The sequence below is a fragment of the Mycoplasma sp. CSL10166 genome (genome assembly GCF_017116885.1).
Taxonomy (GTDB): domain Bacteria; phylum Bacillota_I; class Bacilli_A; order Mycoplasmatales; family Metamycoplasmataceae; genus Mycoplasmopsis.
In genome coordinates, this window is record NZ_JAFIRF010000001.1 from 115,343 (window position 1) to 173,013 (window position 57,671).

49 protein-coding genes (2 of these 49 running past the window's edge) are annotated in these 57,671 nt (G+C 26.2%); 29 read left to right on the plus strand and 20 right to left on the minus strand.

What is annotated here, in order from left to right; genetic code table 4:
* The 3 genes from JXZ93_RS00450 to JXZ93_RS00460 all read left to right on the plus strand — a co-directional run.
* Positions 1 to 580, plus strand: partial view of a hypothetical protein gene (locus JXZ93_RS00450; RefSeq protein WP_205852124.1) — the 3' portion only. 128 nt of this gene lie to the left of the window's left edge; 580 of the gene's 708 nt are visible here — the last part of the coding sequence; its start codon lies off the left edge, out of view; the stop codon is at positions 578 to 580.
* Between the two features lie 103 nt (positions 581 to 683).
* Positions 684 to 2,459, plus strand: coding sequence for an alpha-amylase family glycosyl hydrolase (locus JXZ93_RS04060; RefSeq protein WP_205852418.1), 1,776 nt, complete (start codon positions 684 to 686; stop codon positions 2,457 to 2,459).
* 35 nt (positions 2,460 to 2,494) lie between these two features.
* Entirely contained in the window at positions 2,495 to 3,208 is a 714-nt protein-coding gene (locus JXZ93_RS00460; RefSeq protein ID WP_205852122.1) for a winged helix-turn-helix domain-containing protein, read from the plus strand.
* A 21-nt stretch (positions 3,209 to 3,229) separates the two neighbouring features.
* Here JXZ93_RS00460 and JXZ93_RS00465 read toward each other — a convergent pair whose 3' ends face one another.
* Together JXZ93_RS00465 and JXZ93_RS00470 are read right to left on the minus strand one after the other, a co-directional pair.
* Positions 3,230 to 3,781: a hypothetical protein gene (locus JXZ93_RS00465; protein ID WP_205852419.1), complete on the minus strand. Its 552-nt coding sequence runs from the start codon at positions 3,779 to 3,781 to the stop codon at positions 3,230 to 3,232.
* A gap of 371 nt (positions 3,782 to 4,152) precedes the next feature.
* Positions 4,153 to 5,256: a restriction endonuclease subunit S gene (locus tag JXZ93_RS00470; RefSeq protein WP_205852420.1), complete on the minus strand. Its 1,104-nt coding sequence runs from the start codon at positions 5,254 to 5,256 to the stop codon at positions 4,153 to 4,155.
* A gap of 377 nt (positions 5,257 to 5,633) precedes the next feature.
* Between JXZ93_RS00470 and JXZ93_RS00475 the strand changes: the two genes are divergently transcribed.
* The 7 genes from JXZ93_RS00475 to JXZ93_RS04065 all read left to right on the plus strand — a co-directional run bounded on the left by JXZ93_RS00475 (position 5,634) and on the right by JXZ93_RS04065 (position 16,292).
* Positions 5,634 to 6,815, plus strand: coding sequence for a restriction endonuclease subunit S (locus JXZ93_RS00475; RefSeq protein ID WP_205852421.1), 1,182 nt, complete (start codon positions 5,634 to 5,636; stop codon positions 6,813 to 6,815).
* Between the two features lie 420 nt (positions 6,816 to 7,235).
* The gene (locus JXZ93_RS00480; RefSeq protein ID WP_205852422.1) at positions 7,236 to 9,419 is read left to right on the plus strand and encodes a HinT-interacting membrane complex protein P80; all 2,184 of its coding nucleotides are present in this window, start codon (positions 7,236 to 7,238) and stop codon (positions 9,417 to 9,419) included.
* Positions 9,419 to 10,633 carry a HinT-interacting membrane complex lipoprotein P60 gene (locus JXZ93_RS00485; protein ID WP_205852117.1) on the plus strand — a complete coding sequence of 405 codons (1,215 nt, stop codon included), beginning with the start codon at positions 9,419 to 9,421 and terminating at the stop codon, positions 10,631 to 10,633. Before JXZ93_RS00480 ends, JXZ93_RS00485 begins: the two co-directional genes overlap by 1 nt.
* Positions 10,626 to 10,943: a histidine triad protein HinT gene (hinT, locus tag JXZ93_RS00490; RefSeq protein WP_205852423.1), complete on the plus strand. Its 318-nt coding sequence runs from the start codon at positions 10,626 to 10,628 to the stop codon at positions 10,941 to 10,943. Before JXZ93_RS00485 ends, hinT begins: the two co-directional genes overlap by 8 nt.
* A gap of 49 nt (positions 10,944 to 10,992) precedes the next feature.
* Positions 10,993 to 12,795 (plus strand): hypothetical protein, encoded by a 1,803-nt coding sequence (locus JXZ93_RS00495; protein WP_205852424.1) that lies wholly within the window; start codon positions 10,993 to 10,995, stop codon positions 12,793 to 12,795.
* Positions 12,796 to 13,030: 235 nt separating this feature from the next.
* On the plus strand, positions 13,031 to 14,065 hold the full coding sequence (locus tag JXZ93_RS00500) for an ATP-binding protein (protein ID WP_205852425.1): 1,035 nt from the start codon (positions 13,031 to 13,033) through the stop codon (positions 14,063 to 14,065).
* A 1-nt stretch (position 14,066) separates the two neighbouring features.
* The gene (locus JXZ93_RS04065) at positions 14,067 to 16,292 is read left to right on the plus strand and encodes a S8 family peptidase (RefSeq protein WP_205852426.1); all 2,226 of its coding nucleotides are present in this window, start codon (positions 14,067 to 14,069) and stop codon (positions 16,290 to 16,292) included.
* Positions 16,293 to 16,335: 43 nt separating this feature from the next.
* Here JXZ93_RS04065 and rsmA read toward each other — a convergent pair whose 3' ends face one another.
* From rsmA to pyrH, 5 genes are read right to left on the minus strand one after another with little or no spacing between them, the layout of a single operon-like run.
* Positions 16,336 to 17,109 carry a 16S rRNA (adenine(1518)-N(6)/adenine(1519)-N(6))-dimethyltransferase RsmA gene (gene rsmA / locus JXZ93_RS00510; protein ID WP_205852112.1) on the minus strand — a complete coding sequence of 258 codons (774 nt, stop codon included), beginning with the start codon at positions 17,107 to 17,109 and terminating at the stop codon, positions 16,336 to 16,338.
* Positions 17,109 to 17,912, minus strand: coding sequence for a TatD family hydrolase (locus JXZ93_RS00515; RefSeq protein WP_205852427.1), 804 nt, complete (start codon positions 17,910 to 17,912; stop codon positions 17,109 to 17,111). The genes rsmA and JXZ93_RS00515 overlap by 1 nt, the downstream gene beginning before the upstream one ends.
* Positions 17,912 to 19,270: a tRNA uridine-5-carboxymethylaminomethyl(34) synthesis GTPase MnmE gene (gene mnmE, locus JXZ93_RS00520; RefSeq protein ID WP_205852428.1), complete on the minus strand. Its 1,359-nt coding sequence runs from the start codon at positions 19,268 to 19,270 to the stop codon at positions 17,912 to 17,914. The genes JXZ93_RS00515 and mnmE overlap by 1 nt, the downstream gene beginning before the upstream one ends.
* A gap of 45 nt (positions 19,271 to 19,315) precedes the next feature.
* A complete protein-coding gene (frr, locus tag JXZ93_RS00525; RefSeq protein WP_205852429.1) occupies positions 19,316 to 19,867 on the minus strand; it encodes a ribosome recycling factor in 552 nt (183 codons plus the stop codon).
* Entirely contained in the window at positions 19,867 to 20,586 is a 720-nt protein-coding gene (gene pyrH, locus JXZ93_RS00530) for a UMP kinase (RefSeq protein WP_205852108.1), read from the minus strand. The genes frr and pyrH overlap by 1 nt, the downstream gene beginning before the upstream one ends.
* Before the next feature lie 263 nt (positions 20,587 to 20,849).
* Here pyrH and JXZ93_RS00535 point away from each other — a divergent pair, with 263 nt between their 5' ends.
* Positions 20,850 to 21,746 carry a Cof-type HAD-IIB family hydrolase gene (locus tag JXZ93_RS00535; RefSeq protein ID WP_205852107.1) on the plus strand — a complete coding sequence of 299 codons (897 nt, stop codon included), beginning with the start codon at positions 20,850 to 20,852 and terminating at the stop codon, positions 21,744 to 21,746.
* The gene (locus tag JXZ93_RS00540) at positions 21,746 to 22,450 is read left to right on the plus strand and encodes a ribonuclease HIII (RefSeq protein ID WP_205852106.1); all 705 of its coding nucleotides are present in this window, start codon (positions 21,746 to 21,748) and stop codon (positions 22,448 to 22,450) included. Before JXZ93_RS00535 ends, JXZ93_RS00540 begins: the two co-directional genes overlap by 1 nt.
* A 38-nt stretch (positions 22,451 to 22,488) precedes the next feature.
* On the opposite strand, the gene JXZ93_RS04070 is transcribed toward JXZ93_RS00540, so the two are convergent.
* The 3 genes from JXZ93_RS04070 to JXZ93_RS00555 form a co-directional block, all read right to left on the minus strand.
* Positions 22,489 to 24,939, minus strand: coding sequence for an APC family permease (locus JXZ93_RS04070; protein ID WP_205852430.1), 2,451 nt, complete (start codon positions 24,937 to 24,939; stop codon positions 22,489 to 22,491).
* A gap of 161 nt (positions 24,940 to 25,100) precedes the next feature.
* The gene (gene eno / locus JXZ93_RS00550) at positions 25,101 to 26,462 is read right to left on the minus strand and encodes a phosphopyruvate hydratase (protein WP_205852431.1); all 1,362 of its coding nucleotides are present in this window, start codon (positions 26,460 to 26,462) and stop codon (positions 25,101 to 25,103) included.
* Between the two features lie 187 nt (positions 26,463 to 26,649).
* A complete protein-coding gene (locus JXZ93_RS00555) occupies positions 26,650 to 27,966 on the minus strand; it encodes a hypothetical protein (protein ID WP_205852432.1) in 1,317 nt (438 codons plus the stop codon).
* 149 nt (positions 27,967 to 28,115) lie between these two features.
* Between JXZ93_RS00555 and JXZ93_RS00560 the strand changes: the two genes are divergently transcribed.
* Entirely contained in the window at positions 28,116 to 28,610 is a 495-nt protein-coding gene (locus JXZ93_RS00560; protein ID WP_205852433.1) for a hypothetical protein, read from the plus strand.
* 100 nt (positions 28,611 to 28,710) lie between these two features.
* On the opposite strand, the gene JXZ93_RS00565 is transcribed toward JXZ93_RS00560, so the two are convergent.
* Together JXZ93_RS00565 and JXZ93_RS04075 are read right to left on the minus strand one after the other, a co-directional pair.
* Positions 28,711 to 29,118, minus strand: a complete 408-nt coding sequence (locus JXZ93_RS00565; RefSeq protein ID WP_205852434.1) for a hypothetical protein — start codon at positions 29,116 to 29,118, stop codon at positions 28,711 to 28,713.
* Between the two features lie 107 nt (positions 29,119 to 29,225).
* Positions 29,226 to 32,312, minus strand: coding sequence for a S41 family peptidase (locus tag JXZ93_RS04075; RefSeq protein WP_205852435.1), 3,087 nt, complete (start codon positions 32,310 to 32,312; stop codon positions 29,226 to 29,228).
* A 292-nt stretch (positions 32,313 to 32,604) separates the two neighbouring features.
* Between JXZ93_RS04075 and rpsL the strand changes: the two genes are divergently transcribed.
* Genes rpsL through fusA form a run of 3 tightly spaced genes read left to right on the plus strand, consistent with a single transcriptional unit; the run spans position 32,605 to position 35,642 of the window.
* Positions 32,605 to 33,018, plus strand: coding sequence for a 30S ribosomal protein S12 (gene rpsL, locus JXZ93_RS00575; protein ID WP_174893086.1), 414 nt, complete (start codon positions 32,605 to 32,607; stop codon positions 33,016 to 33,018).
* A 39-nt stretch (positions 33,019 to 33,057) separates the two neighbouring features.
* Positions 33,058 to 33,528 (plus strand): 30S ribosomal protein S7, encoded by a 471-nt coding sequence (rpsG, locus tag JXZ93_RS00580; RefSeq protein WP_174893085.1) that lies wholly within the window; start codon positions 33,058 to 33,060, stop codon positions 33,526 to 33,528.
* 23 nt (positions 33,529 to 33,551) lie between these two features.
* Positions 33,552 to 35,642 (plus strand): elongation factor G, encoded by a 2,091-nt coding sequence (gene fusA, locus JXZ93_RS00585; RefSeq protein WP_205852099.1) that lies wholly within the window; start codon positions 33,552 to 33,554, stop codon positions 35,640 to 35,642.
* Positions 35,643 to 36,064: 422 nt separating this feature from the next.
* On the opposite strand, the gene JXZ93_RS00590 is transcribed toward fusA, so the two are convergent.
* Positions 36,065 to 41,725, minus strand: a complete 5,661-nt coding sequence (locus tag JXZ93_RS00590; RefSeq protein ID WP_205852436.1) for an MGA_1079 family surface serine endopeptidase — start codon at positions 41,723 to 41,725, stop codon at positions 36,065 to 36,067.
* A 338-nt stretch (positions 41,726 to 42,063) separates the two neighbouring features.
* On the opposite strand from JXZ93_RS00590, the gene JXZ93_RS00595 reads away from it, so the two are divergent.
* Both JXZ93_RS00595 and JXZ93_RS00600 read left to right on the plus strand, forming a co-directional pair.
* The gene (locus JXZ93_RS00595; protein WP_205852437.1) at positions 42,064 to 43,179 is read left to right on the plus strand and encodes a hypothetical protein; all 1,116 of its coding nucleotides are present in this window, start codon (positions 42,064 to 42,066) and stop codon (positions 43,177 to 43,179) included.
* Positions 43,180 to 43,337: 158 nt separating this feature from the next.
* Positions 43,338 to 44,945 (plus strand): discoidin domain-containing protein, encoded by a 1,608-nt coding sequence (locus tag JXZ93_RS00600; protein WP_205852438.1) that lies wholly within the window; start codon positions 43,338 to 43,340, stop codon positions 44,943 to 44,945.
* 69 nt (positions 44,946 to 45,014) lie between these two features.
* Here JXZ93_RS00600 and JXZ93_RS00605 read toward each other — a convergent pair whose 3' ends face one another.
* Genes JXZ93_RS00605 through JXZ93_RS00635 form a run of 7 tightly spaced genes read right to left on the minus strand, consistent with a single transcriptional unit; the run spans position 45,015 to position 50,571 of the window.
* Complete coding sequence (locus JXZ93_RS00605; RefSeq protein ID WP_205852275.1) at positions 45,015 to 46,394, minus strand: M17 family metallopeptidase; 1,380 nt, start codon at positions 46,392 to 46,394, stop codon at positions 45,015 to 45,017.
* Positions 46,395 to 46,451: 57 nt separating this feature from the next.
* Positions 46,452 to 47,822, minus strand: a complete 1,371-nt coding sequence (locus JXZ93_RS00610) for a M17 family metallopeptidase (RefSeq protein WP_205852439.1) — start codon at positions 47,820 to 47,822, stop codon at positions 46,452 to 46,454.
* Positions 47,815 to 48,207 (minus strand): YigZ family protein, encoded by a 393-nt coding sequence (locus JXZ93_RS00615; RefSeq protein ID WP_241006987.1) that lies wholly within the window; start codon positions 48,205 to 48,207, stop codon positions 47,815 to 47,817. Before JXZ93_RS00615 ends, JXZ93_RS00610 begins: the two co-directional genes overlap by 8 nt.
* The gene (ylqF, locus tag JXZ93_RS00620; protein ID WP_205852440.1) at positions 48,200 to 49,054 is read right to left on the minus strand and encodes a ribosome biogenesis GTPase YlqF; all 855 of its coding nucleotides are present in this window, start codon (positions 49,052 to 49,054) and stop codon (positions 48,200 to 48,202) included. Before ylqF ends, JXZ93_RS00615 begins: the two co-directional genes overlap by 8 nt.
* A complete protein-coding gene (locus JXZ93_RS00625; RefSeq protein WP_205852278.1) occupies positions 49,047 to 49,325 on the minus strand; it encodes a hypothetical protein in 279 nt (92 codons plus the stop codon). The genes ylqF and JXZ93_RS00625 overlap by 8 nt, the downstream gene beginning before the upstream one ends.
* 3 nt (positions 49,326 to 49,328) lie before the next feature.
* Positions 49,329 to 50,051: an RNA methyltransferase gene (locus tag JXZ93_RS00630; RefSeq protein WP_205852441.1), complete on the minus strand. Its 723-nt coding sequence runs from the start codon at positions 50,049 to 50,051 to the stop codon at positions 49,329 to 49,331.
* Complete coding sequence (locus JXZ93_RS00635; RefSeq protein ID WP_205852280.1) at positions 50,038 to 50,571, minus strand: tRNA (cytidine(34)-2'-O)-methyltransferase; 534 nt, start codon at positions 50,569 to 50,571, stop codon at positions 50,038 to 50,040. The genes JXZ93_RS00630 and JXZ93_RS00635 overlap by 14 nt, the downstream gene beginning before the upstream one ends.
* Positions 50,572 to 50,816: 245 nt before the next feature.
* On the opposite strand from JXZ93_RS00635, the gene secY reads away from it, so the two are divergent.
* From secY to JXZ93_RS00690, 11 genes are all read left to right on the plus strand, one after another.
* Complete coding sequence (secY, locus tag JXZ93_RS00640; protein WP_205852442.1) at positions 50,817 to 52,232, plus strand: preprotein translocase subunit SecY; 1,416 nt, start codon at positions 50,817 to 50,819, stop codon at positions 52,230 to 52,232.
* The gene (locus tag JXZ93_RS00645) at positions 52,226 to 52,864 is read left to right on the plus strand and encodes a nucleoside monophosphate kinase (protein WP_205852282.1); all 639 of its coding nucleotides are present in this window, start codon (positions 52,226 to 52,228) and stop codon (positions 52,862 to 52,864) included. The genes secY and JXZ93_RS00645 overlap by 7 nt, the downstream gene beginning before the upstream one ends.
* 61 nt (positions 52,865 to 52,925) lie before the next feature.
* On the plus strand, positions 52,926 to 53,672 hold the full coding sequence (map, locus tag JXZ93_RS00650; protein ID WP_205852283.1) for a type I methionyl aminopeptidase: 747 nt from the start codon (positions 52,926 to 52,928) through the stop codon (positions 53,670 to 53,672).
* Positions 53,673 to 53,688: 16 nt separating this feature from the next.
* Positions 53,689 to 53,889 carry a translation initiation factor IF-1 gene (gene infA, locus JXZ93_RS00655; protein WP_371813988.1) on the plus strand — a complete coding sequence of 67 codons (201 nt, stop codon included), beginning with the start codon at positions 53,689 to 53,691 and terminating at the stop codon, positions 53,887 to 53,889.
* Between the two features lie 17 nt (positions 53,890 to 53,906).
* Positions 53,907 to 54,020: a 50S ribosomal protein L36 gene (gene rpmJ / locus JXZ93_RS00660; RefSeq protein WP_174893073.1), complete on the plus strand. Its 114-nt coding sequence runs from the start codon at positions 53,907 to 53,909 to the stop codon at positions 54,018 to 54,020.
* Positions 54,021 to 54,039: 19 nt separating this feature from the next.
* Entirely contained in the window at positions 54,040 to 54,408 is a 369-nt protein-coding gene (gene rpsM, locus JXZ93_RS00665; protein ID WP_205852284.1) for a 30S ribosomal protein S13, read from the plus strand.
* 2 nt (positions 54,409 to 54,410) lie between these two features.
* The gene (gene rpsK, locus JXZ93_RS00670; protein ID WP_174893071.1) at positions 54,411 to 54,800 is read left to right on the plus strand and encodes a 30S ribosomal protein S11; all 390 of its coding nucleotides are present in this window, start codon (positions 54,411 to 54,413) and stop codon (positions 54,798 to 54,800) included.
* 35 nt (positions 54,801 to 54,835) lie between these two features.
* Positions 54,836 to 55,846 (plus strand): DNA-directed RNA polymerase subunit alpha, encoded by a 1,011-nt coding sequence (locus JXZ93_RS03585; RefSeq protein ID WP_205852285.1) that lies wholly within the window; start codon positions 54,836 to 54,838, stop codon positions 55,844 to 55,846.
* A gap of 1 nt (position 55,847) precedes the next feature.
* Entirely contained in the window at positions 55,848 to 56,216 is a 369-nt protein-coding gene (gene rplQ, locus JXZ93_RS00680) for a 50S ribosomal protein L17 (protein ID WP_174893069.1), read from the plus strand.
* A gap of 89 nt (positions 56,217 to 56,305) precedes the next feature.
* A complete protein-coding gene (locus tag JXZ93_RS00685; RefSeq protein ID WP_205852286.1) occupies positions 56,306 to 57,034 on the plus strand; it encodes a class I SAM-dependent methyltransferase in 729 nt (242 codons plus the stop codon).
* 36 nt (positions 57,035 to 57,070) lie between these two features.
* Positions 57,071 to 57,671, plus strand: the beginning of a protein-coding gene (locus tag JXZ93_RS00690; RefSeq protein WP_205852443.1) for an MYPU_1760 family metalloprotease. The gene runs 1,772 nt beyond the window's last position; 601 of the gene's 2,373 nt are visible here — the first part of the coding sequence; it begins with the start codon at positions 57,071 to 57,073; its stop codon lies beyond the right edge, outside the window.

Genomic DNA, 57,671 nt, shown 5'->3' on the forward strand with positions numbered 1-57,671 from the left:
AATCGAAAAAAATTGAATTAATGCTGGCCATGTATTAGTTCTAAACTGAAAAAAAGCTTCCCCTACTTATCAATTAACTGAGTTATTTCTATTTTTAAATACATTATTTGTATTTTCTGCAGTTATCATTCTTATTATTTTGTTTATTATGCAATATAAACTTTATAAAAATATAGGTAATGCTGATGAGTATTTTAAAAGTTTATACTTTTTAGTAACAGTTTTATTTGTTAGTGCATTTGCGATTATTTCATTACAACCTGAAAGTGTAAATCAAATTAATGTAATAACAATTAATAATGAACTTCGTGAAGTTAATAATACACTAAGTTATGATCTTAGTTATAAACTAATTTGATCTTCAATGTTTATGTCATTTATAGCATTAGTATTTACAATTAGCGCTAAAAAGAAATTTGGTTTTGTAACCAAAGATAAAATCCTAATGCCTTCAATTAATGGAAAAGACAATAGACTAAAGATGTTTTTAGGTAAAAAGACAACAACATTACCTATGTCTAGAAGTGACAAAATAACTGACCTAAAAAATAAAATTCAAGATGTATTAGATAACAAATAATATTAAAAAAACAACAGATCGATCTGTTGTTTTTTGTTTACACCTATCAAGAAAAAAATAAATATACTTTTAAATTTTAATAACTTATTATAATTCTATTACTATGAATTTAAAAAATAAAGCATTAAAAAAATATTACAATTTAATATATAAAAAATATTTAAAAAATCAACTTAGAAAAGAATATGCTAAGTGAGATGACCCCAAATATAATGATAACATTAATCAAACTTATAAAGATTTATGAAAAAACGCTCCAAAAGCGGAACCTTTACAAAATTACAAGAATACAAATATAATGTATCAAGTCTTAGTTTATTCATTTGCAGATGGTAATAATGATGGTATAGGAGATTTTATTGGTTTAAAAAATAAACTAGACTATTTATCGAATTTAGGTGTAGACCAAATTTGATTATCCCCATTGCATCCGTCATCAAGCTATCATGGATATAATGTTAAAGATTATTGTAATGTTGCTGATCAATTAGGTGGAATGGATGCATTTATTGATTTTTTAAGTGCAGCACATAAGAAAGGAATAAAAGTTTATTTAGATTTAATTTTTAACCATACATCTTTTGAACACCCTTGATTCCAAAAAGCTATCGAAGGAGACGAGTTATATAAAAAATATTATAGAATTGAACCGGATTTAGATATAAATGACCCAGACGTTAAATTAGATAAAGAATTTTATAGAAAAAGTTTTCCTAAGATTAATCAAAAACCTACCAATAAACATTATTTAGCAAGATTTTCGTATTCTATGCCTGATTTAAACTTAGATAACAAAGTTGTTATTGACGAGTTAGTAGAAATACAAAAATTTTGAACTGCAGTTGGAGTTGATGGTTTTAGATATGATGCAATAGCTGAATATTTTTCGAGTGAAATAGAAACTAAAAACAACTTTAATGAGGCTAAAATATTTTCTATTTTAAGAAAAGCAAGTGATGAAATTACAAAACCAGCAGGACGTGATGATGTATTTATGGTCGGAGAATGAGTTTTCACCGATACATTTAAAGGGTTGCAATATTTAAAAGACGGAAATGAATTAGGTCTTAACACCGTTTATGATGGATTCAAATATTTTAGACAAAATACAGATGTTAGAATTCCGTATAAAGATTTAAAAGATTTAGTGAAAAAATATGAAGAAGCTTCACCTATAAGTAGATGAATGCCATTTATAGATAATCATGATACTAAAAGATGATTAGATGTTTTTAGAGAAGAAGTTTCTAAAAACAAACCACATCAATTGACTAAAAAACTAACAGAATTAGAAAAAGATAATTTAAAAATTGCTTTATTCCAATTAATGGCATTACCTGGAAATCCAATTATTTATCAAGGTGATGAATTATATTATTTTGGTACAAGATACTATGGTGATCCATCATTAAGAGAACCAATGAAATGATCAAATCCACAAGAAAATTGTTTTATCTATGACGGGATTGTAATCGAAAACTTAGAAGAATATATTTTATTAACTTCTGCAACTCAATTGCCTGTAATTGAAGAAGCTATTAAGGTGGAGAATTCACCTTATAGTTTGATTCAATATATGTCTAAATTACGTGAAGAATATCCATTCTTAAAAGAAACAAATTCTGATACAATTGTAGACCCTTATACATTTATAGATACTGACGATTATTCTAGTGTTACAGTTAGAAAAGCTCCTGAACAAGATAAAGAATTCTTACTGTTCGCGTTTTGTAATTATAAAAATGAAAAATTGAACTTCATAAAAATTTCGAGAGATTATCATTTTAAACCCGTTTTATTAAAGAAGACAAAAAATTATGGTTGAAACTTTGAGATGGAGCAAGGTGGATACGCAATATTTAAATTGATAAAAAAATAAGAATTTTTTTATTTTAAATTTGGTAAAATTGTGATATGGTAAACGCAAAAAACAGAAAAAAAATTAATGAAGAACTAGTTTCTAAGGCAACTCCAAAAATATTAAGTAAAACCAATGAGGTAGTAAAATATTTAATTGATTTAATAGTAACTAGAAAAGTTCCTGTAAACAAAATTATGCCATCTGAGCACGCATTAATGGAAATGTTCAAATGTTCTAGAAGTGTAGTTGTTGGTGCTTATCAAAAACTATACGCGCTTGGTGCTGTTTACACAATATCCAAAAGAGGTCACTTTGTAGCGGAGAATTTTTATAATTTAATTAAACCCGTTAGTTTTTTAATGGGTGCTGACAGAGTTAGAGGTATTGAGATAGAAGAACCAACAGAACCGGATTGATTTCATGAAAAAAGAATAATTTTTGTTGAAGGATTCAGACAATTTCGTACAACTTACGAAATTGAAGGTAAAGTCATTGCTGAAGCAGATATATTCTTATCTATAAAAAACGTTGATCAATTTGAACCAATTAGTTTAAATAAACCTATTATTGACACTTTAGCTGAAAGAAGTAGTTTGACAAATATTGTTTATGAGTTGAAATATGAAAATGTAAAACTGTTTGGAGAAGATAAATTAGTTGTTATCACAATGTGAGGATACGACAATGAAAGCATTAGTATCGCAGCCAAGTTTTATATTAAACCAGAAAACTTTATTTTCTTTCACCAAGAATTTTCATTATATTAAAAAATGACTATTACAAATGTTTTAGTCATTTTTTATATTAATAAATCCTTTGTGAAATGGTAATTTTAATTTAGATTTGGTAATGTGAACAGAATAATAATTAGGATTGATATTAGTAATTTTTTTTATTTTTAATAAAGATTCATCATAATCAAAATAAAGTAAGATTCAAATATCTGGATCGTAAGAATAAATAGAATTAATCAAATCATAAATCTGATCGCCATCAGATTTTTTGTTAATTAAATTAAGTAGTTTATTAATTGCTTTATAGTTTAATTCACTTGAATTAGATGCTAACAAAAGATTTAAGTAAATTTTTTCACCAAAATAATTAAAGCTTGGAAGCGGATTATCAGCACTGAATTTTTTATTAATTGAAATTTGTTCACTATTATATGTCTTTAATTTTAAAAAAGATTGTAAATCTATAACTATCTCATATGGGTTTGAAAGTTGTTTGTCTTTAATTGCTTTTTCAAGTGAGTTTCCAAAAAGAGAGTATACAAAATTTCTTTGATGAGCAATTTCATCGAATTTAACTAATATTTTATTCTTTTCAATATTTTCCATATAAAAATTATATAAAAAAATAGACATAACAACATTGTTATGTCTTAAAATATATTTTTTGTAAACTATGCTCACAATATATGAAACATTTAATTATAAACTATGACAATTAGAGATTATATACATTAATATATTATATTTTTTATTGTTACGTGGTCGACTTAATTTTCTAAATAAAAATCTGCATAGTGTTTCGAATATATAGTTTGGTGGACGATTTTATATATTTGACACTTTAGTTTTAGATAATCTAAGTTTATAAATAAAAAATTTAAAGAATGATTATTAATTAATAAATAAATAAAATTAAATTAATCTTATTTTACTTACTAAAGCTAAATAAAAACAAATTTATAAAAATTAATGCTGTTTTAGATAAACATTTTGTTTAATAATGTCTTCTTAATATTTTCTAGCTTTTCTAATTTTCGTTGAAATAGTGCTATTGATGAATCTAAATTGGTGAATATTTTTGATATTTTAGTTTGTTCATTCATTTTAGGAGATCATATCAATATATTTTTATATTCTGAATAATATAAATGTTTAATTGTTGTACCTATCGTTATTTTATTAAAATTTATTCTTTTTAAAATGTTAAATAAAAAAATAATATTGATATTTTTATTAGGTATAATAGCTTGGTTTGTAGAAATAAATCATGAATTTTTATTCACTATTCTAAGATTTCCTATTGAACCATCTACAGAAATTAATATTGCATCTTCTTTTAAATGATTATCATTAATAAATCCAAAAATATCTGTGGCACTATAGACAGGATAATTTCCTGTTTTTTTAAAATCATTAATAAATATATTACTTTTTAAAATCTTGCTAACAAATGTTTCAATAGGAGATTGTACTCAAGAATTAGTAAAACCCTTAAATCTAATTTCAGGAAATTCTGCTTGACCGCTTACAAACATCTTATTAAGTAGAAATTCTTTAATAATTTTCATTTTTTCTAACTTACGCTGAAGTAGTGCGATTGATGAGTCTAATGTTTTTAATAATTTAATTATTCTTTCTTGTTCTTTTAATGAAGGAAGATAAATTATAGCATTTTTGAAAAATGATAATGATAATGTAAATCTTTGAGCCCCTTGACCATTAATACTAAAATATGTACGGTATTTTTGGGTATCAAATAAGTAGTCCAAATATGATCTTTCTATTTTAATATTTTTAGGTCTAAATCTTATTAAATGGTAAGAATATACTCCATTCAAAATTTCTACATTTGAAGTTTTTGCAAAACCTAACTCATATTTAGTTTCTGACGAAGGAGTTATAAAAACATCTCCTTCAAGTATATTATTTGTATATATTTGTCACGGAGTCGCAGAGTTAAAAGACAGATTTTCCTTTTTGATTTCTTTTTTATTATAAACATCCATATAATTTAACATTAAACATTTTATATCTTCGTTTCTGATTACTTTGTCAACAGTAGAACCGTTTATATCGCCCATATCTCCTAAAAGTTTCTGTACTCAAGCGTTAGTAAATTAAATTATTAAAAAAATGTCTTTTTTACTATTGTTTCTTTGTGTTTTTTAATATAAATTCGGACTTTTAATCAGTACAAACGAAAAAAGAAGATAATTTTATAATTAAATGTCTTTTTTACTTTCTTATTTTGAGATATTTTAATGATTTTGAAGGGTGATCAAGTTATATTTATTTTTTATATTTATTTTTAAGAAATTTTTTTAAAAATAAATATAAAAAATACCTACTACTTTTTATAAAAAATGTAAATATTTTTTATAAGTAACCCTATATGGTGTCGTCAAAAGTTAAATATGGTAAAATAATTATAAATTTAAATCATTATACGGAGAAAAATATGAGTAATAATAACGATTTTAAGCCACAAATTAGATTTAAGGAATTTACTAACGCTTGAGTACATCAAACTATCGATAAACTGGCTAATGTCAAAACAGGTTCTAGCAATACGGATGATGCTAATGTTAATGGTTTATTTCCGTTTTTTGTTAGATCTGAAGAAATTAAAAAAAGTAATAAATTTATTTTTGATACAGAAGCTGTTATTACGATTGGAGATGGTAAAATTGGTAGTGTTTTTCACTACATAAACGGTAAATTTGATTTACATCAAAGATGTTATGCGATTTTTAATTTTAAAAGCATTAATCCTAAATACTTTTATTGATACTTTTCTAGTAATTTTTTGATGCGCGCTCTTTCACAATCTGCAAAGAATACAGTTGACTCAGTTAGAATAGAAATGATAACAAAAATGATTATCAATTTTCCAGAAGATGAATTAGAGCAAGACAAAATATCTATTTTTTTAGATAAAATCGATTCATCAATCGCACTACTTCAGCGTAAGTTAGAAAAAATGAAAAATATTAAAGAAATTCTACTTAATAAGATGTTTGTAAGCGGTCAAGCGCAATTTCCTGAAATTAGATTTAAAGAGTTTACTAATCCTTGAGTACATCAAACTATTGAAGAATTATATTATTTAGCAAGAGAAGGCGGAACGCCCACCACATCGAACCCGAATTATTACTTAAATGGTAATATACCTTTCGTAAAAATAGAAGATACTAAGAATAAATATATTAAAAGTGTGGAAACTTATATAACACTTAAAGGACTTAATAATTCCTCTGCTTGATTAATTCCAAAAGATAATATTATTTTAACTAACGGAGCAACTATTGGTAACGTGTCAATAAATAAAATACCCGTAACAACTAAACAAGGCATAATTGGAATGGTTTTAAAGAAACAATTTAGTCCGGAATTTATTTATTACTTATTAAAATCAAGCAAAATATGATCAAAAATAATGTCGGTATCATCAATCGGTACATTTAGGTATGTATTATTAAAAGATATTAATAAAATATATATATTTTTACCTGAATACAAAGAAAGAGAAAATATTTCTAAGTTTTTAAACAATCTAGATTCATCAATTGCACTACTTCAACGAAAGATAGAAAAACTAGAAAATATTAAATCAACTTTGCTAAATAAAATGTTTGTTTAAAAACATAACTTATTCTTTTAGTAAGTTCTGTTTTTATTAGATTTTATTTAATAACTTTTAAATTAATTTTTATTAAATCCATTTTAATAAATATAAATTAATTAGTGCGTTATTACAAATGATTTATTACACTATTTTAATAAATTCATAATAAAAGTTTTTGTATTAAATATTAATTAAATATGTAAAAATAGAGTTTCGAAATAATGTCCATTTATTATTCCAAAAATTACTAAATTCCATAAAAGTTAAAATAAACTTAAGCATAATTTTATTTTTTTAATACATCAAAAAATGGCGATTTTATTTAGCGCTCTTAACAAAAGTAAAAAAAAGATTTTTTAGGCTTTGTAATTAATTAAAAAGTGTTTATTTTGTTATAATTAATATAAAATTAAAAGTTTATAAAAAAGGAGCTTTATGGCAAAAGGACAAAAGTCATTTTTTGAACGTTTAACAGAAGTTAATGACTCATACGATGAAAAAAAACAAAATAAAAATACTACTAATAAAAAGAAAAGAAATTATATAAATATTGCTATTTTATCAACTTTAGGAGTTGGTGCTTTTTTAGGTATAACAATACCTGCAGTTATAAATAGTACAAAAGTAAATTATGAACAACCAACTAAAGATGATGTAAATGTTTTTGAATTTAAAAATAGTAATGGTGTTGTAACAAAAATCAATGTTAAAGAACTAACTAATGTTTTAACAGATACAAGTAAAACAAACCAAAGTAAAGTGAGTTCTTTATATAAAAAGATTATTCTAGAGTGATACAAACAAGAGCAACGTGCTTCTCAAATATATGAACATATTTTTAATAATTCATTGATTGCTGGCGAAACAGTTAGAAGTGATATTAAATTAAAGAAAATCGAAGATATCGAAAAAGAACAAAAAGCAAAGATTGATGAAGAAAGAAATAATATTCAAAAGAAATATCCTTTTCAAACATGAGAAAAAGCATTTCTTGAAAAATTACAATCAGATGAATTTGGAAAAAGCAACACAGTAGAGGAAGCTACTGAATATTTAGTATTTAAAGAAATTGAAAATGAAGCGTTAAGACGTTTTACAATTGAAGTTAAAACTTATGATTTAAATTACATTAATAGAGTTGCTCAAAGAGATATTTATGATATCGATGAATTCGGAAACACTTTACCTCAAAAACTTTTATTCCACAAAGGTGATAAAGTATTCTCATTTTACAAAGAAAATGAAAATTATTATACAGATTCTTCAGTTGCTAATAAAGCGGTTACATTTACAACTCGTTCATTTATTGATAAATTAAAAGATCCTACTGAGTTAATTAATACTTACTTTAGTTCAAATTCTTTAATGAATGTTGAGTCTATAATTTTACCTGGTGCTCATGATCCTGAATTAACAAAACCATTTAAATTCGATGATAAATCAAAAGAGAAATTAATAAACCTTTTAAGTTATTCTTCAATAATTAAAACAACTACAAATAATGGTAATCCAATAACATCTAGAGAATTTATACAAAACGTAGAATTGTTCAAGAAATTTAAAGCTGCAAGCGAATACTCATTAATTAAAGAAAATCAAACAAGCGAAGAATTTCAATATGATAAAACATTATATTCAAGTTATATTGAATCTTTAACATTAACAAAATCAGACTCACTTTTAAAAAGCGCATTAGTTACTTTTAAAGATTTATTCACTTCAAACCAAGAGCAAGCTTTAGGAATTATTGCTAAAGATGAACTTTCAAAAGGAGATAAAAAAATTCCAGAAATAAACTTAAATGAAATTTACAAATTACCTACAGGAGTAAATTCAAGTTTAGAATCTGAAATAGATAAGTTGCAAAAAGAACTTAAAACAATGGAATCTCAAACAAATAACGAACAAGAATTTATCGAAAAAACAACTTTATTAAATAGTTATATTTCTAGATTAATTAATTCAATGGATAATGCTCAATTTGAAAAGTGAATAAAAGATACATTCAACAACCACTTTAATATAAATGTTGATAATAAAAATTATGTTTCTACAGTTTATAAAGTTAAAGATAAAGATGGTTACTATGCTTTATTAAATGCGACAGGAATTAATTTATTCAAAGTAACAATGGTTCAAGAAAAAGATCAATATATTAAAATGTTCAAAGACGACATGATTAATGTATTAAAAGGTTTTTCTACTCATTTTGATTTAGTTAATAAAATTAATAAAAAACTTAGCGAAGAACAAATAGTTGTTAAAGCTTTACAAGATGATGCGCTTAAAGCAGCATTAAAAAATATTGATAATCCCTCTATAACTGATAAAAAAGAAAAATATAACGATCAAGTTCTTGAAGAATACTCAAATATTGCTTACTCAATTTCTAACGGTAAAGTTAGTGTTGAAATAACAAATAATTTAGACAAAATTGATAAATGAATAAAAGATACTTATAATTCTGAAACAAACTTAAATTTAAGTTATAAAGACGCAAAAATGAAAGTTGCTTATTACGATACAACTAATAAAACATTTAGTTATTCCGAAGAAAGTGCGTTTGATTTATACGAAAGTGCATTAAGAAAAATGTTAAAACAAGGAGAGGATAAATAATGATAAAATGATTTAAAAAAGTAATTTTGCCAGTATCATTAGCTTCTATTAGTGTTGCTGCTATTTCTTGTGGTAGAACAGCTGATTCGATTGAAAAAACTCAACAAGACGAATTATTTAAAGACGCAAAAGTTAAAACAGAAGTAGAAAACTTATGAATTGAAAATGTTTTAAAAAATTACTATCAAGTTGATGAAAATGCTAATTTAATTTCAAATCAAGAGTATAAAGAAGCTGCTTTCCAAACTTATAAAACATACGTAGAATATCAAAATCAAAAAGATTCTAAATATTTAGAAAAACAAATTACAAATTTACTTTCATTAGGTGTTTTAAACCAAGAAGAATTTAAAGTGTTAGAAAAAGCGTATAGTTTTAAATCATTACCAACTTTAGACCAATTTACAATTTTATATAACAATAAATCAGCCGATGTTAGATTATTGGTTAATAAACAACTATTAGTTAATAAATATTTAACAATTTCATCAAAAGAAGAATTAGAAAAAATTGATAACTCTAAATATACAAGAAATAAAGATAGATTTGATCAAAATAACTTTTTGTTAATTGATTATATTCTTGACAAAAATTATGTTCAATTATGACAATTTAAATCAGACAAAGAACAAGATTTATTTACTACAAAATACAAAACGATTTCAAACATAAATGATTACAATGCTATAGCATTAAAAAACTATACAACAGATAATGTTGTATCATCTAATTTATTATTCTCAAATAATAAAAACCTCGAAACAAAATTAGGTGGTTATGTTGGTATCCAAAAAACTCCTTTTAGCTTTGATAATTCTATAGCAGCTTTATCAGAAGATAATGTTGTTATGAGTGGTTTCTATAATTATTCAACTAATAAACTAGTCAAGGTAAATGAAGACGAAAGTTTAGAAGAGTCTATCAAAATAACAAATAATGATGGAAAAATAAATATATCTTATTTAAATAGAATTATGCCTTTAACAAAAAAAGTTACTAATCCAGATGATAAAGAAAAAGAAATGACAATCTTTACAATGGAAAACACTATTTTTGCTCCTAATTTATTAATTTTAACTACAATTTTATCAGTTAATGATGAATCGCTTTACAATAAAGCCGTTGAAGCTTTTGTTGCCTTAGGGAATAAATTAACAATAACAGAAAATGAAACATTAAAAAAATCATTAGAAGGATCAAAATTCCTTGGCTAGTATTTTTACAAAAATTATAAATAGAGAAATTAACTCTAATATAATTTATGAAGATGATAAGGTTATATCTATTTTAGATGTTAATCCTAAACAACCAGGACATTTTCTAGTTATCCCTAAAATTGAAAAAGAAAATCTTCTTGAACAAAGTGAAGAAGAAGTTAATTATTTAATGAAAATAGCTCGTCAATTAGCTACTGAAAAAATAAAAAATAATGAAGCTACTGGATTTAAAATTGTAATTAACACCGGAAAAAGTGCTGGACAAGAAGTTATGCACACACACGTTCATGTAATACCATATAAATAATAATCGCTTTGCGATTATTTTTATATAATATATCTTTAAAGGAGTTGATATGAAGTTAATATATTCAATATGATTTCAATTAGGTAACTTGGCAAATTTACCTACTTTGGCATCATCAAGCGTTTCGCAATCTAGTCAATCAAGTTATACTAACGATGAATTTAATAAAATAAAAGAAGAATATAAAAAACTTTTTAGTAAGTATTTTACTAATAATAACTTTATTTCTCAAATTGATTCTATTGAAAACACAACGAAAGAACAAGTAAAAAATAAAGTTATAGAAATATTAAAAAATACTTATAAAAATATTATTTCTGATATCTTTTTTACTCAAAGTAACAATAATTATAATTCTATAGAGCTAGAGCGTTCAATCAAAGAAAAAATAAACAATAATAATAGCTTTGAAATAGATAGTTGAGATCTAATGATATCTAGCGTTCTAGTTGATTTAGGTCATAAATGAATTGATGAAACAAGAGAAAATTTTACTTATACCGAATTAATGGATGATTTACCAAAATCTAAATGAACTATAAAACAAGAGAACAAGACCGCTTATCATTATTGATCAAATATAGCAAGAACTATATTTAGTGGTTTTTACGTAGATTCTATTAATGGTGATTCTTGATTTAGCGAAGATGATACAGAACATTCTCAAGAAGAAACTGAAAGAATATATTTTAAAAATGCTATTGAGCCGAAACTATATCTTTTAAATATGGATCCGGAACTTAATCATGACAATAAAAGTTTAAATTTAAGAAATAACGAAGAAATAAAAACATTAATATCAAAACTAAACTTGAATGATTTAAATACTTACAAGGAACTTTTAAATAAATATGGATATTTATTCAAAAGAGACTTTTATAGATATCACGAAAATATTGATTATTCTTTCAATGAAATTTGAATGATAAATCCAGCAATTGTTTTTAAAAATGAATCCATTTTAGATGAAAATTCAGTACCTTATAATAAAGTTATAAATTATGTTAAAAACTACTATTTAGAAGATGTTTTAGAATTGCTAAACTTTAATTTGAATGATGATTTTTTAAATGATTGACCTACTAAAATAAACTTTAATAATAAACTAAACGATAACGCTTCTTTAATTTACTATAATTTAAGTTTGCCTTTAATAAATCATCTTAAAACCCAAGTTTTTAATTCTATTTTTGATTATTACAATATTTCACAAGATGAGCAAAACAGAATTTGAAGTCTATTCCAAGAAACTCCACAGGAAAGAAATTTTTTGTTTGATACTGTCGGAATTTATGAATTATCAGATAAAAAAATACTTAGTGCAATAAGACCTAAAGTATCATTTTTTAATTTGAAATTAAAAATCCAAGAAGCTTTAAATGAAATAGGTAAAATTGTTAAACCTGAGCTTAATGTGGTTAATGAAAATTTTAGATTCCATAACTATACATTAAATGAAATATTGCCTAAAAATGACAAACACAGTGAAACTAAATTAGATAATGAAAATTATTCAGATAATAAGGTAGAAAAAAACGAAAAAAAAGATGAAATTACTTCTAATGAAGAAAAAAACATTTCAAATAAAGAGGATGATAACCAAATTTCGAATAAAAACAATGAAACTCCAAAGGAAAATAAACAAAAAATAGAAGAAATTAGAGAAACTAATCAAAAAAGTCAAAGCAATAATTCAAATAATAGTAAAAAAAATCTAGAAAAAGAACAAAACAAGGGAAATTCAAATTATAATATCAAAAAATTTCTTTTAATTGCCTTAATTGCGTTAGGTATAATATCTTCAGGAACAATATTTTTATTGATTTTAAGAAAAAAGATGTTATCTAAATAAAAAAATCATTATAGCCATGTAGAAAAAAGTAACATGAAAATGTTATTTTTTTATATAAATTATGAGTCGATTTTTGCGTTGTAAAATAAGTAAAAAGGATCTGTTAAAACAATTTATCAATAAAACAATTCAAACATTTTTGATTAACTTTTATGATATAAAAAATAACTTTTGTCCCAAATATTATTAAATTGTCCCAAGTGTGATATACTTTTAATATAGCGAAGGAGCAAAAATGAAAAAAGCAAGAATTCTAAATTTAATAAAATATTTTTCAGAAAAAAATGATATAGCTTTCAAAAATGAAGCATATGAAATTGCTAGTGAATTTGATCGAATGGGTGACTATTCACTTGCAGAATATATAATGGGTTTATTATCAGAAGGAAACACTTTTTTTCCACAAATGATAGTAGATAATCACAATTTTATTAAAAAAATAAAGACAAGTAGCAAATCACTGCCTATACCAGATATCATTAAAGAGGATGTTATAGGGATCATTAATGCTACTACAAGAGATATTGGTATTAATAAATTTCTTTTTGTTGGGCCGCCCGGCACAGGTAAAACCGAAACATCGAAACATATAGCAAGAATTTTAGGAAGAGAACTATTTGTTGTAGATTTTTCCACAATAATTGATAGCAAATTAGGACAAACTAGTAAAAATATTTCAAAATTATTTGACGAAATAAATAATTTAAGAATGCCTGATAAAGTGGTTATTTTATTCGACGAAATAGATGCTTTAGCTATGGAAAGAGTTGATTCGAATGATTTAAGAGAAATGGGGAGGGCAACTACAGCTGTTTTAAATGGTTTAGATCAATTAAATGATAAGGTTATATTAATAGCAACCACAAACTTATATAAACATTTTGATAAGGCGTTAATTAGAAGATTTGATTCAGTAATTAATTTTGACAGATATAGTAGAGATGATTTAATTGATATATCAGAAATAATATTGAATGATTATATTAAGAAAATGGATAATGTCGGTAAAAATATAAGACTTTTTAGAAAAATTATTAATTTATATGAGACAATACCATATCCGGGTGAATTAAAAAATATAATTAGAACTTCTTTAGCATTTAGTAAATTAGATGAAGAATTTGACTATTTAAAAAGATTATATAATACCGTGAAAAATGGAAGAAAAATTGAAATAAAAGAATTACAAACATTGGGCTTTACACTAAGAGAAATAGAAATTTTAACAAGCATATCAAAAAGTCAACTATCTAGAGAATTAAAGGAATAACATGAATGAAATTTTAGAGTTAAAGGGTGAATTTGAAAAGAGCCCTTCAAGTACTAAACCGGGACCATCAAACTTACCGATTGATGAGTTTATAAATATTTCTAACTTGAAAAAAATATATAATGATTTAATAAAAACACTTAAATTTTGAGAAAATGAAAAATTAAAAATTAACCCATTAATTAGTGTTCACTATATAAAAATAGTAGCTAAAAGTAATAGAGTAAAAGGGTTATTTAAAAATAGTATTAGGGATAATAACAATTTGATTGTAGGTGCAAAATTTAATGATAATAAAACAAAGCACATTATTACGTATTGTATGACATTAGAGGTTTTGCACAGTTCTATTCAAAAGTTAAATGAAGTAATTAAAATCTTTGAAAAGAATTTCGGAGAAGAAATCAATTATTCGATGATATCAGAAATTAATTCAGGACATTTTAAGGATTTATTTAGTAGAACAAAACTAAGACAGAGTACATTTGTGAACGTAATTGTCGATTCTTATTGGGTTGATAAAATAAATGTAGAGAAAGAAGTTGACGATATCAAAGAAGATTCAATTGTAACAATTTTCAAAACAGGCAATAAAATTAGTGACATTTTTGATCAACTAAATATTAGCTATACTAATATAAGAAAAATTGATGAGACAACATTTTTATTAAAAACTAATGAATATAATATTTTAAAAGAAAAGGCTCCGTTTTTAATTTCGATGTCAATTACTGACATTTCAAAAATAGACATAAAACTTTATTTAAATGATATTAAAAACAATAGTTCAATAAATATCCCTGATCCTAAAGATGAGCCGGTAGTTGGTGTAATTGATACTATGTTCCATGAAGATGTTTACTTTAATAAATGAGTTGAATTCAAAAATATGTTAGACCCTAATATTGAATTAGAAAGCAAAGATTATATACATGGTACCGCGGTCAGTTCAATAATTGTTGATGGGCCAACATTTAATCCTCAATTAGAAGATGGTTGCGGTAGGTTTAGAGTAAAACATTTCGGTGTGTCTACAGCAAGCAAGTTTAGCTCTTATTCTGTTCTAAAATCCATAAAGGAAATTGTTTTATCAAATAAAGATATTAAAGTTTGAAATTTATCTTTAGGGTCGTATTTGGAAATAAATAATAATTTTATTTCACCAGAAGCCGCTTTTTTAGATAAATTGCAATATGAAAATGACATAATATTTATTATTGCTGGCACAAATAAATTGAATAAAAATATAAATAAAATAGGTTCTCCGGCCGACTCTATTAATTCTTTAGTAGTAAATTCTGTTAATTTTAATAATGAACCTACCGATTATGCTAGAAGTGGCCCTGTATTATCGTTTTATCAAAAACCTGATGTTTCTTATTATGGTGGTACTGATAAACAACCAATTAGAACATGCACTCACTTAGGAGAAAAACTTGTAGCCGGCACTTCATTTTCTGCTCCTTGAATAACTAGAAAAATAGCATATTTAATACATATAATGAAATTTTCTAGAGAAGTGGCTAAAGCTTTGATAATTGACTCTGCTGTTGGTTGAAAAAATAAAACTAATTTTAAAGTTGGGTATGGTGTCGTTCCTATACATATTAACAAAATAATCAATACTCCTAAAGATGAAATTAAATTTATTTTTTATCAAATAGCAGATATGTATGAATCATATGCAAATAATATTATTGTACCCATTGATAAAGGTAAACATCCATTTATATCCAAAGCTGTGTTGTGTTATTTTCCGAATAGTTCAAAAAATCAAGGTGTTGATTACACAAATACAGAATTAGATATACACTTTGGAAGAATTAAAGATAAAAAAGGTAACGTCTTAACAATAAACGATAATAATCAAAATAATGATCATCATTATACTTACGAAGAGAGTGCCCGCGATTTTTACAGAAAATGAGACAATGTTAAAGTTATAATTGAAAATATAAAAACTCAAAAGGGTAGACAAAAGAAAAGCAAACGAACTTTTGTAAATCAAAACTGAGGAATTAAGATTAGAAAAAAAGAAAGAGTGTTGACTAAAAGTTCAAAAATTAAATTCGGAGTTGTTGTAACTTTAAAAGAAATTAATGGAAATAATAGAATTTATGAATTTATTAAAATGAATCAATTATCGGGTTGAATTGTAAATAAAATTGACGTTAAAAATAAAATTGATGTATATGAAAAATCTAATGAAATAATAGAATTTGACTAAAAATTTTGAATTAAAAAATCTTATGTGTAGAGCATAAGATTTTTTAATTATTTAGTAATTTATATAATTCGACAATTTTTTCTAACGGTAATTGCTGAATTCTTAAATTTTCATCATATCCTAATTTGTTATAAGCATTTATAATTTTTTCGCTAGAGTAAACTGTTTTTAAACTTGTGATTAATTTTTTTCTACGATTGTTGAAGCAAAGTTTGAAAAAATCCTTATATAAATTTCAAGTAGAATTATCTATATTGTCATAAAATTTTAGCGAAATTATTGCTGAATCTACCTTTGGTGCAGGTGAAAAAGCATTTTTAGGTACAATAAATTCTATTTTAGTGTTTGCTAAAAATTGACTACTTAAAGAAAGTTTTGAGTATTCTTTTGAATTTTCTTTTGCTACTATTCTTTCTGCTACTTCCTTTTGGACCATTAATATAGCTTCAGAAAAAATGTCTCTATGTTCAAAAATTTTAAACAAAATGTCAGTAGTTATGTAATAAGGAATATTTGCAATAACTTTAGATTTTTCAATCGAAGATAAGTCGCTTTTTAAGAAGTCTTCGTGCACTAAAGTTAAATTGTGACTTTTGATTTCATTTTGAATAACGTTAACCATATCTTGATCTATTTCAAAAGCAATAACATGTTTAGATTCTTTAACTAATTCTTTTGTTAAGGCTCCACGACCAGGGCCGATTTCAACTATATTGTTATTTTTAATTTCGGTTACTTTTAAAATTTTATTAATAATATTATTATCTTTTAAGAAGTTTTGACCGAACTTCTTTTTTGCATAAACTTCTTTTTTCATTATAAATTAAATAGCCTTCTTAAATTTCTATTAATTTTATCAACAAATTTATCTAATCCCACTCCTTTTAGTGCGGAAATATAGTAGCTGGTGTAAACAACTGTATTAGGTTCATTCTTTTCTCCAGTATAAGGATGTGGTCTTAAATATGGAGAATCAGTTTCAGTTAATATTCTTTCAAGAGGAATGAATTTAACTACCTGTCTTGTGTTTTCGCTCGAATTAAAAGTAACAACACCACTGAAAGAAAAGTATAAATTTTTAAATTCCATAAACTTTTGTGCTCATTCGATATTTCCGGCAAAAGTATGTAACATAATTTTTAAATTTTTATATTTTTGAAGTATTTGATATACATCTTGATAAGCTTGAAATTCATTTTCTTTATCTCTAATATGGATAACTGCAGGTAAATTATATTCATTTGCAATTTTTATTTGTTCTTCAAAACAATATATTTGATCATCTCTATTAGGGCCATCTGAGTAGTAATAATCAATCCCTATTTCTCCTATACCAACTATATTATCTAAATTTTCAATGACTTTATCTTTGAATTCTAAGATGGAATCAGTATCTTTAATACTTTCGGGGTGAATTCCAATACAGGCTTTTAAAAGAGGGTATTTTTTAGATAATTCGATTACTTGATCATTTTCTTCAAAATGTCCACCATTATTTATAATAAATTCTACTTTATTGTATTCTGTAGCTTCAACAATTTGTTGAATTGCAAAATCTGTATAGTAAGAATAATTAACATGAGCATGTGCGTCTATAAACTTATTTCTTCTTTTTCCCATTATTTTCCCAAGCAGAAGTTAGAAAACATAGTATCTAATAAATCTTCTCGATTGGCTCTCCCTTTTATTTCTTCCAAAGAATCTCAAGCATCATATAAATCAACAATCAAGGTGTCAAATGTATATCCTTCATTTGTTGCTAAAGCTAAGGCATCATCAATGTGTCTCTTCGCTTTTTTTATTAAAGATAATTGTCTTGTGTTAGAAAATATTCTTTCGTCTAAAACATCGATATTTTTAAAGTTTTCAACTAAAGCTTTTTCAAGATTATCTATATCATTTTTTAATGCTGAAATATAGATGTATTCGTCATTTTTAGACTCTATTAAATCTACTTTATTCATGACTTTAAGGTAATATTTATTTAATTCTTTAGATTTTTTTTCAATTTCAATATCAAATTCATTATTTTTTTGCGAAGGATCTAAGATGTGCAAAATTAAATCAGCTTTTTCAATTTGATCAAATGACTTTTTGATTCCTATTTGTTCAATTATTTCATTTGTTTTTCTAATACCTGCTGTATCAATTAGTTTAAATAAAATTCCGTCAATTTGATAACTTGCTTCCACTAAATCTCTTGTTGTTCCGGCAATATCCGTAACAATCGCTTTATCTTCTGAAAGTAGAGCATTTAAAACGCTACTTTTACCAACATTTGGTTTACCTAAAATTGCAACCTTCACACCTTCAAAAATATATCTACTTTTTTCCGAAACCCTTATAATTTCGCTAAATTCATTAGATAATTCAGTTAATGTTTTAATAAATAATTTTGAAGTTATTTTATCGACATCTTCATATTCTGGGTAATCAATATTAACCTCTGCTGTACCAATCAATAAACTAATTCTATTATTAATTTGATCCAATAAATCACTCGTTTTACCCTTAAATTTTGAAACACTTGCTTGAGCTTGTGTTGTAGTTTTAGACATTATTAAGTCGTGTATTGCGTCAGCTTTAACTAAATCTAATTTACCGTTTAAAAACGCTCTTCTTGTAAATTCTCCGGGTTCAGCTAAACGTGCTCCATGTATTAAAAGTAATTCAAGAATTTTATTAGTTACAACAATTCCTCCGTGACAATTGATTTCAATAATAGGCTCTCCAACGTAATTGTTGTATATTATCTTTCCGTTTTTATCTTTTTTACCAATAAATCACATTATTAAAACTTCATCTATTAGTGTTTGATTATCGTAAATTTCACCGTAAGTTATTTGGTGGTCTTGACCAACTTTTCCTTTAAAAATTTTTTTAACTATTTCTACTGCGTTTGGACCACTTAATCTAATTATAGAAATAGGTTGATTTGTTCTTGATCCAGAACTTATTGCTGCTATATTATCATTCATATTTTAATTATATAATAAAAGGTGATTTTCATCACCTTCACATTATTATCCGTTCATTAATTCGTTTTCTTTTTCTTTGCTAAGTTCGTTAATTTTTTCAATGTTTTGGTCAGTATGTTTTTGAATAACATCTAAATAATTTTTTACCACATCTTCTGATAATTCATCGTTAGCTTTTATTAATTTATTAACGTCTTGTCTTGAGTTTCTAACTCCAACTTTAGCATTTTCGGTGAGTTTTTTAAGGTTTTTAACCATTTCAATTCTACGTTCTCTTGTTAGTGCTGGGAATGTAAGTCTCACTTGATTTCCTTCATCTACAGGTAAAATACCTAAATTAGCCTTTTCTAACGCCTTTGTAATTTCTTTAACTGAAGTTAAATCGTATGGTTTAATTAATAATTGTTGTGGTTCAGGTACACTAATGTTTGCTAATTCTTCAAGAGAAGTAGGTGTATCATAGTAATTTATTCTAACCCCTTTTATTATTTGTGGATTTGCTCTTCCTGTTGAAAGTTTTGACATTTCAAACTTAAAATGTTGTATTGCTTTTTCGTTTTTTTCTTCTAATTCAAGTAAATATAATTCTATATCCATTATTTTATTACCTCTGTGTGTTCGATTTCACCTTCTATTACTCTAATTATTGAATTTTCTTCTAAAAGGTTAAATATTATTAAGTTGATATTATTATCTCTCGCCATGCTTGTGGCAGTAAGATCCATAACTTGTAATTTCTTTTCTAAAATTTCATCATATGTAATTTTATCAAATTTCTTTGCATTCGGATTAGTTTTAGGGTCTGAATCATAAACTCCATCAGTCCCGTTTTTACCCATTAATATTACGTCTGCTTTTATTTCGGAAGCATAAAGTGTTGAAGCGGTATCTGTTGTGAAGAATGGTCTTCCGGTACCCCCGACAAATATAACAACTTCACCTTCTTCTAAATATTTTAATGTTTTTTCATTTACATATGTTTCAGCAATTTTAGGATCCATATTTATTGAACTTTGAACTCTTGATTTTAAACCTACTTGTTCAAAGCCGCTTCTAAGAGCAAGTCCGTTCATAACTGTAGCTAACATACCTATATAATCTGCTCTATTTCTTGGTATTCCATTTTTTTCCGCTGATGCACCTCTTCAAAAGTTACCACCACCAATAACTATAGAAACTTGTATTCCTTTTGCGACAATTTCTTTTAATTGAAGAGCTATTTTTTTAACTAACTCACTATCAATTGCAAGGTGTTTTTCTTTGTTAGCGAAACCTTCTCCTGATAGTTTTATTAATATTCTTTTGTATTTATTCATTGCACCTCTCACCTCATTTTGAATATTTTAATAATTATAATGGAAAATTAATAATTTTTATCATTTGGATACTAAAATAATGAAAAAAATTATTTTTTTACGTTTTTAACTACTATTAATATGTTTTTGATTTTAACCATATTTTGTAGTTAAAATAATGTTTTTATGAAAAAATGTGGAATTTTTTTCTGAAAGTACATTATTATAGTATAAAAAATAAAATCTTGTATAATTTAATAAACAAATTTATATAAAGGAGTTATATGAATAATAAATACTTATTTGCTATTGATTTAGATGGCACAACACTACTTTCTAGTGCTACTGGTGAAGTTCATGATCAAACAATTAATGGTATAAAAAGAGCCATTTCTTTAGGTCATAAAGTATGTATTTTAACAGGTAGACCTTGAAGAAGTACAAAATTTATTTATGATACTTTAGGTTTAGATACAGTAGTTTCAAATTATAATGGTGCTCACATTCACCACCCCAAAGAAGATGGTTTTATACCTTATATTAAATATTTAAATTTAAATGAAGCTTTATATGTTTTAGGTGACGAAAAAGTTCAAAAAGAGGTGTCTAATATCGCTATAGAAGGACCTGATTGAGTTCAATTGCAAAAAAGAGATCCAGATTTAGAAAAAGTTTTCGGATTTACTTCATCATCAAAATTGAGAATTGGTCTCGATTTTCATAAAATCCCATTAATGCCTACAGGTATTATATTTGATGTTAAAAAAGACACAAATGTTGAAGAATTAAGAACATATTTAAAGGCTAGATATGGAGACCTTGCTGAATTTTCATATTGAAGCAAAGGGGAAGGGCTATCACCTGTATTCGATATGACTAACATTACTGCTAATAAGGGTAAAGCGTTAAGTATGCTTATGAGATATTATGATATTCCAGTTGAGAATACAATTGCTTTAGGTGATGGTTTCAATGATGTTCCTATGTTTAAAGTAGCTAATGTTTCAGTTGCTATGGGTAATGCTAGCAAAGATGTTAGACAATATGCGACTGTTAAAATAAACAAAACAAATAAAGAGGGTGGAGTTGGTTGATATATCAATAAATTTTTAGATAACCCAGAACTCGAAATAGCTAAATCAAATGATAAGAAAAAGAAGAGAAACTTAGAGGACGAATAATGTTTTTTTATAATGATTTGAGTAAAATTAATTTAGAAGAATATAATGTAATAGGCGTTGATGAAACGGGAGTCGGAGATTATTTTACACCGATAATTGGTTGTGTGGCTTATTTACCAAATAATTTGAAAGAATGGGCTATCCAACTCGGTGTTCAAGACTCAAAGAAATTAAGTACTGCTAAAATTAATTTTATTGCAAAAGAATTAATAAAAAAAATAAATTATAAAACTTATACATTGACACAAAAAGGATATAACAGTCTAACATCTAAAGGTTTTAATGCTAACGAAATAAAATATTTTATACATTTTAATGCAATTGGAAAATATTCAAATTTGTTTTTAAATGAAAATAAATTTGATAATGATATTTTTATTGTAGATAGATATTCTACTTTTGATTCTATTTTAAGATATAAAGAAAAATTTAATTTTATTTCGGATTTTAAAAAAACATATGAATTAAAAAATCAAGTATTTTTTGTTACTAAAGCCGAAAGTGTTCATTTATCAGTTGCTTGTGCTTCTATAATTGCTAGATATTATTTAATAAATTATATGAATAAACAAAGCGAAGAATGAAAATTCCAATTTCCATTAGGAGCAAGCCAAAAAGTTAAAGAAGCTGTTATTGATTTTGAACAATTATATGGTAAAAATTCTTTAGATTTAGTTTGTAAAACTAGTTTCAAAATTAAATAACAAAAATCATAACTACATAATTTAGTAGTTATGATTTTTTATATTATAGAAGATTCTTTTAGGAAGATATCTTTAGTAATTTTCGCTTTATATTCTTTAAAGTTTTCTACATCGTTTAAAAGATTAGTAATTTTTTGTTCGATTTCAGGGATTATTATATTAATTAAATTGTATGCTGCTGGAATATTATTATCTTTTTCGTATTCTTTAACTTTTGCTTTGTGTTCTGAAATTAAATTGTAATTACTAATTAAATCTCTAATTTTTTGTTTTTCACTATCAAAAAGTTCGGTTTTTTCAAGTATTAATGTTTCAATTTGATCTATCTTAGAATCAACTTCTTTAACGTTAGAGTTCTTTTTATCTTTTAAAATAGCATACTTTTCGTATTCAAGTTTTATTTTTTGTTCATATAATTCTTTTAAGTTTTTTTCTCATTGAGAATTTTGTGAATTTAAGTATGCGGCAGCAGTATCTATTTTATTTAAAACATCACTTATATACATGTTTTGTTCGATATAATTTTTAATCAATTGGTCAACGTCATTATCGTTTATCAATTCTTGTTTTGCTAAAATTTTATTTTTTGCATATAAAGTTATCATTATTTTTTGTTCAGTACTTAAGTCGTCAATAGAAGAATCAATAAATAAATCGTTATAATCCTTTAGTTTAGTTTCATCACTTAAAGATGCAATAATTTTTATATTGGTTTGATTTTTTACTCTATGTAATAGCGGTATGATTTTGTTATTTTCAAATAAATCAATATTTTCTATAAAAATTATTAAATCAGAATTTAAGTTTGCTTTATTATAAAATAGTTTATATAAAATTTTTGTTATTTTAGATTCCTTTGTGAAAAGAAGTTTTTCAGTATTAAGTTTATAAACATTTTTTGTAGGTAATTCATTTTCTTTATTGTTAAAATTAATTACTTGTGCTAAAGTTCTTATAATTAGATCTCTAAACGATTCGCTTTGTTTAGTTAATAATATAAATTTATTTTGAGTTTTAAATGAATTTATGAAGAGTTTCTCAACAATTTCTTTAATTCCATTTTTTTCCAATTCTTCTAAAGTAGTTTTTTTAGATTCAAATATTTTGGAATAATTTTTAGCGTATCTGTTTAATGGGTTAAATGATTTAATAATTTTGTATAAAGCTCAAATCACAAAACCTAACACCATAAATCCTATATAGCTTAAAATTACTATCAATTGAGAAGGATCATATTTTTCATTTAATATAGGCGGTAATAACGTTACTAAAATGACTATACCAATAAGGATTATGGTTAATATATAAAATAATTTTTCTCAATTTGGTATTTTAAATTCTTTCCGCTTGAATGAAATAACTAATATTGATAAAATAGCAATTAAATATAGTACAAAGAAAACTAAATTACCAGCATTTAAAACAGCACCAAAAGAATTAGAAATGCCAAGTGCTTGTGGAATTATTGTAAGTAAAATCATCGCAAAAATGCTTATTGCAGTAACAAATTTAATTGCATTTTTATGTTGATCATTTTTTGCCACTTTAGCTAGTGAACTTGGTAAGAATCCATCTAAAGCAAGTGGGACAACGGCTTTAGCATAGTAAACCATTGAGAAAATTGTTGAAGTTATTTGTTTAAATAATAAACCTACTGTAAATAAAATAATACCTGTTAAACCTAATGTATTTCTCATTATTAAAGCCACATAATCATCTTGACCAGATGAATTAATTGTAGGTATAAATGAAAATAATAAGAAAAATATTAGATAGATAAATATTACAAATCCAAAAAGATATAATAATATTTTTTGGAAATTTTTAGTTTTAACACTAGTTGATAATCCGGCTAATCCTTCAATTCCGCCGTAAGCGTATATAAAGCTAAGAATTGAACTTATGATTGTAAAAGGAGTAATTGTTTCTAGTGTAGAATTTTCTTTTTTAAAAAGATGTATTTCAGGACTTGAAGCAACTAAATATACTATTACACCTAAAATTAGTATAAAAACTATTCACTTAACAATAGCACTTCATAAAACTACTTTTTTAGAAACGTTTAAGCTAAATGCAGAAACAATTGTTAATGCTATAAAAAATAGCAACGAACCTAATTGCAATAGTATTTTATAATCTTGATTATTAACAAATAATCCGACTAGAGTTGAGAAAAATAATGGTGTTGTCGCTGAAAAAAGAGGAGCTTGCATAAATTGATTTCAACCATTTAAAAATCAAAACCATTTACTTTTTGGAAAAGCTTCTTTTGCGTATACATATGATCCACCAATTTTATTACCAAAATATTGTGTACCTCTCGCAAAGGCTAGCATGATACCAGCGGCAATTAAAGAAGTAATGGCAAAAATTAGTAAACTATAGTTTCCGGTTTTTATAACACTTTGAATAGTTGCTATGAAACCAAAACCAACTATAAAGTTTATACCGTAAAAAATGAAGCTTTTTTCACTAAATTTTTTATTCATTTTTCCTTTCGTTGTTTGTTATTTATTAAATATATTTTTTACTTTAAAAATTCTACACATTTTTATTAAAAAGATGAATAAAAAGTGTTTTTTTAAGCAAAAAACACGTTTTTTAGTAAAAAATAAAAAATTACGCGAATAAACGCGTAATTTTAAACTTATTATTTGTTGATGTTGTAGAATGATTTAGCACCATCAAATTTTGATGCTGTTCCTAATTCTTCTTCAATCGCTAATAAACGATTGTATTTTGCAATTCTATCTGTTCTTGACATAGAACCTGTTTTAATTTGTCCTGTATTCATAGCAACTGCAATGTCAGCAATTGTAGAATCTTCTGTTTCACCTGAACGGTGTGATACAACAGCAGTCATGTTTGCTTTTTGAGCCATTTGAATCGCTTCGAATGTTTCTGTTAATGAACCAATTTGGTTTACTTTAATTAAGATTGAGTTCATTGATTTTTCTTCGATAGCACGTTTTAAAATTTCTGTATTTGTAACTGTTAGGTCATCACCAACGATTTGTACTTTGTTTCCTAATTCAGCTGTTAATTTTTTGAATCCAGCTCAATCAGCTTCTGCTAAACCATCTTCGATTGAAATAATTGGGTATTTAGCAACAAGTGATTCTAAGTATGAAATCATTTCGTCTGTTGTGTATTCTAATTTAACATTAGTTAAGTTTTCAAATCCAGGTTGTTTTGATTCGATAGCAGCTTTTAATTTACCAAATGTATAAACACCATTTTCGTATAATTCTGAAGATGCACAGTCCATTGCGATAGCAACAGCTTTTTCTCCTGATGTTGCAGGTGTATATCCAGCTTCTTTAATAGCTTCAACTAAGAAGTCAAGAGCTTCTTCGTGTGATTTAAAGTTTGGAGCAAATCCACCTTCATCACCAACTTGAACTCCGTGTCCGTTCTTTTTAAGTAATTTAGCTAAGTTATGGAAAACGTGGTTAGCCATTTGTAATGATTCTTTTAATGATTTTGCACCAACTGGCATAATCATGAATTCTTGGAAATCAAGTGTGTTTGATGCGTGTTCTCCACCATTAATAACATTTAACATTGGTAAAGGTAATAAGTGAGCATTAAATCCACCTAAATATTTGTATAATGGTAAGTCTAATTCGTTTGCAGCAGCTCTAGCTGTAGCTAAAGAAACACCTAAGATAGCATTTGCACCTAATTTAGATTTTGTAGGTGTACCATCTAATTTAATCATTGTTTGGTCAACTAAACGTTGATCAGTAACTTCTAACCCTTCAATAACTGGTGCAATATCGTTGTTAACGTGATCAACAGCTAACATAACACCTTTTCCACCAAATCAGTTTGATTCGTATTTTGAACCTTTATCTCTTAATTCTAAAGCTTCTCTAGAACCTGTTGAAGCACCTGATGGAACCATTGCTGAACCGTATCCACCTAATTCTGTGTAAACTTCAACTTGAACTGTTGGGTTACCACGTGAGTCTAATACTTCACGTGCGTGAATTTTTGAAATTTTTGACATTTTTTCTCCTATTTTATTAATTAAAATTCAATATATATTATTAAATATATGTAATATATTTTAAATTATAGCACTTTTTTATTATTGATATACATATTAATGTTTTATTGGTTTAAAGTAAGCTTCCAAGGACTTTAAAATAGATTAAAAAACAAATAACCAAGATTGAAATTTAACTAAATTGTAACTATTTGTCTATATTTTCTTTATTTTTAATTTCTAAAATTCTCTTATTAAAAATTCGTTCAATTTTTTCTTCAAGTAAATTATCGATTCTATTAGATTGTTTTTTAGTACTTTGTATAAAACTTTCTAACATTGCTTTGTTATAATAATCTAGTTTAAAATTGTAAGAGTCATAAAAGTCTTTTAAACATTCTAGTAGACTGCTATACTTAATTTGTTTTCATTCATTATCTTCATCGCTTAGTTTAATTGTTCTATAATCTGGAGATAAAACAAAAAGGTGTTTTTTATCAACGTTATTTACTTTTTTCGAAATTCATTCTTTAACTTTATCGTTATATCCTTGTAATTGAGTTTTTTCATCTTGGTATTCTGATATATCTGCCTTTATTTTGTTTTCAATTATTATTAAATCACTTGTATCATTTTTAGCAATTTGAATTGATATATCTGTTCTTTTTCATTCCCTTTTAATCATAATATTATTAAAATCTAAATTTTCATCTCGGATATTCAAAACATTTTTTATAAAATTTTTAGTTAATTCAGGATATTTATTTAAAAAGTAATAGATTAAGTTTGAATACGATAATTCATCGTACTCTTTTCCGATTATCTCTAAAAAATTCAATTTTTCATTTTCGTTGTTAATTATTTTTGGAATAAAAACATCTATTTTATCACCTCAAAGGTTATCATCATTTATTATTTTTTTTAATTCGTTGTAAGCATATTGTTTTTCTTCGTCATCTTCTTTAAAGAAAAATCTCGGAGATCGTCCTATTATTTTTCTATTAGCTATTTTATATATATTTTCATCTTTGTATTTGTCGTCATTAATATTTTTGTTTGTTAATATGTAAAAATCTTTTTTTGGTTTAACAACTTCATCTGCTATAAATGTTATATAAACGTTATTATCCGTATCTTCATCTTTGAACTTATTTTTATTAAAAATTTCATTTAAAAGAACTCCACCATAACTTATTCCTTGTTCTTTAATCATTTTTTTCTGTTGATTAGTAATTGTTGCTTTATTCTCGTTGTTTATATTATCTCCAAATATTTTTAACCCAACAGCTCTACCTATTACTTTATACAAGTTATTACCACTATATTTCACTAAAATCATTTTTGTATCATAACTTTGATGCTTAACATCTAATGTACCACTAGAAGATAAATATATGTAGTTTTTACCATTGTCGGATTTATATAAATTTATAATTTCATGACCTACATTATCATATTTGCTTATATATGTACCACTATACATCTTGTTAATTATTATTTGGTTTAATCTTTTTTGTTCATTCATACTTAAAATTTTATCATTTATTGATTATATAAAATAAGTTCATGTATTAAAAAGTTATCGAAATTAACTGAAAAAAATAACTGCATTTTTTACTTATTTTCTAAAAAGTTATAAAATTACTTAAAAATAAACCTAAAAAAGGAGTTTTTATGATTTTTACAACATATAATGAATTAAAAGAAAATAAATATGATATCAACTCTTGATCTGTAGACGTTATTTCTGTCTACGACGCTTTAAGAAAAATTTTGAAAAAATATATTGATAAAACTTATCAAGATTATGAACAATTAACTCAAAGTTTTTATACAAGAAATGATAGATTTTTAAAAGTGTCTCACGACTTCTCTTTTTATTTAATGAAATACTTAGCTAATAATAATGCTTCAAGTCAAAAAGATAATATTAATAAAGTGTTAGTTGAAAATAAGAAATTATTTTCAACTACTAACGACGAAAACTTAAGAGAGAAAGTTTTAACTTTATCTAAACAAATTTTTAGAATTACACATTTAGATGGATCAACTAAAGATATTTTATTATTAGTTGATTTATTAAATAGTGTAGATAATTCAAAGATAGAAATAATAGAAAAGTTAGATTTTAATTTTCACCCATTTAATGGGTGTGATATGCCTTCTTAGTTTCATTGTAATATAACATATAACAAAACCTCCGAATCTGATCTGAATTCGGAGGTTTTGTGTATTTAAAATTTATTTTTTATTCTTCAATAATTGTTATTTATTCTTTTTGATCTTTTTCTTTATTTACATAAGTTTTAATTATAGGTGTTGCCTTAATTAAAAAATAAGTAGCGGCAAAAACGTAAACCGGTGGGTTAAAAATACCTATTATAAGTGCCGTTTTGATACCGCTTAATTCAATCATTTTAGGGCTTATAAAATATATTTGTAGAATAATAATAACTAAGTAAGCTATCAAAAATAAAATACCAAATATTACAATGAAAGTTATTCAAGCTTCTGAACTTGTACCAGAAAATCCGCTTAAGCTAGTAGCAATGTTTAAAATTGCCCCTACAAAAAAACTTAAAATAGGAATAATTACTAATGTAGTTATCATTAAATTTTTAGATATTACTAAGTTTTTTAAGTCTTTTTTTGAATAATTTTTATTTTTATCAAACATAATTCCTCTCCTTTAATATATAAACATTATACATTATTTTGTTCTTTACATTTGGATGTCATGCAATAAATAAGCATCATAAACTAATTGTTACGATGCTTATTTTTTTATTTTTCATTAAATTTAATTGTTAATGGTTTTGAAAGTAATGATTCATTTAAATTTGTAAGCATAATAGTTAATTCAAGCGTATTATCATCTTTTGCTCTTAAAAAGAGTCCGTAACTATTTTCAACTTGATCTACTCATTGATTTTCATTTATATTTAATTTTTCTAGCATTAATTTTATTTTTTGTTTAACACTTAATAGTCTTTCTTGTAACGCATTATTATCATCGCGCTCAACATTTCTACGTCCAAACTGAAAGTCATTTATAAAAGAATAAATATCGTTTTCATTATCGACAATATTTAAATTATTTTTTGATATTTCGTCAAATCTAGTGTCAATTAAATTTTTTTGTTCTTCAAGATTTTTTTGGCTAAAACCTCAATTTCTTTTTTCTATTTCTAAAGCAATGTTTGGCAATTCTGAATTAGGATTATTATCGTTTTTATTTGTTAATAACTTATCAATATATTTTAAATCATAAAAATCTTTATAGTCTATTTTTATTTGTGGAATTACTGGTTCCTCAACATCTGTTAAATCGTCTATATTATTTATTTCTTGGTTATTATTCTTATTAGAAAATGAACCATTAACTGATGACATATATAGTGTAGTTCCGTCTGGTAATGAAGTAGGTAAAACAGAAAAAGCACCACCTCCTGAATTATTACCGATTATAGTTGCTAAATTGTTGTCTTTTGCTATGTGAGCCATAATGTTCGCAGCAGAGAATGTACTATTAGATGTTAGAATATAAAACTTAAAATCATCTTGGAAACTATCGTTATCAGAAAAATCATTATTTTCGTTATTATCAACATTATAGTAGTTAACAATTACAGAATTATCGTTCATATTAATTTGGTAATCGTAAATAGGTTTATTGGTTAAGAAACTTAGTGCTTTAAATAGTGAAATTGTTTCTCCACCACCATTAGTTGTTAAATCAATTACTATATTTTTAATTTTTTCATTTTCACTTTTTTGAGAATTGTCTTTTTTTATTCGACTAAGTTTATCTTTATAAAATTGGAATGTGCTATTTAGAATTAAATCAGGATTTTCTCTAAAGTCAAAATTATATGTTGTTAGAAATGCGGTATTATTTTCTACTTTTAAATCATTAAATTTCTCCTTATTTTGTAATTCTAAATATTTGGATTTTTGCTCATATAAAAATATAGTGCTCAATAGGGAGTTATTTAAGTTTACATTTTGCATTCCATAATTACTTATTTTGTCTAAATTACCATCATTGTTTTGAAAATTTCCATTATAGAATGAAAAGTTTCTTACTACTGTGTGTCTATCTGATAAATTATTTTGTAACACATCAACATAACCATAATTATTTTTATTTACATCTGTGGATAAAATTAATTGTTTTTGATATTCGCTTATTGTACTTTCTCATTTTTTGTCTTTGAATTTCTTATCTTTCAATCCATAAAAATTATTCATTAAAAATTTTAGTGTATTAAAGTTATAATCTCTGTCTTTTTTGTCTTGACTTGAACTGATATAAGATATTTTATTTAATTTATCTTGTTGTTTTTGATAAATAGTGTTAAACCCGACTATATTATCGTTGCTTAAATATAAATTATAATAATTCGGATTCGCAAAAAGTATATTAAAAATTGGTAAAGGCATCAAAATATCATTATTTGTATTTATAAATTTAAAGTTAGCATCGGCTAAAGAATATTCAACTCATTCTTTACCTTTAAATATTTTGTTGCTTTTATAAATATCTAAATGAATGTTAGGATCTAGAGAATCATTATCTTTTACAAAATTTCAAAAATTAGCACTAGTAGCTGAAAAAATATTTTTTCCTAAATCTATTCTTATTTTTTCATTATTAGGCAAAGTATATTCAATAATTTTATCTTCTTTTTTAATAACGCTTAGTCCATTATTTTTGAAAAGTCCATCAAGGTTAAAAATCATATCTAACAACCCAACATAAATAACTTTTTCGTTTTTCTCATTATATGTTGATATATTTTTTGTCGAAAAGTTATAACCTTCAAAGTAATTTATGAACGATTCACTTTTATAATCTAAATTAAGATTTTCTGCATTTTTCTTTTGTTCATCATTAATTTTTACCTTTTCATCATCAACTAGTTTTTCTAATAGCTTTATTTTATCGTTAAAGTCAGAACTCGATTTGTTCGTAATTTCATTAAATTTATTTTTCACATTCTCAAAGGAATTTACAGATGTATTTTTTAAATAATTTAATAACGCTTCTGCATGTTCTTTTGCGATCGCGTATCTATAAATGGTTGAGTTTTCAACTTTTATTTTATTAATTCTTTTCTTATTTTTTAATATATACTCTGTTTTTAAATTATATAATTGTTTATTTTTTTCTTTTATAGCTTGTAAACTATTATTTTCATTAGAAATAAAATTTTTATTTTCATTTATTTTAGAATTTAAGTCATTTAATTTCAGTTCATTATTATTTTCATATTTATCATTATTTTCTTTAATAATATTGCTTAATTGTTCTAAATCCAAAATTAATTGGATATTATTTGATTTTTGATTTAAAATCTCAAACAATGAGTTATATTTGTTTATTTCTACTTGAATTTCTTCGTCCGACAAACTTTCTTTTTCAAGTGTTTTATTTATGTTGTCTATAGTATTTTCTATATCATTTTTTAAAATATTAAATTTTTCGCCGTTGTTTTCGTATTTCAAAATTTCATTTTCGAATTTTCTTTTGATGTCTTTTAAGGTTAAAAATTTATCTTTTTGTTCTTTTGTTTTAGGATTAGTATTATTATTTTGTTCGATGTTATCTTGATTGTTTTTGTTTGGCTCTGAATCAATATTTTCGTTATTTTGAGATTTTTTATCGTTAGATTCTGTCTCATCTTTTCGATTAGTAATATTATCTTTTGCTAATTTTTCTTTTCTATCATCGCTCGGTAGTTCGTTAATTTTATTTTTTTCAGTATCTTGCTTTGGAGTTTCATACTTATTGCTAGTGCATGATGTTATAGCAATTAATGGTAAATGACTAATTAAAGCTCCTAAAATAAATTTATATTTTTTATTCATATTTTCCTTCAATTCACTTTTTTGATTTAAAACTGCTAAATTATAATAAATTTTTATTTTTTTAGTATCTTATGTTTAATTTTTATTTAAGATAAGTTATCTTTTAAAAGAAAAAAGTTAATTTTAATTAAATTTAATTTAATAAAAATAATTTAAAAATAACTTTTAAGCCTACAATATAGTCATAAAAAAAATAAAAATATGATACACACGGATATGTTGTTTGGTATAATAATTAAGCTATATTTTATAGTTGAACAAATTACATTATATTAAAGAAAGGAAGCAGAAAATGCCAACAACAAATCAATTAGTTTCAAGTGGTCGTAGTTCTAAAATTAAAAAGCAAAATGCTCCTGCATTAAGCTTAAGCTACAACTCACTTATTAAAAAATCTAAAAAAATGGCTTCACCATTTAAACGTGGTGTATGTACTCGTGTTGCAACAATGACACCTAAAAAACCTAACTCAGCTTTACGTAAATATGCTCGTGTTAAGTTATCAAATACAATGGAAGTTACAGCATACATTCCAGGAGAAGGACACAACTTACAAGAACACTCTGTTGTTTTAATTCGTGGTGGTCGTGTTAAAGATTTACCTGGGGTTAGATACCACATCGTTCGTGGAACACAAGATGCTGCCGGAGTTGCTAAACGTAACCAAGGTCGTAGTTTATACGGAACAAAAAAAGCTAAAAAATAAGCATAATTAATTAAATTTATAAATATTAAGGAGGACTTTATGTCAAGAAAAAAATCAGCACCTATCCGTGAAGTACTTGCAGATCCAGTTTTTAACTCAGTAGTAGTTACAAAGTTAATTAATCAAATTATGCTTGACGGAAAAAAATCAATAGCTCAAGATATCTTATATTCAGCTTTTGAAATTATTAAAAAGAAAACAGAAAAAGAACCAATGGAAGTGTTTTTAGCAGCAGTTGAAAACATTACTCCTCAATTAGAAATTCGTACAAGAAGAATCGGTGGAACAAACTACCAAGTTCCTACTGAAGTTCCTACACGTAGAAAACAAACATTAGCACTTAGATGATTAGTGCAATATGCTAGACTTAGAAATGAAAAAACAATGGATGTTCGTTTAGCAAATGAAATCATCGATGCATCAAACAAAACAGGTGGAGCTATTAAAAAACGTGAAGATACACACAAAATGGCTGAAGCTAACCGTGCATTTGCACACTTCAGATGATAGTGTAAACTTTACTTTTAAATAATATGGCTAGAGATTACGAATTAAGTAAATACCGTAATATCGGTATTATGGCTCACATTGATGCAGGAAAAACAACAACAACAGAAAGAATTTTATACCACACAGGTAAAATTCACAAAATTGGTGAAACACATGATGGTGGTTCACAAATGGACTGAATGGACCAAGAAAAAGAACGTGGTATTACAATTACATCAGCTGCTACAACAGCATTTTGAAAAGGACACAGAGTAAATATTATCGATACTCCAGGTCACGTTGACTTCACAGTTGAAGTTGAACGTTCATTACGTGTATTAGATGGTGCGGTTGCCGTACTTGATGCACAATCAGGGGTTGAACCTCAAACAGAAACAGTTTGAAGACAAGCAACAAACTATAAAGTTCCACGTATTGTTTACGTTAACAAAATGGATAAAGCCGGAGCAGATTTTGCAGCTTCAGTAGCGTCAGTTAAACAACGTTTAGGTGGAAACGCAGTTGCTATTCAATGACCAATTGGTGCAGAAGCACACTTTAAAGGAATTATCGACCTTGTTACACGTCAAGCATTTACATACAACGGTGAACAAGCAGAAGAAGAATTCCCAACAGAAATTCCAGAAGAATTAAAAGACATAGTTGAAATTAAACGTCAAGAATTATTAGAAGCAGCTTCAGCATTTGATGAAGAATTAATGATGAAAGTTCTTGAAGGTGAAGAAGTTACAATCGATGAATTTAAATCAGCAATTAGAAAAGCTACATTAAGTTCAGAATTCTTCCCAGTAGTTTTAGGAACATCATTCAAAAACAAAGGTGTTAAAAAAATGATCGATGCTGTTATTGATTATTTACCTTCACCTACAGATATCCCGGCTATTAAAGCTCATTACGAAGATCAAGAAGTTAGTGTTGAAGCTAAAGATGAAGGTGATTTCGCAGCTTTAGCATTCAAAGTTATGAACGACCCATTCGTTGGTTCACTTACATTCTTCCGTGTGTACCGTGGAGTATTAAACAAAGGAAGTTATGTATTTAACTCAACAAAGGGACAAAAAGAACGTATTGGTCGTATTCTTCAAATGCACGCAAATAGCCGTGTTGAAATCGATGAATGTCGTGCAGGAGATATCGCTGCTGCTGTTGGTCTTAAATATACAACAACAGGTGATACATTAGTAGATGAAAAAGCTACAAAAATAGTTCTTGAAAAAATGGTTTTCCCAGAACCAGTTATTTCTCAAGCTCTTGAACCAGAATCAAAAGCAGCTACAGAAAAATTATCATTAGGACTTCAAAAATTAGCTGCAGAAGACCCTACATTTAGAACATACACAGATGAAGAAACAGGACAAACAATTATCGCTGGTATGGGTGAACTTCACTTAGATATTATTGTTGACCGTCTAAAACGTGAATTTGGTGTACAAGCTAAAGTTGGTGCTCCTCAAGTTTCATACCGTGAAACTATTACAAAATCAGCTGACGTTGAAGGAAAACACATCAAACAATCTGGTGGTAAAGGTCAATACGGTCACGTATGAATTAAATTCGAACCAAACCCAGATGGTGGATTTGAATTCGTTGATAAAATCGTTGGTGGTAAAATTCCTAAAGAATACATTAAGTCAATTCAAAAAGGACTTGAAGAAAAAATGGCTGTTGGTATTTTAGCTGGTTACCCAATGATCGATATGAGAGCTACATTATTTGATGGATCATACCATGATGTCGACTCTTCTGAAATGGCTTATAAAATAGCAGCTTCTAAAGCTCTTACAAAAGCTAAAGATCAAATTGGTACAGTACTATTAGAACCAATTATGGACGTTTCAGTTGTTGTTCCTTCTGACCACATGGGAGATGTTATCGGTGATTTATCACGTCGTAGAGGTCTTGTTAATGATCAAGAACAAAGATCAGATGGTGCAGTTGTTGTTAAAGCAGCAGTTCCTCTTTCAGAAATGTTCGGTTACTCAACAGAACTTAGATCTATGACAAGTGGACGTGGAACATACCAAATGCAATTTGATCACTATGAAAAAACTCCAAAAAGTATTTCAGATGAAATAATTAAAAGAAGAAATATTCAAAATAAAGACGAAGATTAATAATTAAAAATCAAGCCTACTAAATAGGTTTGATTTTTTAATTCATTTTTAACAACGATATATTTATCATTTTTTGGTGATACACCAAATATTAATCATTGATAGACATTTTTTATATATTTTAAAAATAGTGTTTTTAATAAAATACTTATTTATTCAACAACTCTAATCGTAATATAATAATCCAAATAAGTTAAGAGAAGATAATTTAATCAACGTCAGTTTTAGAATACTTAATTCATATAACCTAAAAGAAAATATTAAGAAATTTTAGTGAAAATGAAGTAAATTAATTAAGTATTTATAATCGAATAAAAACCTATATTGATTTTATCGATATGGGTTTTGTGACAAATTTAGCTCACCTAACTTATCATAATATGTAACTATGATGTTTTTAATATTTGATTATTTTTTGTAAATTATTCATCTACATCTTCTTCTTTGTAATCATTTTTGAAGAATCATGGAGTACTGAACTTATACGGATGTTTTAAGTTTTCTCTTATAATTTGACTTGCAAAAGAATTAGAGTTGTTAATTTCAAATGGATTTTCACCTTTAAAGTTCATTCCCATATAATTTAATGTCTTAGTTGCGAATGTAGGACCTGACGATTCAACGGCGTGTCAACCTTGACTTCAAGTTGCTACGTATGTATCGTTATCAAGATACATACTTGTTCCAGAACCACCTGATCCTAAGTATATTGGCGGTTTGTAATCGCCGTCTAATTTAATATTTACAAAATCAATTTTTTTGCTTCAATTATTTCCTTCTCCGCCTCTAAAATAAACAGGCCTTCTGTTAATAACTCCTGACATATTACCGCTTGGGAATCCTAAAATCGTTGTATTTTGATTTGAAACAACTTTATTCGATCTTGCTATTAATGGATGAATATCGAACTTTACGTTATTCATTTTATTATTTATATAATCAAGTTTATAAACAATGTTCATGTCACCTTGTCGCTTAGCTTTTTTATACGCTTCTGTAAAATCACCAATAAATACTGTTAAGTCCACTGTAATTTTTTCATTTGAATTATTATTATCTATTTGTTCAACACCGGATCATATAACGGTAGTAGGTATATTCTTTTTATCCATATGTGCATAAAGAACATCATAGTAATCGTTAATGTCATTTTTTCTATGTTTAGGAGCTAACAATAAATTAAAGTTTTCTTCATATTTTGTGTTATCTTTGTTTATATCGTTAAAATTTTTGATTCTACCACCACCAATAACGTGTCTATTTGTAATTAAATAATATCTATAGTCATTAGGATCGTTATTTACTTTACCGATTATAGATGTTGATCCAAAATAACCAGGACCTATAAATTGAACTGATCTCATTCAAGTATCTTTAGCTTGTTTTCAATCATCATGTTTATTTCAGTTTAGTGTGTCCACATTGGTTTGGTATCCATTATGAAATTTGAATCATACATTTTGGTTTGGTCAATATTCTGATTCGTTAAGAAATTCAGAATCATTACTAAATAAAATTGGTTGATTATTATCAGTATAAAATACATCGTTATAGTCAAATCTATTTGAATTAACTTCAAATAATTCATCTTGTAAATTGTTTGTGTATTCAATACTTACTTTGGCAGCTGATGGCATTACTACTATTGCGTGATTTGGGTCAAATAGTTGATTTTCTTCAAATTTATAGTCTTCAGGAGAACCGACAACAACTTTTTGACTTCTATCTTTTGTTTGGATTACTACTTTTATACCTTTTTCTTCTTCTCAAATGAAGAATATATCATACACATAATTTTTATTATTAATTTTTGTGTAATGCGGCTCAGTTTTCTCTATTTTTATTATTTTATTTTCTTTTAGTTGGTTTCAATCTATAGTATATGTATAGGTATTATCTGTAAATCAACCCCCATCACCTCAAACCCTTGAATTTTTCTCTCTATCATTGCTTAACAACCCTGCATATATTGTAAAAATAAGTTTAGCGCTAGAAACATTTTTTCTTAACAAAGTTTTTTCTATATATTTTTTATCCAAATATCAATATGCATTATTTTCGTTTTTATCTTCTTTCCAAAGAAGGTCTCTTCAAAATGGTTCAATTTGTCTTTTTCTTTTAACTTTATCATGCGAAATATAAATTGTGCTCAAAGGACCTTGTTCGAATTGAGGAGTTTTAATTTGTTTTAAATCAGTTTCAATAAAATCTTTAAATCCTATAACTCTATACCAACTTTTACCTTTTATTTCTTTATTTTGATTATTAAGTATATTTTTGGAATTAATTTTTAATTTAATATACAACTCATTATTTTCAAGTTTTTGTACTTCATCTATTTTTATATCTGACGCTTTAATTCTAAAGTTATTATAATAAATATAACCATCACTTTCTTCTGTTTTTATTGTAAAGGAATTTCTTAATTCATCTTTGTGGTTTTTGAAGTACTCAGCATTATTAGATTTTAAAATTTCTTTATTAAATACTAAATCGTCAAGAGATATATTATTTACAATCACTTCAGGATATATAGCTTGCTCATAGTCGTTTACCAAATTAATTAATTCATATTCTTTGTCATTGGTAAATCTTATATTACTATTTTGTTTATTAATTCAACCAATTTTGAATTTCAATCCTCTTCTACCTACTAATTTAAAGTCGTAAAAGTAATAAAAGTAATTATTAATTAAAGGATTTATATCCATTTCAAATCTAGTTATATTTTCTTTATTAATTTTATCTTTTTCGCTTAAAGGAATATAATCTAATTCATCTTTAATAGTTCCATTAGATTCTATTGTATGTCTACCATTATTGTCATCTCAAAAAGTATTAGATATTTTAAAGAAATAGTTAAATTTATTGAAAGCTTTTTGTTCTATAAAATTAATAGGATTTAAAGTACGGTAGTTTGTAATTACCCCTGGTCCATAACTCACATGACCTTGTGCTAGTCTTCAATGAATTACAGATTCATTCATTTGATTTATTAAATTAAGAATATTAGTATCGGTTATCTGTGTGTATTTTTGATCATTAAAGTCTGAAGAAGTAAAATATTCACCTTTTGGTTTTATGTTTTCATAATTTAAAAACATAAAATTGTTTATTGTAAATTTGTTGTTAATACCATTTTCAGGTTTGGGCGCTTCAACTCCATTTTCTGTATATCATAATTTTAAATCTGCTCTTCTTCTGAAATCATCAACATTTTCAACTGACTCAATATAAATTTGGTATTTTCCAAATTTAGGAAGATTATAAAATTCGTTAAACTTTTTTATTGCTTGTGAAGCTAAAAAATCAGTATGATTTCATCTATTTGTAGGGTCTTTTAGAGTAATATTAGTAAATAATTTTTCAATGTTGTTTGAATTGATTATTTCTAATATTTTATTTTTATTATTTTCATCTCAGTATTCTTCGAGTGTTGTTTTTCTTGGTACAAAATGTTTAATTGCTGATAAATTTATTGATTTTAAAATTTGGTTATTATATAAAACGTCAACATTCCCATTTAAAATATTGTTATTGATATTTATATTAGAAATTTTGTATTTAAAAAAATTATTTAGTTCAAATTTAGAATTTTCGAATATTTTACTTCTTTGATTATTATTTAAGTTATTAAATTCATCTAATGTATATGAGTTAAGTAAATCATAATTAATATTAAATAAAGAATCTAATTCGTTAAATGTTATCGCATCAAGTTGGTCTTTTATGCCTCGTTCATATGTTCTAGATTTTTCAAATGTTATAGAAAAATTATCTACACCTTTTATTTTTGCTTCAACTACAACTGTTAGTATTTCTAAGTTATCTCCAGAAACTTTTAAATCCTTAATTGTGTAATTAAATTTATCGTTATCAAAATGATCGAAGAAAAGAGAAGCGTTTTCTAAATTAAATGAACCAGAACTTTTTAATGAATCCAAATTATATTTTGATTCTTCTTCAAAATTATTAAGATTGAATTTAGAAACTGTCATTTCTTCTAAAAGTTGATGTGCTGTTTTTGAAGTGTTGTCTTGTTCGTTTTCAATTTGGATTAATTCATTAATCACCGATTTTAATTTATCTAAATTTAAATTTTCGCTTGTAAAATCATATTGTTTAAGTTGATTTGTAAAAAATTTTCTATGTTTGTTTTTAAACATATAGAAATCCAATTCTTTTTTGCCTAAAATTTGTTTATTTTTTATTTTAAGTTCGAAAGATTGAATTTTATTCAATAAATTTAATATTGAATTGTTTAATTGATCAAAATAAATTTCTTGAGCACCTAATTGATCAATAGTTTTAATTAATTTGACTCTAAATATTATGTCATTTTTTATTTCGTTAATAATTTCAAAACTTTTTATTTTCTCAATTAATAAGTTTGTTTTTTCTTCAAATTTATTTTCGTATTTATTTAATTCTTGTTTTATATTATTAATTTCAAAATTCACTACTGAAGAGTTAACTTCATTTAATAGAGTATTTTTAATTTCGCTTGAAATTTTATTACTATCGGTTATGGATTTAATAAGAGTTTGTTTGTTTTCTGTAAAGCCATCTTCTAATGATTGTAAATTATTATGTTGAATATATTCTTTAATTTCTGTAATCAAGTCACTTATAGCTAATGAGCTTATGTTTTCTTTTAATAAAATTAAAGATTCGTTAAGTTTATTTTCGAAGTCAAATGATGATAGTTCGTAATATTTATTTATATTATTTGCAATTTCAATATTAAAATCATTTTCTAATAGTTTATTTACTAGATTTTCTTTAATTTCTTGATTATTATATGCAATTTGTTTTTTTGAAAAATATATATCTCTTATTATGGAATTTTTTAAATTATATTCATCGATTGAATTTAAATATTCTTCCATTTTATTATTTTGAGAAATTATGTAAATATTTCTAGATTCTGCAAGTTTTTTTCATTCGATAATTTTTTCTTCTAAATAATCATTAAGTTTTGTTATATCGATTATTTTTGCTTCTACTATTTTATTTATTTCATTAGTTAAATTAATAAATTTGCTTTCGTTTGTGAAACTAATATTTATTCCTTCTAAAGCTTTTGCTTGTTTAAATTCGAAATAATCATTTAATTTTAAAATTACTTTAAAAATGTTATTATTAAATATTTCATAATTTGTAATTTCAAATCGGTTGTAGTTCTCTAATATTTTATTTTTAAATTCTATAACATTCTTATTTTTAAAATTTGAAAGTGTATTTGATAATATTTCTTTATATTCATTAACCTTTTGTTCTTTATTTAAAATTGATGTTAAAAGTTCGTTTAATTTATCTATTTTTGTAATATTTTTTATGTTGATATCATTGTAACTAAAGTTTTCTTTATTTATTAAGTTATTTAAAAATGTTCATAACTCATTTATTTCATAACTATTCTTAATAGTATTTATATTAGAAATTTTATTGTATAAGTTAATTGAATTATTAATAGAACTTAAAAAATTAATAATTTTAGTATTTAAATCGATATTCTTATTACTATTTATTAAAACGTCATACTCTGATAATATATTTCCTTTAAAGTTAGAAAATTTTGGATTAACAAAATGAGAAAATGACTGTTTCAATTCCTTTAGGTTTTTTATTAAATTATTATTTAATTCAGAAATGAAGATTGACAAATTATCTAATTTTTCTGAAAAATCTTTAAATTCTAAATTATCATATTTGATAATTTTTTTATATTTTTCTTCAAATTTATTTAAAATGTAATATTTTTCATCGTTATTTAAATTATTTGAATTTTTAAATAATGTATTTAATTTATAAAATATTATAACAATATCGTTATTTAGTTTTTCATAATATTTTACGTTTGAGTATTTTGGGTAACTGTCTAAAATATTTGTCTTAAAACTATCTAAAACATCACTATCATTATTTTGAATTTTTAATTTTAATTCTTTTTTATATTTTTGTTTATTTTGTTCGATATTGTTTTTATTTATGTGAAATAATGCACCTATTGTTGTAGCCGTAATAATTGAAAAAGTAGTTAAAGATAATGCAGTTATAATTATTTTTTTCTTTTTTATCATATATTATTTTCCTTTTATTGCTATATTCAAATTTTTATTTATAAATTTTATTTTTTATTTAATTATTTGCTATTCTATTACATAGCACTTTTTTAACTTTTGAAAGAATAAGTGTTTTATATTTAATTATAAACCATTTTAATTTTAATTTTATTAATTAAATACTAAATTCAATTATAAAATTATCACTAAGAAAAAACGTTATTTTAAGCTGATTTTTAGATATTTTATTTACTTTTTATTATATTTGGTGTTTAATTTATCAAGTTGCGAAGCGACTTATATTTTAAATAACAAAATAACAAAATTAATTTTTTTATATATAAAGGACATTAAAAATGAAATTAAAAAGAAGTTTAATACTTTTAACGATTGCCGGAGTAACTGCTGCAGTTGCAATTCCGGTGTCTATTTTAGCTGCTAATAAAGTTAAAAAAGATAATGATAAAAAAAATATTAACGAAAGTTCATCATCTAATGATAGGTTAGATAAATTAGATAACAAAGACACATCTACAAACGGCGGTTTATCAAAAGAAGGAGAACACACAGAATCTCCAGCAGATGGTAATACTCCAAAAGAAGGAGAACACACAGAATCTCCAGCAGATGGTAATACTCCAAAAGAAGGAGAACACACAGAAACTCCAGCAGATGGTAATACTCCAAAAGAAGGAGAACACACAGAAACTCCAGCAGATGGTAATACTCCAAAAGAAGGAGAACACACAGAAACTCCAGCAGATGGTAATACTCCAAAAGAAGGAGAACACACAGAAACTCCAGTAGATGGTAATACTCCAAAAGAAGGAGAACACGCAGAAACTCCAGCAGATGGTAGTGCTTCAACAGAAGGAGAACACACAGAATCTCCAGCAGATGGTAATACTCCAAAAGAAGGAGAACACGCAGAACAAAAGAAGGAGAACACGCAGAAACTCCAGCAGATGGTAGTGCTTCAACAGAAGGAGAACACACAGAATCTCCAGCAGATGGTAATACTCCAAAAGAAGGAGAACACGCAGAAACTCCAGCAGATGGTAATACTCCAAAAGAAGGAGAACACACAGAAACTCCAGCAGATGGTAATACTCCAAAAGAAGGAGAACACGCAGAAACTCCAGCAGATGGTAGTGCTTCAACAGAAGGAGAACACACAGAATCTCCAGCAGATGGTAGTGCTTCAACAGAAGGAGAACACACAGAATCTCCAGCAGATGGTAATACTCCAAAAGAAGGAGAACACGCAGAAACTCCAGCAGATGGTAGTGCTTCAACAGAAGGAGAACACACAGAATCTCCAGCAGATGGTAATACTCCAAAAGAAGGAGAACACGCAGAAACTCCAGCAGATGGTAGTGCTTCAACAGAAGGAGAACACACAGAAACTCCAGCAGATGGTAATACTCCAAAAGAAGGAGAACACACAGAAACTCCAGCAGATGGTGATGTAACAGCCGATACAGAACATAAAGATACTACTACAGACGAAATAAATATTGAAAAAATTGACGGTAGAGATGAATATGGGTACTACAAAAATTTAGTATATGATTTTAATGGTAGTGGTTCTGAGAAAGAACTTAAAGGAGTACAAGGAAATTCAACAAGTTTGTTTGATAACAGTTATGCAGGCACAGAATATTATCTTAATAAAAATAACGGTGGTGGTGATATTGCTGTTGGTGCAACATTGACAATTTCGTTACCTAGCAAAAAACTTATTTCTAAGGTATTAGTAAAACAAGGAGAAAATAATAATGATGTGTTGAGTAAATTTGACATTCAATATTTAAATTCTGATGGTACTTGAACTAATTTTAATAAAAATGAAGGAACAAATAAAAAATTACAATTGTTTGTTAATGAACCTGTGGAAACTAATAAAGTTAGAATTATAAATAAAGCTCACTCTAGATTTTGATTAAGAATGGATACATTTAAAGTGGGATATGAAAATGATAATTTAGATGATAATGGGTACTATCTCGGATTAGCTCATGACCAAAATCCTGAAAATCCTGAAAAAGAAGTACAAGTACCATATAGCTCTCATCCGTATGCCCATGCACTTGATTTATATAGAAATACTTATCTACATGCTTGAAAAGGTGGCAATGATGAATCTACTAAGCATAAAATTGTGGAAAATGCAACATTTACTGTATCATTACCAAAAAAACAACCTATCACAAAAGTATTTCTAGAACAAGGTTTATCAAACCCAAATGATATTTTAAGTAATTTCGAAATACAATATAAAGATCAATCAGGTGTCTGAGTTCCTTTCAGTGAACAGAAAGGTAATAACACAAAAACTCAAACTTTTGTAAATCATAGTGGTGTAATAACTGATAAAATAAGAATTTTAAATAAAACACAAACAGATCATTGATTTGAACTAGATTCTTTTAAAGTAGGATATGATAAAAATCAAGTAGTTTCATTCGAAAATGCAAGCAATTTTATAAATGCAACTTTCACAAAAGGTAATTTAACTTGAAATAAAAATGAAAATCCTACATTACAAGACTCAAATGTTAATTTTAATGTTACTAATGGTTTAGAAAATAGAATTACTAATATTACACTTACAGGTACTGAAGTTGCAAATAATCAAATATTTGCTAAGTATTCATTTAAATTTGATAATCAAGATGGTGAAGGAAAATACTTAGTTGCTACAAAAGCAGATTTTAGAAATTGAAATGATAAAATTACAATAACAGGAATACAAGGATATGACTTTGGTGGTATTAAATTAAAAGCGTTAATAAACGATAATAATTTAACATACGATAATTTAATAGAGGGTAAAAGTCCTGCTGCAGCAAATGTTTATGAATTAAATTCTTATAAAGTTTTAGTTTATAACGATCAAGGAGAATACTCACCTTTGATGCGTGATAATGGAGCAGAATATTCATACCCCGTTTATGTGCAAAAAATTAATAATAAAGAATTTTATTTCATAATACCTGAAGCCCAACCAGAAAATGATAAAACACCATTTAAAGATAAAATACTATATGTAGGTGAAACCGACACAAATAAACCAATTAAATATAATATTGCTGATGTATATTTAAATGTAAATAAAAAGACAGGTGAATATACATACAAAAATAGTGTTAACGTTGGCTGAAAAAATGACTTTTTAGTTTCAAGCAATAATACTTCAATATTAGCTTTTGGAAGTTTTATTAAACCTAAAAAATAACATTTTAATAATTATTCATATTACAAAAATAGCATACCTTTTTATTATTGGTATGCTATTTTTAATTTGTTATTTGTTTGAGTTTAATGCTAGTTGAACTAATGTTTTAACCATAACACCGGTTGGTCTACCGCCGATGTCTGCTGTACCAGCCACATCTAGGTGAATATATTCAACACCTTCAGTAAATTCTTTTAAGAACATGGCTGCTGAAGAACTACCAGCTCCTGCACCACTTAAATCAGTATTTTTTAAGTCAGCAACCGGAGAGTTTTTAATTTCTTTTGCATATGCTTCGTCAAGTGGCATTCTTCATACTAATTCATTTTGTGCATCTGAAGCATCTTTAAGTTCTTTTCATGCTTGTTCAGATGTTGCTCAAACACCTGTATATGTGCTTCCTAAGGCAACAACTATTGCCCCTGTAAGTGTAGCTACATCAACTAATCTTGTTGCTTTTAAGTTTCTAACTGCATATGTCAAACCATCTGCCATTACTAAACGACCTTCGGCGTCAGTATTGTTAATTTCAACAGTCTTACCATTCATACTTGTTCAAACTGAGTCAGGTAAAGAAGCATCACCGTTTACTCTGTTATCTGTGATAGCCATAACTGCAGCAACATTTGTTTTTGGTTTTAACTGTGCAATAGCTTTTAATGCACTAGCAACAAATGCTGAACCTGACATATCAAATTTCATTCCTAACATTGAACGACCTGGTTTAAGTGAGTAACCACCACTATCGAATGTAATACCTTTACCTACATAAACAGTTTTTTCTTTTGAATCAGGATTTCCATTGTATTCAATAACTACAACTCTAGGTTCGAACATACTTCCACGGTTAACTGAAAGTAATAATCCCATTCCTAATTCTTCGATTTGTGATTTATTTAAAACTGTTACTTTTAAGTTATCGTATTGAGCTAAGTCTTCTTGGACTCTTTTTGCTAATTCTTCAGAATTTAAAATGTTTGGAGGTGTAATTTGTAGGTTTCTTGCAAAGTTAACAGCTTCTAAAAGAATGTTTGATTTGTTTAATTGTTCTAATTCTTTTTCTGTTGCTTTTTCGCTTAATAAGCTTACATTAAATTTATCATCTTTTTTGTTTGTTTTGGCGTTGTAAATTTCTGCTGTTACATAAGAATATGCTTCTGTAAAAGCCTTAACAACTTCTGCTAGACTAACTTTTTCTGTTACGAATGTATCCAAGTTAACTTGTAAATCACGTCCTAAATTTGTAAATAATCCTTTTGCAAAATTATATAATGTAGAAAACTTTAAGTCTTCTTTTTTACCTAAGAAAACAAATGATTTGTTTTCGTTAAAATAATCAGTAACTACTGAATTTTTTTCTATTAATGATTTTGGATATTCTTCGCCTTTAAAAATGGCGCTTAATAATATAGAATCATTTCTTTTATTATCTATTAAATTAATTTTCATAATATTTCCTTTCTAGTATTTAATATATATAGTTTAAATTTTACAACTTTTTTTATATTAATTTTGATATTTTAGTGCAAATTCAACTAATGTTGAAATTAATTCACCTTGAGGTTCTCCGCTTCTATCTGCTGTACCCGCTACATCACAATGAATAAAATCAATATCTTTTGTAAATTCTTTTAAGAACATCGCTGCCTGACTTGAATCTGGACGAACAGTTTTTGATCAGTTAGCTAAATCAGCAACTTTAGATCCTTTGTTTCCTTTGTTGTAATCTTCATGAAGTGGCATTCTTCAAACTTTTTCATTAGCTTCTTTAGAAGCAGATTCAAATTTTTCTCATTTTTCATCATTTGTACTTCAAATACCTGTGTAAACGCTACCCAAAGCTGTTAAAATAGATCCGGTTAGTGTTGCTACATCAATAATTGTTGTAGGTTTTAATTTTTCTGCTGCGTAGTAAATTCCATCAGCTAAAACCAAACGACCTTCGGCATCTGTATCAACAACTTCCACTCATTTGCCACTCATTGAACGATAAACATTCTCAGGTAGTGATGCATCTGAGTTGATTCTATTATCTGTGATAGCCATAACAGCAGAAACATTAACCTTTGCTTGTAATTGCGCTAATGTTTTTACTGCATAAGCGCTAATTACAGAACCAGACATGTCGTATTTCATACCATCCATGTAGTAACCTTTTGTATTTACACCACCTGTGTCAAAAGTAATCCCTTTTCCGACTATTGAAATGCTTTCTTTGGATTTAGGGTTACCGTTGTATTTGACAACCACAACTCTTGGCTCGTGTGTGCTTCCTTTGTTAACTGATAATAATAAACCCATTCCTAATTCTTCTATTTCTTTTTTAGTTAAAACGTCAATTGTTAAGTTTGGTATACCACTAAAATCTCTTGTAATTTCTGAAGCTAATTGTTCAGAATTCAAAAAGTTTTCAGGCATAATTTGTAAATTTCTAGTTTTTTGAATATTTTCGGCCAATACAAAAAGTTTTTTAGTTAACGATGCAAATTCTTTGTGGCTTTGTTCATCTAAAATTAAGAATAATTTTTCTTTCTCTTCTTTTTCTGTTTCTATTGATTTTTTAAATAATTTTGCTTTTGCAAAATAACTTTTAAGAATAAAAGTTCTTAAAAGTGTTTTCATATCGTACATACTTAAAAAGTCTGATAATAAAATTTCATAACTTCTTTTGTGTGAAGATGCAAAATTTAATGCAAAATCAGCTAAAGCGTCTACTGTTTGGTGTTCTTTATCGAAAAACACATATGAAATTTTGTTTTCTAAATCTTCAGTTAAAACAAAGTTTTTCTTTGCTATGAATTTAGGAAATTCTTTTCCTTCGAATGCAGGTTTTAAAACTTGATTTTTACCTGTGTTTTTTTTGATTAATTTAATCATTTTTTGTCTCCTTTAAATATTTATCTATTGCTTGTGAACTTGATATTCTATATGCTTTAATTAGTCCTCCGGCACCTAGTTTTATGCCACCAAAATATCTAATCACAACAACTAATACATTTGAAATATTTTTTATTCGCATTAGTTCAAACATGGGTCTACCAGCAGTATTTTTAGGTTCTCCATCATCGCTAAAACCACCTGATTCGACACCATCATTATTTATTATATAACTGTAACAAATATGTCTTGATTTTTTATGTTCTTTTTTTAACTGGTTTAAAATATTTTTTAATTCTGTTTTTGATTCAAATCTAAAAATGTAAGAAATAAAACTAGATTTCTTAACCTCATATGTGATTGGATCAAAAATAGGTTTAATCAAAAGTTACGCCTGACATATTTTTTACTAACTGTATAAAATGATTTTGTGCTTTTTCTAAATCTAGTTTACCCTTTTCTTTATAAAAATTAAATTTGATTGCATAATCATGAAATAATGAGTAAATTTCTTTATCGTCATTAGAAGGTTTTAATCCTCAATTTTCTATTATAGTTGGATAATATTTTGATAGAAGTGCTCAAATTTTTGTAGCAACAAACTCTCTACCAAAATTTTCGCTTTTAATTGAACCAATTGCAAGTAACTTAATAGCGACTTCCTGATCATAAAATTTAGGTAGTAATATACCAGGTGTATCTAAAAATAAAAATTCACCATTAACGACTCATTTTTGTTTAGTTGTTACACCAGGGTAATTTGCAACTTTTAATTTCGAAGTTGGAGAAACTAAATTTATTAAAGTAGATTTGCCACAATTTGGTATACCAACAACAAATGATTTTATTTTTGTTTGTATCAATCCTTTTGCTTTGTTTCTTTCAATTCTCTCTTGACTCATTAATTTAAGTTTTTTTAAAATTATATTCTTTGATTTATTTTTTCTTAAATCTAATCAAAGAATATGTTCACCCTTAAATCTTTTTGTAATTGCATCTTTTTTACTTTGATCCATCAAATCACTTTTAGTTATTATGAATAATCTTTGCTTTTGAGGAGCGATTTTATCAAAATCTTCATTATATGAACTAATTGGACATCTTGCATCTAGTACAACGATAAAGATATCGGCAAGCGTTGCGTTTTCTTTTATTTCTCTAATCCCTTTTGCCATGTGGCCGGGATATCAATTAATTAAATTGTTGTATTCTTTTTCGTTTTCGTTATTCATTTTTTCCTTTTTTGATATCAGATAATTGTGTTTTCAATCTAATTAAGTCAAATTCTAGTTGTTCCTTTTTTGTTTGAATTTTTATTAATTCTTTTTCTAATTCTTTTTTTTGCTTTTGTTCAATTTCTAAGTCGTTCAATAAAATACTAATTTCTGAATAAATTTTTTCTAGTAGTTTATCGATTTCAAGAGTACTATAACCTTTTAATGTTATTGGAATATTTACATTTTGAATATATTCTAAAATTTTAAAATTGCTTTTTTTATTCATTGTTTATCCGTTTCTTATTTTATTTAAAATTATGGCAGCACTCATAGAGACGTTTAAACTTTCAAAACTAATTGGTATATAGATTTTTTGATCAAGTAGAGCAATTATATTTTTATCAATTCCTACACCTTCATTACCAAAAATAATAACCATATTTTCGTTATTAAAATATGTGTCATTAAGTTTTGTTGAACTTTTATCTAAAAGTGTTCCATAAATTTCAAAACCATTTTTTTTAAGTTGTTTAATTGTGCCTATGCTATCTTTAGTTTCTACTATGTTTATTGAAAACATAGCACCTTGTGACGAACGTATTATTTTGTCATTATAAGGATCTGTGTTTTCGACTATAACAGTATCAAAATCGAATGCTTTTGCAAGTCTAAAGATGGTTCCGATATTCCCTGGATCTTGAACATTATTTAATAAAATTACTTTATTTATTTTAATATTATTAATCTTTTTGTTATTGCATAAAGCGAAAATAGGTTGTGTTGTTTTTGTTGGTGAAATATAATCTATTAAATGTTCTTCAATTAATGTGGAATTTTTATATTTTTCATTTCCGGGTATTTCAAAAATTTCTTCAATAATTCCGGAATTTTTAGCTTCCTCAACTAAGTGATAACCAAAAACTAAAAACTTTTTATTTTCTCTTCTATATTTTTTATCAAGTAATTTTTTTAAAAATTTAATTTTAGGATTCTGTCTACTACTTAAAATCATTTTCGATTAGAAAATCTTTCCCTTTTTCTACTTCAAATAATGATAAGTCTTTAAAGTCTAATTGTCTCATAACTTCAAATCCTAAAATAGAAACGCAGTTCGCTAAATTAATTGATCTCATTGCAGAAACCATAGGTATTCTCAAACAATTATCGATATTATTTTTTAAAATTTTTTTATCTATACCGGTTGATTCTCTACCAAACATTAATCAAATTTCTTTATTTTGATTAAAGACGTTTTTATAATTTATATCAGTATAATTTTTTAATCCATATCTTGTTATGTAGTAGATGTTTTTGTCGTGATATTTTTTTGCAAATTCTTCGTAAGATGAGTGTATTTCATGTTTAATATCAGAAAGCATTCTGCCTGCACCATATCTTTTTAGATATTTTGGATGCAAATCAAAACTAGTAGGTTTTATTATGTGTAATTTCATACCCAAAGCAAAACAAGTTCTGATAATATTACCTGTATTCGGGAAAATTTCAGGTTGATAAAGTACGATATTAATCATTTTTTCTCCTTTTGTTAACTTTTGTTAATATATTATTTAAATTATATATTTTTTATTATTTTTAGTGCATAAAATGTAGGATAATATGCGTTTTAAATATTATTTTTACTAAAATTAAATTTAATTTTTTATTTTTTCTACAAAAAAACTTCAATAGCAGTTGTTTATGCAAATATATTGGTTAAATTTAATAATTTTAAAAATAGAAAAATTTTATATAATTAAAATACAAAAAAGAGGTAACATTGGATAGTTTAATATTATATATAAGACGTGGTTTTAGAGCATTTTCTAAATCATGAATTTCTTTTTGAAAAACAAAAGAATTATTAAAAAAAGGAATTTTTACATTATTATTTTTGGTTATTTTTATTTTAGGAACTTCTCTTACAGCTCCTTTCATTAGAATTCAAAATCAAAATCAACTCTCAGAAAATTCATTTTTAAATACTTTAAATTTAATAGGTGGTGGAGGTTTAAGGCAATTTTCGCTTTTTGCTTTAGGAATAAGTCCGTTTATTAATGCATCATTAATTATGATGATTTTACAGTCTAAAATTTTTCCGCCAATCTACAAATTGAGTCAAAGTGGTCCGCAAGGTCGTAGAAAAATAAACATCATTACTCGTTTAGTTACTCTAATTATAGCTTATCCACAAGCTGTTTTCTTAGTCAAGTCATTATCTGCGCAAGGAACAAGAGGTTTTATCGAAATTGTTGGAACAAACATTTTAAGCGAATCTACTTTAATATATTTTATAATTCCAATCATTTTAACATCTGCTTCATTGGTTGCGTTATTTATTTCGGAACAAATAACTAACAAAGGTATAGGGAACGGGACTAGTTTAATTATTTTTACTGGTATAGCCGCAAGGTTACCGTATCAATTTAAGAATGCGGTAGAGTATTACATCGGTGGTAATGGCTCTAGTGGAGTTATGACCGGTATAATTGATGTTGTTACATATTTTAGTGTTTATTTATTGACTATTTTAATAATTGCTATATTTTATGTAGCGGAACGCCATATTCCGATTCAACAAGTTGGTGCAGGACGTTCAAGAAATCGTAAAGAAATGGGTAAATTACCTATTAAAGTTAATCCTGCAGGAATTATGCCAATTATCTTTGCTATGATGGTTTTATCATTTCCTACTATGATTGCAAATTTACTTCCAGAGACAAGTATAGCGAAACAATGAATTAATACTAATCTTCAATTTACACAACCTGTAGGATTTACTTTACTAGTTGTGATTGTTTGAGTATTTTCATTATTAATGGGAATTCAACAATCAAAAGTCGATAAAATAGCCGAAGATTTTACAAAAAATTCAACTTTTATACCTGGTCTTAGACCAGGAGAAGAAACTCAAGATTATTTAATAGGTACAGTTTTTAGATTAAGTGTATTTTCTTCTATTTATTTATTAATTTTAGGAAGTATGCAATTTGTACAAATAATGGCCGGTATTCTTCCGCAAAGTATTGCTTTTGGTGGTACAGGATTAATGATTTTAGTTTCTACAAGTATTGAAACTTTAGATCAACTTAAAGCAAGAAGAAAAACAATGCGTTTAGCGAGAGCAAAACGTCTATCGAGAGATATTAATGATATTAACGATGTAAACAATGTAGATGAAGGATTATTGTGATAACAAAAAATTTAATTTTTATGGGTCAACCTGGTGCTGGAAAAGGTACAGTGGCAGAGTTAATAACAAAAGAAACTAATTTAGTTCATTTATCAACTGGTAATATTTTTAGAACAGAAATAAAAAACAAAACAACACTAGGATTAAAAGTTCAAGAATATGTTAATTCTGGAGGATATGTTCCAGACGAAATAACCAACGAAATAGTATTTAATGCTATAAGTAAATTAAAAAATGAAGGTAAATACTTTATTTTGGATGGGTACCCAAGAACAGTACAACAAGCCGAGTACTTAAAAAGTTTAAAAGAATTTGAATTTGATGTAATTGAAATAAGAGTTACTCAAGAAGTTGTTTTAGAACGTCTTGGAGGAAGAAGAACATGTTCTAAGTGTGGTACAGGTTACCATATTAAATTTAAACCAAGTAAAGTTGCTGGAAAATGTGACTTAGATGGTGCTGACTTGATAATAAGAAATGATGATACTGAAGAAAAAATAGTAAATAGATTAAAAATTTATCAAGAACAAACAAAACCATTATTAGACTACTACATAGGCATGAACGAGTTAAAAGTGGTTGATGGAAGTTTAGCTCCAGAACAAGTAGCAAAAAAAGTACTTGGAATTTTATAAAATTTTGTTAAAATTTAGATACTTTTGGTATCTATATTTTTTATACATTTAAGGAGAATTTATGATTCAAATTTTAAAAGAAAATGAAATAAAAAAAATTACTAAAAGTTGTCAAATCTTGGCAGAAGTAAAACAAATACTTTGAGACTTCATAAGACCAGGGGTTTCTTTAGAAGAGATTGATCAATTAGCTTGTAAAGAAATTAAAAAAAGGGGAGCAAATTTATCTTTTAAAGGATTATATGGTTTTCCCGCTACAGCTTGTATATCTGTAAATGAAGAATTGATCCATGGTATTCCTTCCAAAAGAATCGTAAAAGATGGAGATTTAGTTAGTGTTGATCTCGGATGTGTTTGAGAAGGTTACCATAGCGATAGTGCTTTCACAAAAGGTGTTGGCAAAATATCAGAAATAGACCAAAAATTAATTAATGTAGCTAAAGGTGCTTTTGAAGCGGGTGTCGCAGCTATTAAACCAGGGGCACGTGTAGGAGATATATCTTATGCAATTGGACGTTACATTAGAAAAAATAAATTATATACACCATCCGAATTTTGTGGTCATGGTATTGGTAAAAAATTACACCAAGATCCAGATGTTTTTAATTCGGGACATGCAGGTACAGGTCCATTATTAAAAGATGGAATGGTTATTTGCATTGAACCTATGATAACTCAATCAAAAAATATTTATATTAAAAATGATGGGTGAACAGTTGTTAGTGAAGATGGCACTAATACAGCTCATTATGAACATACTGTTTTAATTAAAAACGGAAAAGGTGTTATTCTTACGAAAGGAATTTAATTTGGCTAAAGACGGATTAAAAATAAAAGCTGTTGTAAAAGAAGCTCATACAACAGATTTATATACTGTTGAACTTGAAAATGGTTTAACAATTAAAGCTCACATTTCTGGAAAAATGAGAGTTAATCATATTAGAATTTTACCAGGTGATACAGTTGATGTTGAAATGAGTCCTTACGACTTAACTCAAGGTCGCATTGTGTATCGTCATAAATAAAATCGAGGAGATACAAAATGAAAGTTAGAGCAAGTGTTAAAAAAATCTGTAAAGATTGTAAAATTATCAAACGTAGAGGAATTAACCGTGTAATTTGTGTTCAACCAAAACACAAACAAAGACAAGGTTAATATTTAAGAAAGGGAAAATATGGCTAGAATTTTAAACGTTGAAATTCCTAATGATAAACGTGTTGTTATATCACTTACATACATATATGGAATTGGTAAATCAACAGCACAAGAAATTTGTGCACAAGCAGGAATTGATGAAAACGCAAGAGTAAAAGACTTACATGAAGATCAATTATCTAAAATTCGTGAAATCGCTAAAAATTATGTAACAGAAGGTGATTTACGTAGAGAAGTAACATTAAACATAAAACGTTTAATGGAAATTAAAAGCTACCGTGGTATAAGACACCGTAAAGGTTTACCAGTACGTGGACAATCTACACAAAAAAATGCACGTACACGTAAAGGTCCAAGAAAAACAGTAGCAGGAAAGAAAGGTAAATAATAATGGCTCGTAAAACTAAAAAGAAAAATATTGTTAGTGGTGTAGCACACATTCATTCTACAAACCAAAATACCATTGTTACATTTGCTGATGAAAATGGTAATGTTATTGCTTGATCTTCTGCAGGAAGCATCGGTTACAAAGGAACTAAGAAAAAGACTCCTTATGCTGCTGGTTTAGCAGCTCAAGCAGCAGCTGAAGCTGCTAAAGAACACGGAATTAAAACAGTTAAAGTTGAATTGAAAGGTTTAGGTGCTGGTAAAGATGCAGCTAGAAAACAAATCGAAGTTGCAGGAATTACAGTTACTGAAGTTAAAGATGTAACACCAGTTCCACACAACGGTACAAGACCACCAAAAAGAATTTTAAAACGTGAACGTGCAAAAAAATAATTTAAACCAAGTTTAAGAGGAAAGGAAATCTAAATATGGAAAAAATGAAACCATTATCATATAGAAAAAAACCAGAATTTAGAGTTGTTTCAGACAATGAAGTAACATTTATATTAGAAGGTTTAGAAAGAGGATTTGGTAAAACTTTAGGTGTAGCACTTAGAAGAATGATTATATCAAGTATGCCTACTTTAGCACCTTTTAGCGTACGAATAGAGGGTGCTGAGTTTCATTACAAAGCACTTAAAGATGTTACTGAAGACGTTCTATCATTAATAATGAACCTAAGAGAAGTTAATTTTACATATTCCCCATCATATGTTGCTGATGATGAAATTGTTAAGGTTAAACTTAAATCAAATGAAATTGGACAAATCACTGCTAAATCAATGGAAGTAAGCAACCCTGGTGTTCAAATTATCAACCCAAATCAATACATCGCTACAGTTAATTCACCTGATGCATTAAATCTTGAATTGTTTCTTCGTGTAGGACGTGGGTTTATGTCTGAAGAAGAAAATAAAAATTACATCAATGATAAAGATTTAAAATCAAAATTAGAAACAGATATTAAACGTGCTGAATTTTTAGCAGTTGATTCTAATTTTGCTCCAATTAAGGCTGTAACATGAGATGTTAAAGAATTAAACTCTGATTCAACTAAAATTGAAGAAGCTTTAGAATTTAAAGTTGTTACAAATGGTTCAATTACTGCAAAAGAAGCTATAAAATATGCTTCAGAAATGTTAATTGGATTATTTAGAGTTATTGGTGGTGTTGAAAATATGGAAGATGTTCAAATTTTCGAAGAACCAAAAGTTGAAGAACCACAACAAATTGAGGATGATTTAGATATTACACAACTTGGTTTATCTGTTCGTTCTCTAAATGCACTTAAGAAAAGTGGTAAGAAAAAACTTAGTCAAGTTGCTGAAATGAGATTTGAAGAACTTGAAGGAATTAAGAACTTAGGTAAGAAATCTGTACAAGAAATTATTGAAAAACTTGAAGAACATGGTTTACAATTAAAAGAGGGAGAAGAATAATATGGCTAATCCAAAACAAATTTATTCACGTAATACAAAATGAAGAAATGGTGTGATGCGTTCACTTACAAGTGAATTATTCGCAAACGGTCACTTAACAACAACTTTAACAAGAGCTAAAGAATTAAGAAAACATGCTGAAAAAATGATTACTAAAGCAAAAAACCCTACATTAGCTAATGTCCGTGTAATTACAAGTTATGTAAGACCTATTACTGTTAAAAATTCAGACAAAAAAGTTTACAAACATTTAATTGACACTATTGCACCAAAATACAAGGAAAGACAAGGTGGTTATACAAGAATTATTAAATTACCTAAACGTCTTGGTGACAATACAAGAATGGCAATTATTGAACTTGTTGATTAATTCAAATAATAATTAAATATTCGGATTGTTCCGAATATTTTTTATTTCAAATACTAAAATAACAAGTTTTATTTTGTTATAATAAATAAATGAATTTTAATGAAAATAATAAGAGTGTTTTTGAAGATGATCAAACAGTAGTTAGATATGCTAAATCAAATTCTTCAATAGGTCTTTGAAAATCTGAAGAATTTATTTTTGATAAGTATTTCAAAAATAAAAACTTCAAATTACTTGACATAGGTTGTGGAACAGGTAGAACAACATTCGGGCTAATAAAAAAAGGATTTACTAATATTCTTGGTGTTGATATTTCATCTAATATGATTGATACTGCTAAATATTTAGCAAAAAACGATAATATAAATGTTAATTTTGAGATAGCAAATGCCTCAAAATTACATTATGCAAATAATTCATTTGAATATGCTCTTTTCTCTTTCAATGGATGACCCGGAATACCTAGTGAAGAAGGAAGAATAGATGCTATAAACGAAATATATAGAGTTTTAAAATCTGGTGGAATATTTATTTTTTCAACAATTATTAGAAATGAGGATACATACATTAAACCTAAAGATGAAATAGTACTAAAATGTAGTGAATTTAAAATAAAAAATTATGGTGATCATATTTTTTTAAATGAAAATAATTTATGCGATTTTATGCATTTATATTCTTATGAAGAATTAATGCAATTATTAAATAAAACAAAATTTACAATTTTAGAAGTTATTGACAGAGATAAAAATTTTTTAGAAAATTATAAAGTGAAGGAATTTGCGAATAATACTCATTTTATTATTTTAAAAAAATAATATAATTAATATATCGATAAAAATAAGGAGAAAAAGATGAAAAATAAGTTATCATTAATCAAAAAAATTGCAGCTAGTTCATTGTTAATTTCACCAATTTTATTAACAATAAGTTGCGAGCCGATCGATTTTTTATTTGGTAAGAATGATTCAAAAGAAACTACAAAAACTGACTCTGGAATCGTAATAAAAAACGATGGAACTTCAAATACTTTTGATGCAAATAACGGATTTGATCAAGCTCCAAAAGATACAAATAATAATACTGACACCGCAAATGTTTCGAATGATAATACATCTAATAATGATGTTATTTCTAAAAACGACAACCAAAATAAACCAATAGACGAAATACCAACAGATTTGAGTGATGATTCTGATAATAACAAAATAAATGAGGAAAATTCAAAGAACGAGCAAAAAGATAATAAAGAAAATGAACCTTCAACTAGAAAGCTTATCGATATTAATTTATTCCCTATTTTAAAAAATGAAGCATCATATGGAGATTCACTTTCTAGTGAAGAATTATATAACGATTTGGTTAAATTAAATGATATCTCTATTGATAGCTTGGATGATATGAAGGAAATGAAGACAAATGATGGACGTTTTTACTACGAATATCAAGATCCTT